56 protein-coding genes and 1 tRNA gene (2 of these 57 running past the window's edge) are annotated in these 55,690 nt (G+C 72.2%); 33 read left to right on the top strand and 24 right to left on the bottom strand.

The window, feature by feature from the left end; all coding sequences use genetic code 11:
• Window positions 1–75 carry the 3' portion of an NAD(P)(+) transhydrogenase (Re/Si-specific) subunit beta gene (locus ACERMF_RS09370; RefSeq protein WP_373668796.1) on the top strand. 1,335 nt of this gene lie to the left of the window's left edge, so 75 of the gene's 1,410 nt are visible here — the last part of the coding sequence; the start codon falls outside the window, past its left edge; the stop codon is at window positions 73–75.
• Between the two features lie 12 nt (window positions 76–87).
• On the opposite strand, the gene ACERMF_RS09365 is transcribed toward ACERMF_RS09370, so the two are convergent.
• Window positions 88–879 carry a thioesterase family protein gene (locus tag ACERMF_RS09365; protein ID WP_373668795.1) on the bottom strand — a complete coding sequence of 264 codons (792 nt, stop codon included), beginning with the start codon at window positions 877–879 and terminating at the stop codon, window positions 88–90.
• Between the two features lie 135 nt (window positions 880–1,014).
• On the opposite strand from ACERMF_RS09365, the gene ACERMF_RS09360 reads away from it, so the two are divergent.
• Window positions 1,015–1,088 (top strand) — tRNA-Val (locus tag ACERMF_RS09360).
• Between the two features lie 38 nt (window positions 1,089–1,126).
• On the opposite strand, the gene ACERMF_RS09355 is transcribed toward ACERMF_RS09360, so the two are convergent.
• From ACERMF_RS09355 to ACERMF_RS09305, 11 genes are all read right to left on the bottom strand, one after another.
• Complete coding sequence (locus ACERMF_RS09355; RefSeq protein ID WP_373668794.1) at window positions 1,127–1,825, bottom strand: ANTAR domain-containing protein; 699 nt, start codon at window positions 1,823–1,825, stop codon at window positions 1,127–1,129.
• A 144-nt stretch (window positions 1,826–1,969) separates the two neighbouring features.
• Window positions 1,970–2,146 (bottom strand): hypothetical protein, encoded by a 177-nt coding sequence (locus tag ACERMF_RS09350; RefSeq protein WP_373668793.1) that lies wholly within the window; start codon window positions 2,144–2,146, stop codon window positions 1,970–1,972.
• Between the two features lie 72 nt (window positions 2,147–2,218).
• Window positions 2,219–3,937: an alpha-glucosidase gene (locus tag ACERMF_RS09345; RefSeq protein ID WP_373668791.1), complete on the bottom strand. Its 1,719-nt coding sequence runs from the start codon at window positions 3,935–3,937 to the stop codon at window positions 2,219–2,221.
• Window positions 3,934–4,854 carry a pirin family protein gene (locus ACERMF_RS09340; RefSeq protein WP_373668790.1) on the bottom strand — a complete coding sequence of 307 codons (921 nt, stop codon included), beginning with the start codon at window positions 4,852–4,854 and terminating at the stop codon, window positions 3,934–3,936. Before ACERMF_RS09340 ends, ACERMF_RS09345 begins: the two co-directional genes overlap by 4 nt.
• Window positions 4,855–4,942: 88 nt before the next feature.
• Window positions 4,943–5,968 carry an NAD(P)/FAD-dependent oxidoreductase gene (locus tag ACERMF_RS09335; protein WP_373668789.1) on the bottom strand — a complete coding sequence of 342 codons (1,026 nt, stop codon included), beginning with the start codon at window positions 5,966–5,968 and terminating at the stop codon, window positions 4,943–4,945.
• A 12-nt stretch (window positions 5,969–5,980) separates the two neighbouring features.
• Window positions 5,981–6,967, bottom strand: a complete 987-nt coding sequence (locus tag ACERMF_RS09330) for an oxygenase MpaB family protein (protein ID WP_373668788.1) — start codon at window positions 6,965–6,967, stop codon at window positions 5,981–5,983.
• Window positions 6,968–7,055: 88 nt separating this feature from the next.
• Window positions 7,056–7,466: a hypothetical protein gene (locus ACERMF_RS09325; RefSeq protein ID WP_373668787.1), complete on the bottom strand. Its 411-nt coding sequence runs from the start codon at window positions 7,464–7,466 to the stop codon at window positions 7,056–7,058.
• A gap of 60 nt (window positions 7,467–7,526) precedes the next feature.
• Entirely contained in the window at window positions 7,527–7,928 is a 402-nt protein-coding gene (locus ACERMF_RS09320) for a hypothetical protein (RefSeq protein ID WP_373668786.1), read from the bottom strand.
• A 40-nt stretch (window positions 7,929–7,968) separates the two neighbouring features.
• Window positions 7,969–8,802 (bottom strand): MBL fold metallo-hydrolase, encoded by an 834-nt coding sequence (locus ACERMF_RS09315; protein WP_373668785.1) that lies wholly within the window; start codon window positions 8,800–8,802, stop codon window positions 7,969–7,971.
• A gap of 111 nt (window positions 8,803–8,913) precedes the next feature.
• Window positions 8,914–9,582 carry a response regulator gene (locus ACERMF_RS09310; RefSeq protein ID WP_373668784.1) on the bottom strand — a complete coding sequence of 223 codons (669 nt, stop codon included), beginning with the start codon at window positions 9,580–9,582 and terminating at the stop codon, window positions 8,914–8,916.
• Window positions 9,579–10,742, bottom strand: a complete 1,164-nt coding sequence (locus ACERMF_RS09305) for a sensor histidine kinase (protein WP_373668783.1) — start codon at window positions 10,740–10,742, stop codon at window positions 9,579–9,581. The genes ACERMF_RS09310 and ACERMF_RS09305 overlap by 4 nt, the downstream gene beginning before the upstream one ends.
• A gap of 150 nt (window positions 10,743–10,892) precedes the next feature.
• Here ACERMF_RS09305 and ACERMF_RS09300 point away from each other — a divergent pair, with 150 nt between their 5' ends.
• The 6 genes from ACERMF_RS09300 to ACERMF_RS09275 all read left to right on the top strand — a co-directional run bounded on the left by ACERMF_RS09300 (window position 10,893) and on the right by ACERMF_RS09275 (window position 16,752).
• Window positions 10,893–11,834: an ABC transporter ATP-binding protein gene (locus tag ACERMF_RS09300; RefSeq protein WP_373668782.1), complete on the top strand. Its 942-nt coding sequence runs from the start codon at window positions 10,893–10,895 to the stop codon at window positions 11,832–11,834.
• Complete coding sequence (locus ACERMF_RS09295; RefSeq protein ID WP_373668781.1) at window positions 11,831–12,667, top strand: ABC transporter permease; 837 nt, start codon at window positions 11,831–11,833, stop codon at window positions 12,665–12,667. The genes ACERMF_RS09300 and ACERMF_RS09295 overlap by 4 nt, the downstream gene beginning before the upstream one ends.
• Window positions 12,668–12,761: 94 nt before the next feature.
• On the top strand, window positions 12,762–13,898 hold the full coding sequence (locus ACERMF_RS09290) for an extracellular solute-binding protein (protein ID WP_373668780.1): 1,137 nt from the start codon (window positions 12,762–12,764) through the stop codon (window positions 13,896–13,898).
• A gap of 68 nt (window positions 13,899–13,966) precedes the next feature.
• On the top strand, window positions 13,967–15,634 hold the full coding sequence (locus ACERMF_RS09285; protein WP_373668779.1) for an ABC transporter permease: 1,668 nt from the start codon (window positions 13,967–13,969) through the stop codon (window positions 15,632–15,634).
• Complete coding sequence (locus tag ACERMF_RS09280; RefSeq protein ID WP_373668778.1) at window positions 15,635–16,021, top strand: hypothetical protein; 387 nt, start codon at window positions 15,635–15,637, stop codon at window positions 16,019–16,021. It begins immediately after the preceding gene.
• A gap of 98 nt (window positions 16,022–16,119) precedes the next feature.
• Window positions 16,120–16,752: a DUF1775 domain-containing protein gene (locus tag ACERMF_RS09275; protein ID WP_373668777.1), complete on the top strand. Its 633-nt coding sequence runs from the start codon at window positions 16,120–16,122 to the stop codon at window positions 16,750–16,752.
• Window positions 16,753–16,762: 10 nt separating this feature from the next.
• Here ACERMF_RS09275 and ACERMF_RS09270 read toward each other — a convergent pair whose 3' ends face one another.
• Window positions 16,763–17,860 (bottom strand): ABC transporter ATP-binding protein, encoded by a 1,098-nt coding sequence (locus ACERMF_RS09270; RefSeq protein ID WP_373668776.1) that lies wholly within the window; start codon window positions 17,858–17,860, stop codon window positions 16,763–16,765.
• 149 nt (window positions 17,861–18,009) lie between these two features.
• Here ACERMF_RS09270 and ACERMF_RS09265 point away from each other — a divergent pair, with 149 nt between their 5' ends.
• The 4 genes from ACERMF_RS09265 to ACERMF_RS09250 all read left to right on the top strand — a co-directional run bounded on the left by ACERMF_RS09265 (window position 18,010) and on the right by ACERMF_RS09250 (window position 20,942).
• Complete coding sequence (locus ACERMF_RS09265; RefSeq protein ID WP_373668775.1) at window positions 18,010–18,348, top strand: co-chaperone GroES; 339 nt, start codon at window positions 18,010–18,012, stop codon at window positions 18,346–18,348.
• A gap of 52 nt (window positions 18,349–18,400) precedes the next feature.
• Window positions 18,401–19,519, top strand: coding sequence for a histidinol-phosphate transaminase (locus ACERMF_RS09260; RefSeq protein ID WP_373668774.1), 1,119 nt, complete (start codon window positions 18,401–18,403; stop codon window positions 19,517–19,519).
• A 2-nt stretch (window positions 19,520–19,521) separates the two neighbouring features.
• Window positions 19,522–20,121, top strand: coding sequence for a TlpA family protein disulfide reductase (locus tag ACERMF_RS09255; protein ID WP_373668773.1), 600 nt, complete (start codon window positions 19,522–19,524; stop codon window positions 20,119–20,121).
• Between the two features lie 65 nt (window positions 20,122–20,186).
• On the top strand, window positions 20,187–20,942 hold the full coding sequence (locus ACERMF_RS09250) for an alpha/beta fold hydrolase (protein ID WP_373668772.1): 756 nt from the start codon (window positions 20,187–20,189) through the stop codon (window positions 20,940–20,942).
• 1 nt (window position 20,943) lies between these two features.
• On the opposite strand, the gene ACERMF_RS09245 is transcribed toward ACERMF_RS09250, so the two are convergent.
• Together ACERMF_RS09245 and ACERMF_RS09240 are read right to left on the bottom strand one after the other, a co-directional pair.
• Entirely contained in the window at window positions 20,944–21,846 is a 903-nt protein-coding gene (locus tag ACERMF_RS09245) for a hydroxymethylglutaryl-CoA lyase (RefSeq protein WP_373668826.1), read from the bottom strand.
• A 27-nt stretch (window positions 21,847–21,873) separates the two neighbouring features.
• Entirely contained in the window at window positions 21,874–23,856 is a 1,983-nt protein-coding gene (locus ACERMF_RS09240; RefSeq protein ID WP_373668771.1) for a biotin carboxylase N-terminal domain-containing protein, read from the bottom strand.
• Window positions 23,857–24,054: 198 nt separating this feature from the next.
• Here ACERMF_RS09240 and ACERMF_RS09235 point away from each other — a divergent pair, with 198 nt between their 5' ends.
• Window positions 24,055–24,696, top strand: coding sequence for a Gmad2 immunoglobulin-like domain-containing protein (locus ACERMF_RS09235; protein ID WP_373668770.1), 642 nt, complete (start codon window positions 24,055–24,057; stop codon window positions 24,694–24,696).
• A gap of 208 nt (window positions 24,697–24,904) precedes the next feature.
• Here ACERMF_RS09235 and ACERMF_RS09230 read toward each other — a convergent pair whose 3' ends face one another.
• From ACERMF_RS09230 to ACERMF_RS09210, 5 genes are all read right to left on the bottom strand, one after another.
• Entirely contained in the window at window positions 24,905–25,693 is a 789-nt protein-coding gene (locus ACERMF_RS09230) for an enoyl-CoA hydratase-related protein (RefSeq protein WP_373668769.1), read from the bottom strand.
• Between the two features lie 109 nt (window positions 25,694–25,802).
• Window positions 25,803–27,410, bottom strand: a complete 1,608-nt coding sequence (locus ACERMF_RS09225) for a carboxyl transferase domain-containing protein (RefSeq protein ID WP_373668768.1) — start codon at window positions 27,408–27,410, stop codon at window positions 25,803–25,805.
• Window positions 27,410–27,865 carry a GatB/YqeY domain-containing protein gene (locus tag ACERMF_RS09220; protein ID WP_373668767.1) on the bottom strand — a complete coding sequence of 152 codons (456 nt, stop codon included), beginning with the start codon at window positions 27,863–27,865 and terminating at the stop codon, window positions 27,410–27,412. Before ACERMF_RS09220 ends, ACERMF_RS09225 begins: the two co-directional genes overlap by 1 nt.
• A 199-nt stretch (window positions 27,866–28,064) precedes the next feature.
• Window positions 28,065–28,634 (bottom strand): hypothetical protein, encoded by a 570-nt coding sequence (locus ACERMF_RS09215; RefSeq protein ID WP_373668766.1) that lies wholly within the window; start codon window positions 28,632–28,634, stop codon window positions 28,065–28,067.
• A gap of 217 nt (window positions 28,635–28,851) precedes the next feature.
• The gene (locus ACERMF_RS09210) at window positions 28,852–29,187 is read right to left on the bottom strand and encodes a hypothetical protein (RefSeq protein ID WP_373668765.1); all 336 of its coding nucleotides are present in this window, start codon (window positions 29,185–29,187) and stop codon (window positions 28,852–28,854) included.
• A 229-nt stretch (window positions 29,188–29,416) separates the two neighbouring features.
• On the opposite strand from ACERMF_RS09210, the gene ACERMF_RS09205 reads away from it, so the two are divergent.
• Window positions 29,417–30,451: a hypothetical protein gene (locus ACERMF_RS09205; RefSeq protein ID WP_373668764.1), complete on the top strand. Its 1,035-nt coding sequence runs from the start codon at window positions 29,417–29,419 to the stop codon at window positions 30,449–30,451.
• Window positions 30,441–32,597 (top strand): AAA family ATPase, encoded by a 2,157-nt coding sequence (locus ACERMF_RS09200; protein ID WP_373668763.1) that lies wholly within the window; start codon window positions 30,441–30,443, stop codon window positions 32,595–32,597. The genes ACERMF_RS09205 and ACERMF_RS09200 overlap by 11 nt, the downstream gene beginning before the upstream one ends.
• A gap of 9 nt (window positions 32,598–32,606) precedes the next feature.
• Here the strand turns inward: ACERMF_RS09200 and ACERMF_RS09195 are convergent, their stop codons facing one another.
• Window positions 32,607–32,828, bottom strand: coding sequence for a hypothetical protein (locus ACERMF_RS09195; protein WP_373668762.1), 222 nt, complete (start codon window positions 32,826–32,828; stop codon window positions 32,607–32,609).
• 213 nt (window positions 32,829–33,041) lie between these two features.
• Here ACERMF_RS09195 and ACERMF_RS09190 point away from each other — a divergent pair, with 213 nt between their 5' ends.
• Complete coding sequence (locus ACERMF_RS09190) at window positions 33,042–33,278, top strand: hypothetical protein (protein WP_373668761.1); 237 nt, start codon at window positions 33,042–33,044, stop codon at window positions 33,276–33,278.
• Window positions 33,279–33,294: 16 nt separating this feature from the next.
• On the opposite strand, the gene ACERMF_RS09185 is transcribed toward ACERMF_RS09190, so the two are convergent.
• Window positions 33,295–33,738, bottom strand: coding sequence for a hypothetical protein (locus tag ACERMF_RS09185; protein ID WP_373668760.1), 444 nt, complete (start codon window positions 33,736–33,738; stop codon window positions 33,295–33,297).
• A 228-nt stretch (window positions 33,739–33,966) separates the two neighbouring features.
• Here ACERMF_RS09185 and ACERMF_RS09180 point away from each other — a divergent pair, with 228 nt between their 5' ends.
• The 14 genes from ACERMF_RS09180 (at window position 33,967) to ACERMF_RS09115 (ending at window position 49,566) form a co-directional block, all read left to right on the top strand.
• Window positions 33,967–35,448 (top strand): circularly permuted type 2 ATP-grasp protein, encoded by a 1,482-nt coding sequence (locus tag ACERMF_RS09180; protein ID WP_373668759.1) that lies wholly within the window; start codon window positions 33,967–33,969, stop codon window positions 35,446–35,448.
• Window positions 35,448–36,452: an alpha-E domain-containing protein gene (locus ACERMF_RS09175; protein WP_373668758.1), complete on the top strand. Its 1,005-nt coding sequence runs from the start codon at window positions 35,448–35,450 to the stop codon at window positions 36,450–36,452. The genes ACERMF_RS09180 and ACERMF_RS09175 overlap by 1 nt, the downstream gene beginning before the upstream one ends.
• A gap of 39 nt (window positions 36,453–36,491) precedes the next feature.
• Window positions 36,492–37,490, top strand: a complete 999-nt coding sequence (locus tag ACERMF_RS09170; RefSeq protein WP_373668757.1) for a transglutaminase N-terminal domain-containing protein — start codon at window positions 36,492–36,494, stop codon at window positions 37,488–37,490.
• 128 nt (window positions 37,491–37,618) lie between these two features.
• A complete protein-coding gene (locus ACERMF_RS09165; protein ID WP_373668756.1) occupies window positions 37,619–38,284 on the top strand; it encodes a PilZ domain-containing protein in 666 nt (221 codons plus the stop codon).
• A 669-nt stretch (window positions 38,285–38,953) separates the two neighbouring features.
• The gene (locus ACERMF_RS09160; RefSeq protein ID WP_373668755.1) at window positions 38,954–39,730 is read left to right on the top strand and encodes a helix-turn-helix transcriptional regulator; all 777 of its coding nucleotides are present in this window, start codon (window positions 38,954–38,956) and stop codon (window positions 39,728–39,730) included.
• Between the two features lie 65 nt (window positions 39,731–39,795).
• Window positions 39,796–41,178 carry a Fe-S cluster assembly protein SufB gene (gene sufB / locus ACERMF_RS09155; protein WP_373668825.1) on the top strand — a complete coding sequence of 461 codons (1,383 nt, stop codon included), beginning with the start codon at window positions 39,796–39,798 and terminating at the stop codon, window positions 41,176–41,178.
• Window positions 41,175–42,572 (top strand): Fe-S cluster assembly protein SufD, encoded by a 1,398-nt coding sequence (gene sufD, locus ACERMF_RS09150; protein WP_373668754.1) that lies wholly within the window; start codon window positions 41,175–41,177, stop codon window positions 42,570–42,572. Before sufB ends, sufD begins: the two co-directional genes overlap by 4 nt.
• A gap of 2 nt (window positions 42,573–42,574) precedes the next feature.
• Window positions 42,575–42,919, top strand: coding sequence for a Rieske (2Fe-2S) protein (locus ACERMF_RS09145; protein ID WP_373668753.1), 345 nt, complete (start codon window positions 42,575–42,577; stop codon window positions 42,917–42,919).
• Window positions 42,920–42,937: 18 nt separating this feature from the next.
• The gene (gene sufC / locus ACERMF_RS09140; protein WP_373668752.1) at window positions 42,938–43,678 is read left to right on the top strand and encodes a Fe-S cluster assembly ATPase SufC; all 741 of its coding nucleotides are present in this window, start codon (window positions 42,938–42,940) and stop codon (window positions 43,676–43,678) included.
• Between the two features lie 97 nt (window positions 43,679–43,775).
• Window positions 43,776–45,014, top strand: a complete 1,239-nt coding sequence (locus ACERMF_RS09135) for an aminotransferase class V-fold PLP-dependent enzyme (RefSeq protein WP_373668751.1) — start codon at window positions 43,776–43,778, stop codon at window positions 45,012–45,014.
• Window positions 45,015–45,029: 15 nt separating this feature from the next.
• On the top strand, window positions 45,030–45,488 hold the full coding sequence (gene sufU / locus ACERMF_RS09130; RefSeq protein WP_373668824.1) for a Fe-S cluster assembly sulfur transfer protein SufU: 459 nt from the start codon (window positions 45,030–45,032) through the stop codon (window positions 45,486–45,488).
• Between the two features lie 11 nt (window positions 45,489–45,499).
• Window positions 45,500–45,970, top strand: a complete 471-nt coding sequence (locus ACERMF_RS09125) for a metal-sulfur cluster assembly factor (RefSeq protein ID WP_373668750.1) — start codon at window positions 45,500–45,502, stop codon at window positions 45,968–45,970.
• 228 nt (window positions 45,971–46,198) lie between these two features.
• Complete coding sequence (locus ACERMF_RS09120) at window positions 46,199–47,875, top strand: ABC transporter ATP-binding protein (protein WP_373668749.1); 1,677 nt, start codon at window positions 46,199–46,201, stop codon at window positions 47,873–47,875.
• Entirely contained in the window at window positions 47,872–49,566 is a 1,695-nt protein-coding gene (locus ACERMF_RS09115; protein ID WP_373668748.1) for an ATP-binding cassette domain-containing protein, read from the top strand. Before ACERMF_RS09120 ends, ACERMF_RS09115 begins: the two co-directional genes overlap by 4 nt.
• Here the strand turns inward: ACERMF_RS09115 and ACERMF_RS09110 are convergent, their stop codons facing one another.
• Window positions 49,567–50,337: a MerR family transcriptional regulator gene (locus ACERMF_RS09110; protein ID WP_373668747.1), complete on the bottom strand. Its 771-nt coding sequence runs from the start codon at window positions 50,335–50,337 to the stop codon at window positions 49,567–49,569.
• 260 nt (window positions 50,338–50,597) lie between these two features.
• On the opposite strand from ACERMF_RS09110, the gene moeB reads away from it, so the two are divergent.
• The 3 genes from moeB to ACERMF_RS09095 all read left to right on the top strand — a co-directional run bounded on the left by moeB (window position 50,598) and on the right by ACERMF_RS09095 (window position 55,051).
• Window positions 50,598–51,770 (top strand): molybdopterin-synthase adenylyltransferase MoeB, encoded by a 1,173-nt coding sequence (moeB, locus tag ACERMF_RS09105; RefSeq protein ID WP_373668746.1) that lies wholly within the window; start codon window positions 50,598–50,600, stop codon window positions 51,768–51,770.
• A 123-nt stretch (window positions 51,771–51,893) separates the two neighbouring features.
• Window positions 51,894–53,915, top strand: coding sequence for a right-handed parallel beta-helix repeat-containing protein (locus ACERMF_RS09100; RefSeq protein ID WP_373668745.1), 2,022 nt, complete (start codon window positions 51,894–51,896; stop codon window positions 53,913–53,915).
• Between the two features lie 2 nt (window positions 53,916–53,917).
• Window positions 53,918–55,051, top strand: a complete 1,134-nt coding sequence (locus tag ACERMF_RS09095; protein ID WP_373668823.1) for a multicopper oxidase domain-containing protein — start codon at window positions 53,918–53,920, stop codon at window positions 55,049–55,051.
• 28 nt (window positions 55,052–55,079) lie between these two features.
• On the opposite strand, the gene ACERMF_RS09090 is transcribed toward ACERMF_RS09095, so the two are convergent.
• On the bottom strand, window positions 55,080–55,690 hold the 3' portion of the coding sequence (locus tag ACERMF_RS09090) for an alpha/beta fold hydrolase (protein ID WP_373668743.1). 211 nt of this gene lie beyond the right edge of the window; the window shows 611 of its 822 coding nt (coding positions 212–822); its start codon lies beyond the right edge, outside the window; it ends in the stop codon at window positions 55,080–55,082.

Genomic DNA, 55,690 nt, shown 5'->3' with positions numbered 1-55,690 from the left:
AACTGCGTGATGCTCTACGGCGACGCGAAGGACGTGCTCGAGCAGCTCACGAGCGAACTGTCCGCCAACGCCTGACCCCGGCGGCGCTCAGCGGCTGCCCTCGACGTACAGACTCTGGGCCGCAAGCCCGATCCGGCCACCGCGGTCGTACAGCGTCGAGGTGGTCAGCCCGTTGCCGGTGGCCTGCGCGACCGAGTGCGACGCCATGGCCAGCCACTCGCCTTCCGGCAGGCGGTCGAGGTGCACGCTCAGGTCCGGGTTGACGAACAGATGGGTGGCCATCGGCAACGGCGACCCGATCCCGTTGCCGAAGTCCGCAGTCGCCGCGACACGCGCCAGCGGCGTGAGCGCGAGGCCGTCCGCGAGCGGGGCGACGACCCGGAACCACGCGGTTCCCGGCCCCGCCTCGCCCAGCATCCCCGACACCATGCGCACGTCGACCGCGCGCCAGAAGCCGTCGGCCTCCCAGCCCTGCAGGTCGGCGAGCCGCTCGAGTTCGTCCGGTCCGGTGGTGGGCGGGGCGTCGTCGACGACGGCTCCACCGGGCAGGTCGACCTCGCCGATCCGCAGGCGGAGGGCGCGACACCGCATCAGCTCGGTGGCGTGGTCGGTGGTCAGCCACGTCTCCACGACCTGGACCCGCTTGCCCTCGCGCACGATCCGGGTGTGCACCTGGAGTGGTGACAGCGGAACCGGTCGCAACAGGTCGTAGGTGAGCCGGACGCCCTGCATGGGGACCAGCGAGGGCACGGCATCGACGGTGGCCGCGAGCAGCGCCGCGGGTGCGCCCCCATGGCAGTGCCCGGGATCCCACGGGCCGCGGGCAAGGGCCGTCGGTACCACGCGCTCGCCGTCGCGCTCGAAGATCGGCCGGCTCATGTGGTCCTCGGGGTTCGGGTGAGACGCAGCCTAGGGACGTGCGGTGCGACATCCGGCGCCCATGGGGTTTGCCACCCGGTGAGGCCATGGGTACCGTTCGCCCCCGCTGAGCGGCGACGCCCGCTCGCGACGCGCGGGGCGTTAGCTCAGTTGGTTAGAGCGCTTGCTCGACACGCAAGAGGTCAGAGGTTCGAATCCTCTACGCCCCACCCTTGGAACCGGCCGGAGACGGCCGGTTCCCTGCGTTTCACGCCCGGGCGTTCTCCGCTTCGATGACCTTGGCGGCGACCTCACGCAGCTTCATGTTGCCTCGCTGGGACGTCGACCGCAGCATGTCGAACGCCTCGTCGGCGTCGACACGGTGCCGGGCCATGAGCAGGCCCTTGGCCTGGCCGATGATGTCGCGGCTGGTCAGCGCGGTCTGGAGTTGGTCGGCGAGCTCGTGCTGCGCCCGCATCTGGTTGGCGTGCAGGATGTAGCCGGCGCCCATCGCCGTCATGATCTCGGCGGCATCCCGGTCGGTGTCGCTCCACGGACCGGGAGCGCGGCGGTAGATGTCGAGCACGCCGATGGTCTGCCCCCAGGCCCGCATCGGGATGCCGAGGACGGCTCGGAACCCCGACTCCAGGGCCCGCTGTCGGTACTCGGGCCACCGATCCTCAGCCTCGAGATCACCGATCGCCATGGTCTGGTCGCGCTCGTACGCCGCGTGGCAGGGACCGTCGTCGATACGGTCCTGGGTCACCTCGACGTCGACCACGCCGTCGTCGGAGGCCGCCGCGAACCCCAGGCCATCGTTTCCGGCCAGCATGATGCCGCAACCCTGCGCACCCGTGACCATCGTTGCGTGGTCGGTGAGCCGGTGGAGGAGATCGGGGAGGTCGTAGGGGTTGAGGATCGTCGTCGTGAACTCGCGGACGGCAGCGAGCAGGTGTGAGGAGGTCACAGTCATCTCGTGGAGAACCCGTGACCGTCGCTGGGTCGTCAACGTGGCAGGCGGGAACCACGAGTGTGCCCGCTCGGTCGCGGTGCTGCTGCGGAGTCGGTGACGGAGGACGGCGGTCGCCGGGAACGGGCCGATCCAGCCGGATCAGTCACGTTCGCCGTCCGGGCCGGCGGGATGGTCCGGCGCCTCGTCGCCGAGCTCGTCGGGAGGCATCTGCTGGTCCTCGTGGACCTCGTGTGCCGGTGGTGACTCGTCACAACCGGACGACAGCAACCCTGCGGTGAGCGCCGCCGCCATCACCCATCGCCCTCGTGTACGCACCCGTCATGCACCTGTTCGCTCCGCCCGACCGTAACCGCCCCGATGCCGACTCGCCCCGGTCTACGCGGCCGATCAGCCCCGGTGATGGCGGCGCAGCACCCTGCCCTCCCAGGGGTCGAGTTCGAGCAGGTCGCCAGCGGCCGCGCCGACGAGCACCTCGGCACCCGCCCAGCCGTCGAGGTCGGGGCGGACCCGGGTGTCTCCGAAGTTGCCGAGGACGAGCAGTTCGACGTCGTCGAGGCGGCGCGTGAACGCATGCACCCGGGGATCGTCGGGCAGCAGCAGCGTGAAGTCGCCGTGCACCACGACCCGGTCGGTGTGCCGCAGCTCGATCAACCGCCGGTAGTGGTGGAAGACCGAGTCGGGGTCGGCGACGGCGGCGGCCGCGTTGATCGCGGCGTGGTTGGGGTTCACCTCGATCCACGGCGTTCCGGTCGTGAACCCGGCGTTGGTGGAGTCGTCCCACTGCATCGGCGTGCGGGCGTTGTCGCGGCTGCGCTCCTGCAGCAGGTCGAGTACGTGCGCCGGGTCGGTGCCACCGGCCACCGCCTCGGCGAAATGGTTCCGGGACTCGATGTCGCGAAAGGACTCGATGCGGTCGAACGCGGCGTTGGTCATGCCGAGTTCTTCGCCCTGGTAGACGAAGGGCGTGCCGCGGTGCAGGTGCAGCACCGTGGCCAGCATCTTGGCGGCGGCGACCCGGTGCGTACCGTCGTTCCCGAACCGCGACACCGCCCGCGGCTGGTCGTGGTTGTTGAGATACAGGCTGTTCCAGCCCCGCTCGGCCAGCCCGACCTGCCAGCGGGCGAGGGACGCCTTCAGCGCGCGCAGGTCGAGCGGCTGCGGGTCCCACTTCGAGGTGCCCTGGTCGAGCTGGACGTGTTCGAACTGGAACACCATGTCGACCTCGCCACGGGCGGGGTCGGTGAAGGCACGCGCCTCCTCGAGGGTCACGCCGGGCATCTCGCCGACGAGCAGGGTCGGTCGCCGGTGGGGCGCGATGACCTCACGATGCATCTCCTGCAGGAACTCGTGGATGCGTGGGCCCGACATGAAGTACGGCGACCCGTCGCCGAACCGGCTGCCGGGGCCGACGTGTCCGTCGGGCAGCCGGACGTCCTTGGAGATGAAGTTGATGACGTCCAGCCGGAAGCCGTCGACGCCGCGATCGAGCCAGAACCGCATCACGTCGTACAGGGCGTGGCGGACCGCGGGATTCTCCCAGTTCAGGTCCGGTTGCTTGCGCGAGAACAGGTGCAGGTAGTACTCGCCCGTCGCCTCGTCGAACTCCCACGCAGGACCGGAGAAGATGCTGCCCCAGTTGTTCGGTTCGGCGCCCGGCGTGCCCGGCGCCATTCCAGGCCGGGCCGGCCGCCACCAGTACCAGTCGCGCTTGGGGTCGTCGTGACCCGACCGTGAGGCCTGGAACCAGGGGTGCTCGTCCGAGCTGTGGTTGAACACCAGGTCCATGACCAGCTTCATGCCGCGCCGGTGCAGGCCATCGGCGAGTTCGTCGAGGTCGGCCAGCGTGCCGAAGGTCGGATCGATGTCGGTGTAGTCGCTGACGTCGTAGCCGTTGTCGTCCTGTGGCGAGGGATAGACCGGCGACAACCACACCACGTCGACACCCAGTCGGTGCAGGTGGTCCAGTCGACCGGTGATCCCCGGAAGGTCACCGACGCCGTCGCCGTCGCTGTCGGCGAAGCTGCGCGGATAGACCTGGTACACGACCGCCGATTTCCACCACCGCTCACCGCCCTCGTCGGCGTCGACGTGGGTGAGGTGGGTCATCGCGTCATCCAGGGCGGCCGTGGCGCGTCGACACGCGGCAACGTCGAGGGCACCGGTGCGAAGCGGTCGGTGTCGTGCGCCTGCCAGTCGCGCCAGGCCCGGGTGATCTCGTCGCGGTCGCGAGCCACGAAGTTCCAGAACATCTCGAGCCGGACGCCCAGCGGTTCACCGCCCAGCAGCAGGAAGCGCGTGGCGTCGGTCTCGGCCTCGACGACGAGCTCGTCCGGCCCGGCCGGCAGCAGGGCGAGCCAGCCGGGCTCGACCACCTCGCCGCCGACCGACACCCGCCCGTCCAACGGCACGACCGTGTGCTCGAACCCTGACTCGAGCGGCAGCGGCGTCCGGCCGCGCCCGATCGTCACGTCGGCACCGACGAGCGGCGAGTCGGTCCGCGCGGGGGAGTGGGCATCGGCGAGTCGGCCGGCGAACACCAACGCCTCGCCCCGCTCCACCTCCAGTCGTGGCAGCTCGGCGTGGTGCTCGAACGACGACGCCCCGTGCCGGGTCGTCTCGGGCTGTGCCAGCCACATCTGGACACCCCGGAAGGGCGGCTTCGCCGCCAGTTCGGCGTGGGCGATGCCGTGGCCGGCGTACATCAGGTTGAGCTGTCCCGGCCGGATCAGTTGCTCGGTACCGAGCGAGTCGGTGTGCAGCGCCTCGCCCTCGAGCAGCCAGGTGACCGTCGCCAACCCGATGTGGGGGTGCGGGCCGACCTCCATGGGGTCTGGCTGCTCCGCGTCTGCGGGGCCGGCGAGGTCGACGAAGCACCACGGGCCGACGTCACGTCGCCCCTTGGTCGGCAGCACCCGCGTCACGGGCAACCCACCGACCGCGGTGTGGCGCCCTTCACGGAGCTCCAGACCGGGCAGGAGCTCGTCCTCGCACTCCCGGTCGCGGTCCTGGACCGGCCCACTCATCGCGGTTCCTCCGCTCGGCTTCCCGGAGGCGAGTATCCCACGGGCAGGGCGGCGAGGTCGTGCCGAGGCCTGCGATCCGGACCGCGGTTCACGACGCCCGCTCCTGCGCTTCGGGCGGCTCGAGCGGCGCGGTGTCCGGGGCAGCTGTGGGGGACTCCGGCGAGGTCTCACGTCCGTGCAGCGACTTGGCGCAGGCCACCCCGGCGACCGTCCCCTTGCCGATGGCGACCGCGACCAGCTGCATGCCCGGGGTGATGTCGCCGGCCGCAAAGACGCCAGGAACCGACGTCTGCGCCTCGTCGTCGACGAGCAGCACCCCGTCCGCGTCGGCGGCGCAGCCCAGCGCTTCCGCGAGCGACAGATCGGCATCGTGCGCGATCGAGAAGAAGGCCATGCCGGCCGGCAGGACGCGCCCGCTCGCCAGTCGGACGCCTTGCATGTCTCCACGCGTGCCGACGAACTCCTCCGCGGGGTCGTCGGTCACGAACGCCATCCCGAGGCGCGTGCAGGCGTCGAGCTGCTCGTCGGACACCTGCGGCGTGGGTCCGTCCGTGACGATGGTCACCGAGCTGGCCCAGTCCAGCAGCTCCGAGGCGAACGCCGGTACGTGGGGGCCCCAACCCAGGACGACGACGTGCTTGTCGCGCGCATCGAAGCCCTCGCAGCTCGGGCAGTGGAAGACGTCCGCGCCGTAGTGCTCCTCGAAACGGCGCAGGTCGGGAAAGGCGTCGCGGACGCCGGTCGCCAGCACCACGCGGCGTGTGGCGACCCGGCGGCCGCCGTCCAGGGTCGCCACGAAGCGGCAGTCGCCCACCGATTCCGCCGTCAGCTCCGTGACCCGTGCCTCGACCCGGGTGACGTGCGGGTACCGGGCCAGGCCGCGACGGAGCTGCTCCTGGAGCTGTTCGGGCGGCACCGGATCCAGGCCGGGCAGCCCGTTCACCTGCTCGACCCACCGATTGCGGGGTTCGCCGGCGTCCACCAGCAGCGTGCGCCGGCGGTAGCGGCCGAGCCAGGTCGCCGCTGCACTTCCGGCGGGCCCGCCACCGACGACCAGCGCGTCGACCTCGTCGGGCAACGGCAACGCGCTGGCGGTGTCGTGGGCGTCGGGCATGGAAGCTCCAGTTCAGGGGGTCGAGGCAGTGGCTCGCCGGCGGGCGGCGCCCACGTTGGGGGAGACGCCCGTCGCGGCACGCATGGCCGCGAGCATGGCGCGGGTCTGTACCACGGCGGCCGTGGCCGCGGGGGTCGGCAGGGCGAACTCCAACGCCCGACGCTCACGAGGCGCCAGGGATCCGATGGCGCCGGCATACAGGACCAGGTAGGCGCCCCGGACGGCGACGGGCAAGGGCGGCCATCGCAGGAACCGCAGGGCGGCGCGCCCCTGGTCGTTGACGCCGAGCTCGGGAGCGAAGTCGTCGAGCGTCGCCTGCAGCTCGACCTCGTTCGACGGCAGGATTCCGGTGTCCAGCATCGGCAGCGGGACCTGCCCCGCGCGAAGCGCCGCCAGTGCCGCCGGGTCGGCCAGCATGCCGTCGACGTCGACGGCCGGATCGAGGAGTGCGGCGATCGCGGACTGCTCGCGCACGAACGCATCGCGCCCGGCGGCGTCGAGCGGCTGGGGCGACCACAGCCGGTCGGCGGCCAGGAACGACGACGTCAGCGCGACCCCCACCCAGGTCAGCAGGCGTGGGTCGTCGGCGCGGTAGCTGCGCCCGTCCGGGGCGGTGCCACGGACGTGCGGGTGGACCCGGCGGACCTGCCGCGCGACCCGCAGCGCCTCGGTGGTCGATCCGAACGTCGAAGCGGTCACGTAGGCCGAGGTGCGGTGCAACCGTCCCAACGGATCGGTGCGGAAGGCGGAGTGGTCGGCGACCCCCGCCATGGCCAGGGGATGGGCGACCTGCAACAGCAGCGCCCGCAGTCCGCCGGCGATCGCCGCCGGTTCACCGATCACGTGCCACGAGGCCGATCCCGGACCACACAGGCCGGGATCGCCCGCATCGGTGGCGGGATCGAACGAGGGCGGACCGAAGAGACGCCCGAGTTGGCGCCGAACCAGGGCGCGCGCACCGGGAAGCCCGTCCGAGCGGCGCGGCAGAGGTGGTCGCATGCCGCCAGGGTGCCACGCGGCGTCGAGTCCGCGAGCGGGCCACTCGGCCCATCCAGCCTGTCCGCGGGCGTCGAAGGGCGGACCGGGGTCAGCCGTCCCCGTAGCCGCGCAACACCTCGCCCAGTTCGAGCTGCAGCGGCTCGGCGGGAGGCTCGACCCCGCCCGCGGCGACATCGGGTTCCTCGCCGGTGAGCGCCGACCACCACCAACGCAGCCCGCGGGGTGGGTTGCGCAGGCCGAGATCCTCGAAGCGGGCATCGGTGCGACCGAGAAACGCGTACTCGGCGACGACGGCGTGGACCACCTCACGGACCTGTGGGTCACGGGCGTAGTCGGCCCGCAGCATCGGGACCACGTCGGTGCGGGTCTCGACGGCCGCGTACCGGCGCGCTGCGGCGGTGTCGGCGGCCTCGGCCAGGCGGCTGCGAGCCTCGCGCCACAGCAGCCGCTGGCGTGTGAACCAGTCCCATGCGTACGCCGGGGGGCCCGTCCGCGCCACCTGCGACTCCTCTGCCGCCTCGCCGACAGCGTAGACCCGGCAGGTGGGCGGCAGCGGTGCTCAGCCGGCCCCGCGCACGCCGGCGCTCACCGCCGCGATGGCCCCGGCGATCAGCATGAGCGCCAGGAGCAGACCGATCGATGCGGTCCGCCGGGCCGCGAGCACGGCGTCGGCTCGCCGCGCCCGGGCGATCATGACGTGGGTGACGACGAGGGCGCTGATGGCCAGCAGGGGATGCAGGATCCGGACGAGCCACGACGGATGGTCCCAGTAGCCGCCGATCGTGTAGATGGCCAGGCCGCCCAGCACCTGCACGTCGATCGCGATGGCGGGGATCACGAACATGCGCGCCTCGTACGCGGTCGCCCGCCGTTCGGCGAATCCGACCACGGCGAAGGCGAGCACCACCAGCGCGACGAGGTAGCCGAGCAGCTGATGGGCCGTCGTGAACACTTCGAACATCGAACGCTCTCCTCGGTGGACGGTCGTCTCGTCGGGCTGATCAGGTCAGCGGGAACCGGTGGGTGTGGCCGCGGGCGAGCCAGACCACCTCGGCGTCGAGCTCTGCCTGCGCCACCGCGTCGCGGAAGTCCGACAGCGGCGAGCGGAACACGGTGTAGTCGTCGTAGTGGATCGGGATGGCCGTGCGGGGCCGCACGAGTCGCAGCATGGCGACGCCCTGCGCGGCGTCCATGGTCAGCAGGATCCCGGCGATCCTGGTGCCGCCGAGGTGCAGCAGCGACAGATCGAGGTCGGGATAGCGCTGCGGGATCTCCTCGAGGCGGTCGTGCATCAGTGTGTCGCCGGTGATGTGGATCCGGAACGGCTGGGGCGCACCAGCCGGTGTGATCTCGAGCACGCTGCCCATGACCGGCGGCAACACCCGCGCAAGGGGGTCGGGCGCATGCTTGCCGGGAAGGGAGGTGATCGACAGCGTCGCGTCGTCGTTCGCCACGTCGTGGGTTTCCCAGGTCCGCAGTGCCACCGGGCGCTGGAAGCCCTGACGCCGCAACTTGCGGGCCGCGTGCGGCGTGGTGACGATCGGCACGCGCTTGTCCAGCCGTGCGATCGCGACCTCGTCGAAGTGGTCGCCGTGGTGGTGCGACAGCACGACCAGGTCCAGTGGCGGCAGGTCCCCGATCTCCATGGCCGGGTTCGTCAGGCGCTTCGACCGCAGGCCGCCGCCGAGCTTGGCGTGCTGGCCCTGGTGCAGGAAGTTGGGGTCGGTCAGGATCGTGAAGCCCGCGACCCGGAGCAGGACGGTGGCGGTGCCGATGAAGGTCAGCTCACCGACCTCGACCGGTGACCCGCCCGACGACGCGTCGGTGGTGGGCATGGTCGGCTCCTGGCGGCACGAGACGGCACGGTGGGTCGCCGAGGGTGCGCGACCTGCGCCGGAAGATCCGGCCGCTGGCGCTCGGTCGGCCGTGATCCGGGGCCAGCTGGCCTAGTCGAGCTCGCGCTCGGCGGTGAGCAGCCCGAGGTCGAGTGCGCGCAACACGGCCCGCGTCCGGTCGCGGACGCCGAGCTTGAGCAACACACTCGACACATGGTTCTTCACCGTGCCGGGCGCGAGGTGGAGGGCGTCGGCGATCTCACGGTTGGCGTAGCCACCGGCCAGCAGGCGGAGGATCTCGAGCTCGCGGCCGGTCAGCGGCTCGTGGCGGGGAAGGCCGCCAGCGGCGCCGTCCCGGGTCGAGCGACCGAGGGCCCGCACGAGTCGCTCGGTGATCGCCGGCTGGACCAGGTTGCCGCCCGTCGCGAGCGTGCGGACCGCGCCGACGAGTTGCTCGAGGGTCACGTCCTTGAGCAGATAGCCGCGCGCGCCGGTCTTCAGCGCCCGCAGGACCAGCTCGTCGTCGTCGAACGTGGTCAGGACCAGCACCGGTGGCGGCGCGGCGTGACCGGCGAGCGCCTCCAACGTCGCGATGCCGTCGCGTTTGGGCATCTGCAGGTCGAGCAGCACCACGTCGGGGGCGTGTTCGGCGATCACGTCGAGCGCGGCGTCGCCGTCACCCGCCTCGGCGACCACCTCGATGTCGTCGGCGAGTTCGAGCAGTTGCCGCAGCCCTTGGCGCACGAGCGTCTGGTCGTCGACCACGCACACTCGGATCATGGCGCGGGGGCGGCGGCCGGAACCCGGGCGCGCAACCGGAAGCCTTCGGCGGGGGCGGCCGAGTACGTCAGCTCCCCACCGAGCTTCGCGAGCCGCTCCGCCATCCCGGTGAGGCCGTTGCCGGCCCGCACCTGCTCGGCTCCGCGACCGTCGTCACGGGCCCGGACCTCGAGCCCGCCACCGGCATCACGGCAGACCGACACCCACAGGTTGTCGGCATCGCTGTGTCGAACCGCGTTGGTGACGACCTCCTGGACGCAGCGCACGATCGCTGCCGCCTGGGCCGCCTCGAGGGGCAGGTCGTCGTCGACGTCGAGGTGGACGCGTGGTCGCGGCACCCGCACGGCGACGGACTCGAGTGCGGCACGCAGACTCGGGACCGGATGACGGAGGTCGCCGACGGCGTCGCGCACGTCCCCGAGCAGGTCCTTGGCCATAGCGCGTGCCCGAGCCACGGACCGCTGCTGTTCCTCGCCGTGTTGGTGGGAGGCGGCCTCGAGGTTCAGGGCGAGGGCGGTCAGCTGGTGGCCGACGAGGTCGTGCAGTTCCCGGGCGATGCGGAGGCGCTCGTCGTTGCGGCTGTTCGCTGCGAGCAGCGCCGTGGCGGCCTGCAGCTCGGCGTTGACCTCGGCGAGCTCCTCCCGTGCGGCGGTCTCGCGGCGCTGCCCGATGACGACCAGGGTCGCGAACCCCTGGAAGCTGGCGTACACCAGCGAGATGAGCACGACCTCGAGTGGGGGAACCGCCGCCAGGCCGTGCCAGGACCCCGTGGCCAACCACACCGCCGTCGCGACGCTCTGGAACACGACGACCCCTCCGGCGCCGAGGGGCGAGAGCACGTACGCCGCGCTGGCGGCCGAGATGACCAGGAGCACCGACGTGAACCCCAGCGTCGGTGCGAGCGCGACCGCCGCCAGGCCCGCCGCGATCTGCACCGCCAGCAACCAGCGCCCGTCGAGCCACGGCAGCCGGGCGACCGCCAGGTCGTAGCCGAGGAAGACCCCGAGGTGGACGAGGTAGGCGCTCCACCACCACGCGCGGTACGGGCCGATCAGGTCGCCCGAGCCGAGCAACTGCTCGAGCAGGACGGGCACGCCGACGGAGGCGCTTGCGACCACACCGGCCGCGAGCGACACCCGGGTGAGTTGCTGATCGGTCATCGCCGCAGCCTACGCCCGCCGTCCCGTGGGGCGGGAGTGCCAGAAGTCATGCGCGACCTGATGACCTGTGGCACGGGTGGCCGGCGGGCGTTCGGCGTAGCGTCGTGGTGAAACGGCCTGGCACGGGCCGTTGCGTGCAGGAGCGCGACCATGGCACCCGTCATCGAATTCCACGGCGTCCGGAAACGTTACGGTGAGCTCGAGGCGTTGGCAGGCGTCGACCTCGTGGTGGAGCCCGGCGAGCTCGTCGCCGTGCTCGGGCCGAACGGCGCAGGCAAGACGACCGCCTTCGAGCTCGTGCTCGGCCTCGTGCGTCCGACCGCCGGCAGCGTGCGCGTGCTCGGTGCGCAGCCCGGCTCGCGCGAGAACCGGCTGCGGACCGGAGCGATGCTGCAGGGGGCGGGGCTGCCGGAGCAGGTGACGGTCCGTGAACTGGTCTCGCTGATCGGTGCGGCGTATCCCGATCCGTCCCCTGTGGACGAGGTGCTCGAACGCACCGCACTCGCGTCCCGTTCCGGGCGAACCGTCACCGCGCTGTCCGGCGGTGAGCGACAGCGGCTGCTCCTCGCGATGGCCATCGTCGGCCGTCCCGGGCTGCTGGTGCTCGACGAGCCGACCGCCGCGATGGACGTCGCTTCCAAGCGGGCGTTCTGGGAGCAGGCCGACGTCGCCGTAGCCAGTGGCACCACCGTCGTCTTCGCCACCCACGACCTCGTCGAGGCGGACGAGGTCGCGGAACGGGTGGTCGTGCTGGGCGAGGGCCGCGTGCTCGCCGACGCGACGCCTCGCGAACTGAAGTCGCTCGTGGCCGGCAAGGTCATGACGTTCGTCACCGATGCCGCCGCTACGACGGTGACCTCGATGTCCGGGGTCGCCCACGTCACCGAGTCGCCGGCCGCGGCCGACGGGTTGCGGCGGTTGGTGGTTCGTGGCGACCGGCCCCAGCTGGTGGTGCACGCACTGCTGGACGGCGGCTGGCGGGTCGAGGACCTGACGGTGGCCGATGCCGAGCTCGAGCAGGCGTTCCTGAAGGTGACCGGCGACGCGACGGCGTCCGCCCCATCGGACGAATTCGAGGAGGTGGCACGATGACCCCCGCGGTCGAGGTTCCGTCGCACGCCCCGTCCCGGGCGCGGTTGCTCGCGCGGACGCTGCGGTGGCAGATCAGGACCGAGCTCGCCTCCACGTTGCGGGCCGCCGAGTTCGTCGGCGGCGCGCTCGCCATCCCGGTGATCCTCTACGCCATGTTCGGTCTGCCCGTGTCGCGGAGCCTGCTGCCCGGGGGTACGCCGGTCGGTGCCATGATGGCGGTCTCGTTCAGCGCCTACGGCATCGTGTCGCTGGCGATCTTCACCTTCGGTGACGAGTTGGCGAAGGAACGAGGGCGCGGTTGGACCCGGACCCTTCGGGCCACCCCGTTGCCCGAGGGGGTGCACCTGGCCGGCAAGGCCACCATGGCCGTGGCGCACAGCCTGCTGATCGTGCTCGCGATCGGCCTGGTCGCGACCGTGGCCGGGGGAGTCCGGCTTCCCCCGACCACCTGGCTGCGTCTCGCGGCGGTGCTGGCCGGTGGCGTCCTGGCATTCAGCACGATCGGTTTCGCCCTGGCCTACCTCGTCCGCCCACGGGCCGCCTCGATGATCGCCAACCTGGTGTTCCTGCCGTTGTCGTTCTGTTCCGGCTTCTTCTTCCCACTGCAGAACCTGCCCCGGCTCCTGCAGGAGGTGGCGCCATGGCTGCCGACCTACCACTACGGTCAGCTCGCCTGGCGACAGGTGGCACCCGAGGGTGACGTGGCCGCCTTCGTCGGCCTCACACCCCGTCCGGCGGCCGTGCACCTGGCGTGGGTCGTCGGCAGCTTCGTGGTCTTCGGATTGGTCGCGTTGACCGCGGCACGTCGCGAAGCGGTGGCCCGCCGCGCCTGACCTCGATTTGACGCCCGTTCGGTTGGTTAGGTTAACCTCACCGTTCTGTGGCCGATTGGCCGCGTCCCGAACCGACCGACCTGGGGAAACACCCGTGCGAACGACCCGAGCCACCGCAGCCGTGTTCGCTGCACTCGCCCTGCTGGCTGCCGCCTGCGGCGGCGAGACCACCGCCACCGGCGAAGCCGACGAGCCAACGGCAGCCGCCACCGAGGAGCCGGCGGACGAGCCTGCCGGCGACGATGGCGCGACCGACGACGACGCGAGCAGCGCAGACGACGACGCCGCAACCGACGACGCCGAGGGCCCTCTGACGGTCTACTCCGGACGCAGCGAGGAACTGGTCGGGGAGATCCTCGACGGGTTCACCGACGCAACCGGCATCGAGCTCGAGGTGCGGTACGGCGACACCGCCGAGCTGGCCGCAACGATCATCAACGAGGGCGAGGCATCGCCCGCCGACGTGTACTTCGGCCAGGACGCCGGTGCCCTCGGTGCTCTCGCGGCCGAGGACCGCTTCGCGGCGCTGCCCGACGAGCTGGTCTCGAAGGTCGAGCCGGCCTTCGCCTCGACCACGGGCGAATGGGTCGGTGTCACGGGCCGCGTCCGCGTGCTGGCGTACAACACCGACACCATGACCGAGGACGACGTCCCGGACTCGGTGTTCGACCTCACCGACCCCGAGTGGTCCGGCCGGGTGAGCTGGGCGCCGACCAACGGCTCGTTCCAGGCATTCGTCACCGCGATGCGCGTCACCGAGGGCGAGGACGTCACCCGCCAGTGGCTCGAGGAAATGATCGCCAACGACGTGCAGGTGTTCGAGAACAACGCCTCGCAGGTCGAGGCCGTCGCGCGCGGCGAGGTCGACGTGGCGCTGGTCAACCACTACTACCTGCTGCGCTTCCTCGCGGAAGACCCCGACTTCCCGGTCGCCAACAAGTTCCTGCCCGGCGACATCGGTGGCCTCGTGAACGTCGCCGGTGTCGGCGTCGTCGCCTCCACCGACCAGCCCGATGCGGCCGAACAGTTCGTCGCGTACCTGCTGAGCGACGAGGTGCAGAACTACTTCGGTACGGAGACCAACGAGCGCGAGTTCCCGGCGGTCGAGGGCATCGAGGCCACCGACCTGCCCACGACCGAGGAACTCGACCCGCCGTCGGTCGACCTCTCCGACCTCGAGGACCTGCAGGGAACCCTGGCACTGCTCCAGGAGACCGGTGCCCTGCAGTAGGACGACGAACACGACGCGCCCCGTCCGCGGCCATGGGCCGCGGACGGGGCGCGCTACCGTCGCCGACGATGAACCGCGACCTCACCGGCGTACGTCCCGACCCCGTCGGTGACCACCGCCCCCCGCCCACCCCGACCGCTCCCACGCGGCACGGGCGTGGGAAGCGTCCCGCCTCACCGACGCATCCGGCGATCTGGATCCCGGCGCTGGTCGTCGCCGCGGCCATGCTCGTCCCCGCCGTCTTCCTGGTGGTACAGGCGTCGGAGTTGCCGGCGGCGCGTCTCCTCGCCCTGGTGACCTCAGCCGAGACGGTCCGGCTGACCGGCCGCACGCTGCTGTTGGCGGGCAGCGTCACGTCGGCCAGCCTGTTGCTGGGGGTCCCGCTGGCATGGCTGACGGTGCGCTCCGATCTGCCGGCCCGGCGCTTCTTCGCCGTCGCCACGGCGCTGCCCCTGGTCATCCCGACCTACGTCGGCGGCTACGCACTGGTCGCGGCCCTCGCACCGGGCGGTCTGCTCCAGAACTGGTTCAGGGTCCGACCACCTTCGCCCTACGGTTTCTGGGGTGCCTTCACCGCGCTGACGCTGTTCACGTTTCCCTACGTGCTGCTGACCGTCCAGGCCTCACTGCGGGGCCTCGATCCGGCGCTGGAGGAGGCCAGCAGGTCGCTCGGCCGTGGGCCGCTGCAGACCTTCTTCCGGGTGACGCTGCCGCAGTTGCGCCCCTCCGCCGCCGCGGGCGGACTGCTCGTGACGCTGTACGTCCTCAGCGACTTCGGCGCCGTGTCCATGCTGCGCTACTCGACCTTCACCCGGGCGGTCTACCTGCAGTACCGGGCCGCCTTCGACCGCGCGCCCGCCGCGATGCTGGGGCTGCTCCTCGTCGCCATGACGGTCGTGTTCCTGGTGCTGGAAGCGCGCGTCGCCCGCGACCGGGGCGGTCAGTTCGGGGTGCGGGGGAGTGGGCGGGCACCGTCGCGGGTCCGACTCGGGCGCTGGCGCTGGCCCGCAGCCGCGCTCTGCGGCGCGGTGGTCATCGCGGGGCTCGTGCTGCCCGTGTCGGTGATCCTGTACTGGTTGGCCCGCGGTCTGCGGGCCGGTGAGCCGCTCGCCGCCGTGGTCGGCCCCGCGGGACGCAGCCTGCTGGCTGCGGCACTGGGTGCCTCCGCAGCGGTCGTGTGCGCGGTCCCGGTGGCCGTGTGGTCCACCCGCAGCCGTTCGCGCCTCGCCCGCCTCGTCGAGCGGGCGGCCTTCACCGGTTACGCGCTCCCCGGCATCGTGGTCGCGCTCGCACTGGTCTACGTCGGCATCCGCACCGTTCCGGGGCTCTACCAGACCCTGGCCATGCTTGGTTTCGCCTACGTCGTGCTGTTCCTGCCGCAGGCGGTCGGCGCGATCCGCGCATCGCTGCTCCAGGTCAACGCCAACGTCGAGGACGCGGCCCGCACGCTCGGTTCGTCCCGGCTCGCGGCGCTGCGTCGGGTCACCCTGCCCCTGGCCCGGCGGGGGGCGCTGGCCGGCGGCGCCCTGGTGTTCCTGACCGCGCTGAAGGAGCTTCCCGCCACCCTGCTGTTGGCGCCGACGGGCTACGACACGCTGGCGACACGGGTGTGGTCGGCGACGACCGAGGCGTTCTTCGCGCGGGCGTCGCTTCCCGCGCTGGTGCTCGTCCTGCTGGGCTCGGTGCCGCTGGCCGTCCTGATGATTCGCGAACGGCGGGAGCGCGACCAGGCTTGAATGGGTCCTTGGAGCGGCTCCGCTGCTCGAGGAGGGTCCGACATCGACTGGCCATCACTGCTGCTGTTGACCCTCGCCGGAACCGCCGTCGTCGCGCCGCTGCTCGCGTTCGCTTCGGCCGTGCGGCCGACGCGGGCGACGCGGTGGGCAACGCGCCTGTGCGCCGCCATGATGGTGGCGGCCGTGGTGCTGGTCGTCCTGCTCGTCTGGGACGCGGGCAACGTCGAACGCAACGAGTACGGCGAGGGCGGTGACGACTCGGGGGTGCGGCTGTTCATGGGGGCCGGCGTGGTCACGGTCGGTCTCTGGAACTTCGTCGGCTGGTCCGTGGCCAGCGCGCGTGCACGACGAGGAAGCCGTGGCCCGGCCGGGAGCACGTCGCGGTAGGGCTTTCGGCCCGCCGGATCAGGGTCGCGGGACTCGTTGCAGCGGCCCGGCGAGTCGTCACGATCCTCGCACCGATGTTCCGACCAAGGTGCTTCCCCGTGCGCAGGCTCACCCTCACCACCTCGACGACCTTCGCCCTGCTCATGCTGTGGGCGGGGCCGGCCGCTGCGCACGCCGGGCTGATGCCCGGCGACCTCGTGCCGGGCACCGCCAGCGACAGCGAGGTCGTCATCGTGCACGGGTGCGGACCGGGGGGCACGATCCCGGCCAACGACGACGAGACCTATCCGACGACCTCGGTGACCCTGTCACCTCCCGACGGACTCACGGTCGTGCCACGCGAGGTCGAGGGCTGGACGCTGACCACCGAGACCGACAGCGCCGGCGAGGTCCAGCACGCGCGCTGGCAGTTCGACGACCCGGCCGGGACGCTCGAGGCCATCTTCCTCGGCGTCGAGGTGACCCCGGACGCCGACCTCGATGGTGCCACCCTCTGGGTCCCGGTCACGCAGGAGTGCACCGACGGCGAGCGGCTGGACTGGATCGCCGAGACCGCGCACGAGTCCCACGGGCAGTTGCCGGCGATGCTGGTGAACGTGAGCTCGGCGGTCCTCGCTGCCAGCGAGGTACCGAGCACCGGGCTCTCGACCGGCGTCATCATCACCCTGGCGCTGGCGCTCGGCATCGTCGCCGGGGGTGGCGTGGCGATCGTCTCGGCCCGCCGGGGATGACCCCTGCGCGTCAGGCCGGGGCGAGCACGTCGGACGATGCCGTCGTCGTGTCGTCGAACACCACGACCGGACCATCGACGTGCACCTGGACACGGTCGCCGCGTCGGAGGTCGAGCGCCGGGCCGCGCCGTGCCCGGAGCACCAGGCCGTCGGCGAGCTGGACCTGCACCAGTTGGTCGTGCCCGAAGTAGGAGATGGCGGTGACCACCGCCCGGCCCTGCGCGTCGTGCACCAGGCGGAGCGACTCGGGTCGCACGACGACCGAACACTGGTGTCCCTCGACCGGCGAGGAGGTCGCCAGACGGCCGAGCGAGGTGTCGACGACGAAGCGGTCGACCCGCCGGCCGGTCAGGATGTCGGCCTCGCCGACGAACTCGGCGACGAAGCGTGTTGCCGGCTGCGTGTACAGCGTCTGCGGATCGGCCACCTGGTGCACGCGCCCCTGGTCCATCACCACGACGCGGTCGGCCAGCGACAGGGCCTCCTCCTGGTCATGGGTGACGAACAGGGCCGTCGCACCTGCCGCCTGCAGGATCGTCCGCACGTCCTCGCGCACCACGGTGCGCAACGCCGCGTCGAGGTTGGAGAACGGCTCGTCGAGCAGGATCAGTTCCGGCTCGGGCGCCAGGGCGCGGGCGAGGGCGACGCGCTGCTGCTGGCCGCCGGAGAGGGCGACCGGCAGGCGGCTGCCGAAGGCGCCGAGCCCCACGAGGTCGAGCACCTCGGCGACGCGCCGGCGACGTTGTGCGCGCGCCACACCCGTCAGCCCGTAGGCGACGTTCTTCGCCACGCTCAGGTGGGGGAACAGCGCGTAGTCCTGGAACACCATGCCGATGCGGCGCTGTTCGGGCGGGACGTGCACGCCCGGGCCCGACACGATCCGGCCGTCGATCGAGATCGTGCCGCGGTCGGGACTGAGCAGGCCCGCGACGGACCGCAGGGCGGTCGTCTTGCCGCAGCCGGAGGGACCGAGCAGGGCGGTCAGACTGCCCTGTGGGACCACCAGGTCCATGTGCTCGACGGCCACCGTGCCCCCGAAGCGCTTGTGCAGGCCGGCGACGACCAACGCCGATGCGGCGTCGGCCGTCGGCGGGCGGTTCGACTCCACGGGACCTCGCGCTGCTCGGGCAGGAGGTGAGGCTACCCTTCGAAAGCTTCCACCGTCGAGCCGGGACGCCAGCCGGACCGGGATGCCGGCGGCTGCGGTTCGAGCCCGGGTGATCGTGGGCGCGTCGGGGCCGGCGGTAGGCTCGTCGCATGAGCGCATCCGAACCCGTCACCGAACTCCGCCGCAGCGTCGCCGTGCTCGGCGACCGCGTCCTCGTGTCGCCGCCCGACGATCGCGAGCGCCGCACCAAGGCGGGCATCCTCATCCCCGCGACCGCCAAGTCGGTCGACCGCAAGGGCATCTGGGGCGAGGCGATCGGTGTCGGCCCGCACGTGCGCTCGGTGTCCACCGGCGACGAGGTGCTCTACCTGCCCGAGGACGCCATCGAGGTCGACGTGCAGGGCGACGCGTACCTGATCGTGCGCGAGCGTGACATCCACGCCGTCGGCTCGACGCGACGCGACGGCGCCACCGGGCTGTACCTGTAGCCGCCTCGACTACCCTCGTGCACCGGTTGCCCGACGGGCTTCGGGAGGGTGTATGAGCACGGAATCCGGCGGGGTGGCATCGGCGGCGGCCGTCGGTCCACCGCCTGGCATGAAGGTCCGGCTGTCGTCGAACGAGTCGCCGTTCGGTCCGTCCCCGGCTGCCGTGGCGGCGGCCAACGCGGCCATCGCCGAGGCGCATCTGTATCCCGACGATCAGGCATCCGCGTTGCGCGCCGCGATCGCCCAGCACGACGGCCTGCCGGTCGAGCAGGTCGCGGTGGGGACCGGCTCCGCCGCCCTGCTGATGGATGCGATCCAGCACGAGTGCGCCGCTGCCCGCGAAGCCCGAGGCGACCCCGGTGAGGTCGTCAGCTTCGCCCGCGGATTCGTGGTCTACCGCCTGGGCGCCCGCAACGCCGGAGCCCGCTACGTCGAGGTCGAGACCGACGGGCCGGCCACCCACGAACGCAACGGCTACGGGCGCGACGTCGAGCGGCTCCTGGCCGCCGTCACCGGGGACACCCGTGTCGTCGCCGTCGACAATCCCGGCAACCCCACCGGCGCGCACCTCACCGGCGACGAACTGCGGGCACTGGTCGAGGGCGTGCCCGAGCACGTCACGATCCTGCTCGACGAGGCCTATCACCACTTCGCCCGGGGCGAGCAGGACTACGCGACCGCTGCCGAACTCGGACTCGACCATCCCCGGCTGCTGGTGTTGCGCACCTTCTCCAAGGCGCACGCCCTGGCCGGCCTGCGCATCGGGCAGCTGACCGGTCCCGGCGCACTCGTCGCCTCGATCGACGCGTGGCGCTCGCGCTTCAACGTCGCGGCGGCCGCCCAGGCGGCCGCGATCGCGAGCCTCGACGACCTCGACCACCTGCGTCGCACCGTCGACGGAACGCGCGAGGGTCGCACCCGGATGGCGGCCGAGCTGCGCGAACTCGGCATCCCCTTCACCGACGGTCTCGGCAACTTCCTGACCATCGAACTCGGGACGGCCGCCGACCCGGTCGTGGCCGCCTATGCCGACCGGGGCGTCGGGGTGCGTCCGCTGGCGCCCTACGGCATGGCCGAGCAGATCCGGGTCAGCGTCGGCACCCCCGACGAGATCGACTTGTTCCTCGCGGCATCCCGGGAGGTCCTCGCCGACGTCCCCGCCCGCGCCTGAGCATGCGGACCCGCGTCGTCGTGCCGATCGCCGCCGTCCTGGTGATGGTCGGCGTCGCGGTCTACGCGATCACCACCTTCGACGGCGGTGACGAGGTGGTCGACTTCGGCGTGCCGCCGCCACAGGCCGGCGCCGCGCTGCCGGGGGACGCGGGCCTCGACATCGACGACGTCGATGTCGCCGAGGAACTTCCTCCACGCGACGTCGTCTTCGAGGAGGCCGACTGGCAACAGGTCGCCGGCTGGATCGCCCGGGAGAACGCCGACGGGCGTGCGGTCGTCGTCAACCTGTGGGCGAGCTGGTGTGGCCCCTGCGAACGCGAGATCCCGTTGTTGAACCAGGCGGCCGCGGACCACCCCGACGTGGCCTTCCTCGGCGTCGCCAGTCACGATGCCTACGAGGACGCGCGGGAGGGCCATGCCCAGTTCGGGATCGAGTTCCCCGCCGTCCGTGACGCCGACTGGGACCAGATCGCGTTCCAGCTCGGTGCACGCGGCCTGCCGACCACCGTCACGTTCGACACCGACGGACGCATGGTCGGCCGCGTGCTCTCCGAACTCACACCGACCAATCTCGCGGAACTGCTCGGCACCGTGCAGTGACCAGTGCCGCCGATCCGCGCCCGTCCGTGCGGCCGCGGGATCTCGCGGCCCCTGACGGCACGAGGTTGGCCCTGTTCGAACTCGGCCCGTCGGCTGCATCCCCGGTCGTCGTCGCCCACGGGGCCGGCTCGTCTGCGCGTTTCGTCATCGCCGCGTTCGCCGGCCCGGTGCTCGCACGAGGGCGTCGCCTGGTCACCTTCGACCAGCGTGGGCACGGCGCGTCCGGCCCGGTCCGCGCTCCGGCGGGTCACGCACTGGAGCGGTACGCGGCCGACCTCGAGGCCGTCGTTGCGGAGGTCGGCGGCGACGCATGGGTCGTCGGGGTCTCGCTGGGTGGACATGCGGCCGTGCGTGCTGCCGCGTCCGAGCGGCTCGAGGCGACCGCCGTCGTGGCGTGTCTGCCGGCGTGGACCGGCGCCGCCGTGCCGGGGGAGGGACCGCACGCGGCGATCGCGGCCGAAGTGCGTGCCCTCGGTCTGCCGGACCTGCTCACCCGGTTGACGGCGGACACCGCCATGCCAGGATGGCTGCGCGATACCCTGCTCACCGACTACCGCCGACACGATCCGGACAGCCTGATTGCCGCCCTGCTCGCCCTGGACGGCGGCGAGGCGCCCACCCTCGACGAACTGGCGCGCCTCCCGGTGCCGTTCGCCGCCGTCGGCTGGCCCGACGACCCCGGCCACCCGCTGTCCGTGGCGCGTGCCTGGGCCGACGCGGCCGACGGGCCGCTGCGCATGCTGCACCTGCACGACCTCGACGCCGGCCTCGAGCGGCTCGGCGAGGCGGCGCTGGCGGCGGCCGCGCAGGCAACCGAGTGAGTCAGCGGCGCCGCTTCGCGAGCATCGCCTCGGCGACCCGCGAGACCGGGGCGCGGCCCAACTGCTCGGCCATCCACGCGGTCGTGTCGACCAGTGCCTCGAGGTCGACACCGGTGTCGACCCCCGAGCCGTGCAGCGCATAGACCAGGTCCTCGGTGGCGAGGTTTCCCTTCGCGCCCGGGGCATAGGGGCAGCCGCCCAGCCCGCCGGCCGAGCTGTCCGCGATCGTGACCCCGGCCTCGAAGGCGGCCAACGTATTGGCCAGCCCCTGCCCGTAGGTGTCGTGCATGTGGACGGCCAGGCGCTCGACGGGTGCCTCCGCCGTGACCGCCGCGAGCAGGTCCTGGACGTAGCCCGGCGTACCAACGCCGATGGTGTCGCCGAGCGAGATCTCGTCACAGCCGAGCTCGAGCATGGCGACGGTCATGCGCACCACGTCCCGCACCGGTACGTCGCCCTGGTAGGGACAGCCGCACACCGTCGAGACGTAGCCCCGCACGCGCAGACCGGCCTGTCGCGCCTGTGCGACGACGGGGCGGAACATCGCCAGCGACTCGTCGATCGTGCGATTGAGGTTCTTCGCGCTGAACGCCTCCGAGGCGGCACCGAAGACGGCGACCTCGGCGACACCCGACGCCAGCGCGCGCTCGAGCCCGCGCTCGTTGGGGACCAAGACCGGGTAGCGAACGCCGTCGACCGGGTCGATCCCGGCGAGCACCTCCGCCGCGTCGGCCAGCTGCGGCACCCACGTCGGGTGCACGAACGAGGTGGCTTCGACCACCGGCAGGCCGGTGCGGGCCAGCCGGTCGATGAACGCGACCTTCACCTCGGTCGGAACGGTGCCGGGCTCGTTCTGCAGTCCGTCACGCGGGCCGACTTCGACGATCGTGACCTGTTGGGGCAGTTGCACGGACCGCTCCTTCAGACGGGGTCAGGCCGGTTCGAACGCCAGCAGCGGCGCGCCGGCCTCGACGGACTGTCCCACCTTCACGTGCAGTGTCGTGACGGTGCCGTCCGCCGGAGCGACGACAGGGTGCTCCATCTTCATGGCCTCGACCACGACCAGTGTGGCGCCGGCCGTCACGGTCTGCCCCGCTTCGACCGGCACGGCGATCACCGACCCCGGCATGGGCGAGGCGAACGCGGCCCCGCCGGCGAGCTCGGCCGGATCGGCGTGGCGCGTCGCCGGCGTCACCGTCAGCCGCCTGGTCGTGCCGGCCACGCTGACCCAGACGTCCGTGCGTGCGTCGGTCTCGTGCACGGTCACGACCGGGTCGTCGTCACGGTCGTCGTCACGGTCGTCGTGAGCGGCGAGGTCGCGGCCGTCCGCGTCGGTGACCCGGATGCCGTCGGCGCCCTCGGTCATCCGCACCACGGTGGCCATGTCGGTGCGGTCGTCGACGAGCGTCACGGGCCAGCCGCCGGCGCCGCCGAGCCGGACGGGGCCGAGCGTGTCCCACGGCCGGTGCGGGTCGCCCGCGGGTGCGGGGCGCCGCCTGGCAGCCAGCGCTCGCGCGGCCGCGGTCAGCGCGGCCGGCGGGGTCGGCGCGGGCGCCCAGTCGCCGAGGTGCTCGTCGAGGAACGCCGTGGTCAGGTCGCCGGCGAAGAACGCGTCGTGTCGTGCGATGGCCGCGAGGAGTTCGAGGTTGGTGGTGACGCCGTGGACGACCGTGTCCTCGAGGAGCGCGACGAGCCGTCGGCAGGCCGTGGCACGGTCGGGACCGTGCACGACGAGCTTGCCGAGCATCGGGTCGTACCAGGGGCCGACCACGCTGCCCTCGGCCACCCCGAGGTCGGCACGGACACCGTCGCCGTCGGGAACCCGCAGCCGCAGCACCGGTCCGGTCTGGGGCAGCTGTCGGACCGGATCCTCGGCGTAGAGACGCACCTCGATGGCGTGTCCGTCGGGGCGCACGGCGTCCTGCTCGATCTCCAGGCGCTCGCCGGCGGCCACCCGCAGCTGCAGTTCGACGAGGTCGAGCCCGGTGACGAGTTCGGTGACCGGGTGCTCGACCTGCAGACGGGTGTTCATCTCGAGGAAGAAGAATTCCGGCTCGTCCTGGTCGAGCGTGTCACCGGCGACCAGGAACTCCACCGTGCCGGCGCCTTCGTAGGCCACCGACCGGGCGGCCGCGACGGCCGCCGAACCCATGCGTTCGCGCAGTTCGTCGTCGAGTGCGGGGGAGGGGGCCTCTTCGACCACCTTCTGGTGCCGACGCTGGATCGAGCACTCGCGTTCGAGCAGGTGGACCACGTGCCCGTGCGCGTCACCGAAGACCTGGATCTCGACGTGCCGCGGGCGGGCGACGAGCCGTTCGAGGATCACCCGGTCGTCGCCGAACGCCGCCTTCGCCTCGCGCCGGGCGGCTGCCAGCGCGTCCGGGAGTTCTGCGGGCTCGTACACCGCCCGCATGCCCTTGCCGCCGCCCCCCGCGACTGCCTTCACGAGCAACGGGAAGCCGACCTGTCCGCTCGCGGCGACCAGGGCGTCGTCATCGAGCGAGGCGTCGTGGATGCCCGGCACGACCGGGACACCAGCCGCCTCGAGGTGCTGCTTGGCCGCGGCCTTGTCACCCATCAGGCGCAGCACCTGCGGTGAAGGACCGACGAACACCAGTCCCGCGGCGACGACCTCCTCGGCGAAGGCGGCGTTCTCCGACAGGAAGCCGTAGCCGGGGTGCACCGCGTCGGCCCCGGAGTTGCGCGCCGCCGCCACCACGGCCTCGATGTCGAGGTAGGACGTCGCCGCCGGGGGGGGTCCGATCGTCACCGCCCGGTCGGCCTCGCGCACGTGGGGCTCGTCGGCGTCGGCATCGCTGTGGACGGCGACCGTCTCGATGCCCATGGCGCGGCAGGTGCGGATCACCCGGCGGGCGATCTCGCCGCGGTTGGCCACCAGGACCCGGCGCAGCATCGTGTTCTCCCGTGTCGTGGGACCGCCTGTGTGGGCGCGGACGGTAGCAGCGGCCGACCGGGTGCCCGGTTGCGGCGGGGTTCCCGGCCGCCCGTGATGCCGTGCTGTCCGCGCACGGCGTTCCCGTCGGTACATCGCCGTGCTGGGTTCTGGTTCCATGCGGTCGACGAGAGCTCCGCCGCCTCCGAGGAGATTCGTGTGCGTCGTCCTGTCCTGCGCTCTGCCCTGTTCGCACTGGCCCTCACCCTCGCTGCCTGTGGCGACGCCGGCTCCGAACCCAGCCTGACGGACCCGACCGAGCCTGCCGACGAGCAGACCGAGGAGCCCGAACCCGAGCCCACCGAGGACGCGACCGAGGACCCCGAGCCCGAGCCGACCGAGGACGACGTCGTCACCGACGAGGGCGACGACGACCAGGCGGCCGAAGACCCCGACGACGGCGACGACCCGCAGACCGGCGCCGACGAGCCGACCGCGGACGAGGCGGCCATCGCCGACCCGTGCGCCGACCACCAAGGGCGCGAGGGCGAGGCCTTCCTCGAGGTGGTCGCGCCGGTGGACGAGCAGCGGATCGACGACCTCGACGCGGTCGAGCTGGTCGGCTGCTCCAACGTCTACGAGGCCACCGTGCAGTGGGAGCTCTACGACGGGGATGGCCGCCTGCTCGACGAGGGCTTCCTCACCGCCGAGTGCGGCAGCGGGTGTGTCGGCGAGTTCCGCGAGGACCTCGACCTGAGCGCCGCCGGCGGCGAGCCGTTTGCCGAATTGCACGTGTTCTCGGAGAACGCCGGCGACGGTTCGCAGGACTACCTCACCGCCATCCCCCTCGTCCCCTCCTAGCCCGCCGCTCACACCGAAACGAACGCCGGCCACCGCCCACGTTCGTGTCGGGAGCCGATTGTGGGGGCGCGGCCGGGTTGCCCGGCGCCGGTCGCCGCCCGCTTTCGTGTCGGGAGCCGATTGTGGGGGCGCGGCCGGGTTGCCCGGCGCCGGTCGCCGCCCGCTTTCGTGTCGGGAGCCGAACGTGGGGGAGTGGGCGAGGCGGTGGTCAGGTGGTGGGGATCCAGGCGGCGGGGCGCTTGTCGAAGAAGGCGCCCATGCCTTCCTGGCCCTCCGCCGAGACGCGCAGCCGGGCGATGAGCTCGAGGCGCAGCTCGCGCGACTCGTCGCGGCCGAGCCGGTCGATCTGCCGGATCAGCTGCTTGGTCTCGCGCTGGGCGCCGGGTCCGGCCGCCAGCAACTCGGACACGATCCGCCCGCAGGTCGTGTCGAGGTCGTCCGCCTCGCACACCTCGCTGACCAGGCCGAGGGTGAGGGCCCGGTCGGCGTCGAAGCGTTCACCGGTGAGGAAGTAGCGCCGAGCCTGGCTGGTGCCGATCCGCGGCTGGACGTACGCCGAGATCATGGCGGGCGCGATGCCCAGCCGCACCTCGGTGAAGCCGAAGAGGCTGCCGCGGACGGCGACGGCGAGGTCGACACAGCCGAGGAGGCCGGCGGCACCGCCGAGCGCGTGGCCGTTGACGCGGGCGACGACCGGCGCCGGGAAGTCGTCGACGGCGCGCAGCATCGCCTCGAAACGTCGCGAGTCGGCCACGTTCTCCTCGAACGTGTAGTCACGCATCGACGCCATCCAGTTGAGGTCGGCCCCCGCGGAGAACACCGGGCCTGCCCCGGTGAGGACCAGCACGCGGACCTCCGGGTCGGCGGCCAGCTCGTCGACGCTTTCACCGATCGCCTGCATCAACGCGCCGTTGAAGGCATTTCGCACGTCGGGGCGGTTGAGCGTCAGCGTCACGACGCCGCGGTCGTCACGGTCGATCAGCAGGGCATCGGTCACGACGGCGGTCTCCGTAGAAGTTTCGGGGGTCGCCGACGCTAGCGCGGCCGCCTCCGCGCACCGCCACCGCCGCGGCGGACGCCTCCGACCACCGCCAGCGCCCGCGGGATCACATCCGGAACACGCCGTAGCTCGGGGGCTCGATCGGTGCGTTCAGGGCGGCGGACAGCCCCAGGCCGAGCACGTCACGCGTCTGGGCCGGGTCGATGATCCCGTCGTCCCACAGGCGCGCCGTCGCGTAGTAGGGGTGCCCCTGGGTCTCGTACTGGTCGCGGATCGGCGCCTTGAACGCTTCCTCGTCGTCCGCCGACCAGTCCTCGCCGCGTGCCTCGAGGCCGTCGCGGCGGACCGTGGCCAGGACGTTGGCGGCCTGCTCGCCGCCCATCACCGAGATGCGCGCGTTCGGCCACATCCACAGGAACCGCGGCGAGTAGGCCCGCCCGCACATGGCGTAGTTGCCGGCCCCGAACGAGCCGCCGATGACCACCGTCAGCTTCGGCACCGTCGAGCAGGCCACGGCGGTGACCATCTTGGCGCCGTCCTTGGCGATGCCGCCGGCCTCGTACTCGCGGCCGACCATGAAGCCGGTGATGTTCTGCAGGAACACCAGCGGGACGCCGCGCTGGTTGCAGAGCTCGATGAAGTGGGCGCCCTTGAGCGCTGACTCGCGGAACAGGATGCCGTTGTTGGCGACGATGCCGACCGGGTAGCCGTGCACGTGGGCGAAGCCGCACACCAGCGTGTCGCCGTACAGCGCCTTGAATTCGTGAAACCGTGAGCCGTCCACGATCCGGGCGATCACCTCGCGCACGTCGTACGGCTGTCGCGAGTCGGTGGGCACGAGCCCGTAGAGCTCGGCCGGGTCGTGGGCGGGCGGCTCGGGCGGCTGCACCGCCACCGGGACGTGCTTGACACGGTTGAGGTTGGCCACGGCGTCACGGGCCAGCTGCAGCGCGTGCCGGTCGTCCACGGCGAGGTGGTCCACGACACCGGACGTGCGCGCGTGCAGGTCACCTCCGCCGAGGTCTTCGGCGGTGACGACCTCGCCGGTCGCCGCCTTCACCAGCGGTGGGCCGCCGAGGAAGATGGTGCCCTGGTCCTTGACGATGATGGTCTCGTCGCTCATCGCCGGCACGTAGGCGCCACCGGCGGTGCACGAGCCCATGACGACCGCGATCTGCGGCAGGCCGGCTCCCGACAGCGTGGCCTGGTTGTAGAAGATGCGGCCGAAGTGGTCGCGGTCGGGGAAGACCTCGTCCTGGCGGGGCAGGAAGGCGCCTCCCGAGTCCACGAGGTAGATGCACGGAAGGTGGTTCTGCTGGGCCACCTCCTGTGCGCGCAGGTGCTTCTTGACCGTGATGGGGTAGTAGGTGCCACCCTTGACGGTGGCGTCGTTGGCCAAGATCACGCACTCGGTGCCGCCGACGATGCCGATGCCGGTGATGATCCCCGCGCCCGGGGCCTCGTCGTCGTACATACCGGTGGCCGCGAGCGGTGAGAGCTCGAGGAAGGGCGTGCCGGGGTCGAGCAGGGCTTCGACCCGGTCGCGGGGGAGGAGCTTGCCGCGGGCGACGTGCCGCTCGCGGGAACGTCGGTTGCCGCCCAACGCTGCCGTCGCGAGCCGCTGCCGCAGGTCCTCGACGAGCGCGACGTGGTGGAGGCGGTTGGTGGCGAACCGGTCCGAGTCCGGGTCAACGGTGCTGGGCAGCGGCGGCATCAGGCGAGTCGCTGCTTGACCATGGCGGACACCCGCGCGCCGTCGGCACGCCCCTGCACCTTGGGCATCACCGCCTTCATGACCTGCCCCATCTGCTGGGGGCCGTCGGCGCCGAGCTCGGCGATCGTCTCGTCCACGATGCCGGCGAGCTCGGCGTCGTCGAGCTGCTGCGGCAGGTAGGCCTCGTAGACCGCCGCCTCGGCCTCCTCCTTCTCGGCCGATTCCGTGCGTCCGGCGTCCCGGAAGGCCGTCGCGGCCTCGCGCCGCCGTTTCAGCTCCGCGGCGACCACCTGCTGGACGATCTCGTCGTCGAGGCGGCCCTGCGGGCTCATGCCGTCGGCGACCGCCCGGTTCTTGAGCGCCGCCACCACCATCCGCAGCGCCGAGGTCCGCGGCTTGTCGCGGGCCTTCATGGCGTCGCGCAGATCGGTCTCGATCGTGTCGTGCAGGCTCACACGGGCTCTTTCGTGTGGTGGGGTCAGGGGCCGATCAGGCTAGCGCCGAGCCCAACCGGTCCGGCCGGCAAGACGACGCCGGCCCTCCCCCCGGGGGTGGGGGAGGGCCGGCGGGTGCACGCTCCGCGACCGCTGGAGAGCGGGAGCGGCTGTCCGTCGGGACCGCGGAGCGTGACGTGGATGCCAGATGGGCGGGAGGTCAGTCCTGGAGGGTCTCGACGGCGGCGTCGGCCACGGTCGCGCCGGAGCGGCGCAGCGAGGTGACGGCGGCCTTGACCTGGCTGGTGGCGTTGCCGGCCTGCTTGCGTCCGGCGGTGCGGCCGGCGACGACGGAGACGTCAGCGGTCTTGCGTACCGAGGTGACGGCCGCCTTGACCTGCGAGCGGGTGTTGCCGGTCTGGTCGAGGATGCGCTTGACGCGGGCGTCGCTGCGGACGTCCGCGGCGACCTTGCGGCCCTCGGCGGCCTTCTTGTCGAGCAGGCTGGTCAGCTGCCCCAGCAGTCCCTCGACGTCCTTGGCGACGCGGTCACGCAGGTCCTCGGCGCGGACCGACTCCAGCCGGGTCGGCAGTGCCCGCGCGAGCTCGACCACGTCGTGCGCGAGGCCAGCGGCGGCGTAGCCGGCGTCCTCGAGCACGACCTTGGGCTCACGAGCGGTGAGCACGGTCTTCTTCGGCGCCGCCTTGGTGGCGGAGCGCTTCGCGGTGGTCGTGGTGGTCTTCTTGCGCGCGGTCTTCTTCGCCGTCTTCTTGGCGGTGGTGGTGGCCATGCCGGCCCCTTTCGTGCTCGCGGAAGTTGCTGTCTTGCTTGCAACTGTACGCGTTGCTGCTAGCAAGTGCAAGCACATGCGGAAGTGGAGCAGGCATGGCTCGGCGCTGCCCGTCCCGGGCACGGCCCGCCGATGATCGGCGCGCCGCGCGGTTCGGACGGCGCCGGTCCAGCCCGCGCGCGCGTCGGACCGCGCCGCGGATCGGGGCGCCGCCAGGTCAGACCGCGGCGCGGGCACGCAGGTGCAGGTCGATCTCGGCGGCCAGGACCCGCAACACCGGGCCCAGCCGCAGGTCGAAGATCCGTTCGGCACCCAGCGCCAGCTCCTGCCACCACTCCGGCTGCTCGAGCCGCAGCCCGGCCGGAACCATCACGTCGACGTTGCGGCCGACCGGGCGACGCTCCGTCGCGACACCGGCGATGCGGTAACCGCCGCGCACGAGGTCGTCGACGGCGACCGGCAGCAGCTCGGGATGCCCGACCGTCACGGTCAGCACCGTGCCCCCCGGCACGCGCGGCAGACGCCCCGGCCAACTGCGGTCCGGTGCGCTCACACGCACCAGCACCGACCCGTCGGTCGGAGGGGATACGGGGGTCGAAGGCAGCACCGTCGGCCTCGTCGCAGGTGGAAGCGCGGACAGGCATCCTCGCACCCGGGCGCGCGGGAGTCACGCATCCACGACATGCTCCGGTCGCGGTCCCCGCGGGTGGGCGCGTGGCCGTAGCCTCCGCGGCGTCGCCCGGCCGCGGAGCGGCGCCCCGGAGCGGGCAGGAGAGGTGCTGATGACCACGATCGCCGTGCTCGGCGCCGGCGGGCTGACCGGCCGCCTGCTGGTGGCTGCGCTCGGCGAGCGGGGGCACGACGTCGTCGTGACCCCGTCGGGCGCGCCGCAGCTCCCTGACGCCGAACTCGCACTCGTCGCCAGCCGCGACCCGGACGACCGTTTTCGGTGGCTGTCCGCGTGCGTGCGTGCCGGTGTCCACGCCATCGACGCAGGTACGGACGCCGGCGTGGCCGCCCGGGCCTACGACGAGCTCGACCTCGTCAGCCGCGACACCGGTGTCGTGATCGTGCCGGGCGCCGGGTCCGCGGTCGGTGACCTGGTGGGGGCCAGCGCCGCCGCGGCCGTCAGCGGGCCGGCCGAGGTGCACGTGTGCTGGGCGTTCCCGGATCGAGGGGGCTGGCGACGGGCGGTCGCGCCCGGCCTGCGGGCGACGGCCGCGGCACGCCTGGCCCAGCCGATGCCGGTCCTGTCGGAGGGACGACGCACGCAGGAGCGGGCCGGCGAGGCGCGCCGGCTGGCCTGGTTCCCGAAGCCCATCGGACCCGCGCACGCCGCGTCGGTGCCGGCCGCCGAGGCCGTCTCGGTTCCGCGCCACGTCCCCGGGGTCCGCACCGTACGGACCTACCTCGCGCTGTCGGCCTGGCGGGCGGAGGTCCTGCAGGCAACCGCCAACGCGGTCCGCTCGCCCCGGTGGCAGGCGGTCGTGGGGCGCCGGTGGGAGCAGGGGACCGAACCGGCGACCGGGGCGGACGCCCCCCGTTGGGCGTGCGTGGCCGAGAGCCGCGGCCGCGACGGCGTCGGCCGGTCCTGGGCCTACGGTCGTGATGTCGTCGGGGTGGCCGTCGAGGGGATGTTGGCCTGTACCGACGCCATCCTCGCGGGTCACTGCGACGCGGGCGCCGTGCCGCCCGCCCGCATCGAGGTGCCGGCGGCCATGCTCGATCGGCTCAGCGTCCGCACGCGGTTGCGATGGTCGGTGGCCCGTCCGTCGTCGGACGCCACGACCGTGTACGGGTCCTCCCATGGCGGCTGATCGGCTGCTCGCCGACGAGCGGGTCACCGGTGAGGTCCTCGGCGTCGTGTACGCCGACCGGGACTCGGGCTTCGGAGTGGTCGAGCTCGCGATGCAGGAGGAGGGTGGCGCCCGGTGCACCGGTCCGCTCTCCGACGTCGTCGAAGGCCAGACGCTCACGCTCGTCGGCCGTTGGCGCGACCACCCGAAGTACGGCCGCACCTTCGAGAGCGTCTACTACGAGCAAGTGGCGCCGACGACGGTCGCCGGGCTGCAGAGCTTCCTCGCCTCCGATCGGTTCGAGCACGTCCCCGAACGGGCCCGGATGCGCGCCCTGACCACGTTCGGCGCCGGCGCCGGAAGGGTCATCGAGTACGAGACCGCACGACTGGTCGACGAGGCGGGCCTGGATCCCGACGACGCCGCCTCGCTGCACGAGGCGTGGATGGCCGGCCAGGCCCTGGGTGAGTTCGTCCGCCTGGTCGAACCCGCCGGCTGGCCGATGGACGCGGTGCGCTCGGCCCACGCCCGCTTCGGGACCGACACGAGCCGGCTCGCCCGCGAGGACCCCTACCGCCTCCTCGATGCGGACCGGGTCCGCTTCGCCCACGCCGACGCACTGGCCCGCGCCATCGGGATCGCGGCGAGTGACCCCCGCCGGCTGGCGGCCGGCGCCCGCGCCGCGGTGGCCGCGGCGCGTCGCAGCGAGGGGCACCAGCACCTTCCCCGCGAGGAGTGCATCCGGGCGGCCATGCAACTCCTGCGTGTCGACGCGATGCTGGCGGCTTCGGGGATCGATGCCGCCGTCGCCGAGGGGTCGCTCGGGGTCGAGGAGGTGGCCGGCGCCGTGGTGGTGTCGACGCCGTCGGGGTTCGAGGCCGAACGCGACCTCGCCGACGGCATCGTGCGGTTGCTGACCACCAGCCGGTCACGTCTGCAGTCGCACCTCGACCGCGTGGACCCGTCCCCGGAGTTGACCGGGGGCCAGGCGCAGGCCGTCCGCGCCGCGTTCTCCTCGCCGGTCTCGGTGCTCACCGGCGGACCGGGCACCGGCAAGACGCGGACGGTGCAGGAGATCGTGCGTGCGGCGGAGGAGGCGGACCTCGAGGTCGCGCTGTGCGCGCCGACGGGTCGCGCCGCCAAGCGCCTCGAGGAACTCGTCGGGCGTTCGGCGACGACGGTCCATCGACTGCTCGAGGCCCGGCCGGTGAACGGCGGCGGTTTCGCGTTCCGCTACGGCGAGCACGAGCGGCTGCCCCAGGACCTGCTCGTGGTGGACGAGGTGTCGATGTGTGACACCTGGCTGGCGGGACGCCTGATCCGGGCCGTCGACGACGGTTCGCACCTGGTGCTGGTCGGCGATCCCGACCAGCTGCCGTCGGTCGGCCCCGGTGACGTGCTGCGCGACGTGTTGCGCAGCACCGTGGTGCCGTCGACCGTGCTCACCGAGATCCATCGTCAGGCCGCGGGCAGCCGCATCGTGGGGCTGGCGCGCGAGGTCCTCGCCGGCGAGGTCGGCGTGCTCCGCGGCGTGGACGGTGACGTGTTCCTGGCAGAGGAGGCGCGTCGACCGGCCATCGCGGCCCGCGTCGTGCAGGCCGTCGCCGACCGGGTGCCGGACTACTTCGGGGTCGAGGTGGACGACGTGCAGGTCCTCGCACCGATGTACAAGGGCCCGTCCGGGGTCGACGCGCTGAACGAGGCCCTGAAGGCGCGCCTCAACCCGGCCGAGGGGCGGCCCAGCGTGGCGGGGTTCCACGTGGGGGACCGGGTGATGCAGACCCGCAACGACCCGGAGTTGGACGTGGCCAACGGAGACGTCGGCCGCGTCGTCGACCTGTCCCGGCGCGGCAGGACGCTGCGGGTGGCCTTCCCCCGTGGGGAGGTGACCTACGACGCCGACCAGGCCCGCGACCTGGTCGCGGCGTGGGCGGTCACGGTGCACAAGTCGCAGGGCGGCGAGTGGCCGGTCGTGGTGCTCGTCTGCGACACCGCCCACCGGTCGATGCTGTGGCGCAACCTGGTCTACACCGCCATCACCCGGGCCCAACGCGCCCTGATCGTGGTCGGGCAGTCCGCCGCGTTACGGGCGGCTGCGCGGCACGACCGGCCGAGCGACCGGCGCACCGGGCTGGCGTGGCGGCTCGAGCAGGCCGTCGGTCGGTGACCGGGAGGGTCAGACCCGCAGCTCGTCGGTCAGCGACAGCGCGTCGCTGACGGGGGCGGCCGCTGCCACGCGCTCGATGAGGGGGCGCCAGTCGGGCAGCAGCAGGCGCAACAGGCGCACGGAGAGGCCGGCGCCGAGCAGGCGACGGACGACGCTCTCGCGGTGGGCGAGGACCTTGCGACGCGCGTCGAAGTCGTCTTCGGCGCTCCCTTCGGCCGGTGTCGCGTGCATCCGTGGCTCGTCCATCTCGCGTCCCCGCCTCGTGCGGCACCGCGGCCTCATCGGTGTCGTGGGCGGCGGTGTGGCCGTCCTATCGGCAGCCCCCGGCGGCCCCTTGACGCCCGTGCGGTCGGGGTGGGCGCGGACTGCTCGGCCTGTACGGGCGGCCGCGACCCGAGCCCCCTCCGCGTCGTTGGTCCCACCGACGTCGACGACGCGGGGGCCATGGTGAACGACCGTCGGACCACGGAACTGCTGGCACGCGCGGCAGCCCTGCTGCACCGGCACGAGCCGGCGCTCGCCGCCCGACTCCTGATCGCGGAGGCCGGCTGGGACGCGAGCTTCCAGGCCCTGGCGCTGCTGCGCGGCGAGGCCGCCGCCGCGGCGTTCGGCACCGCCTGGCAGGCCCTCTGCGAGACCGACCAGCGCGAATCCGGCACCGGTCCGCGTGAGCCGTACTAGGCCGAAGCAGCACCGCTCAGCACAGCGCGTGTGCCAGACGCAGGACCGCGCCGCAGCCGTCCTCGCCGGGGGCGGCCGAGAACCAGCACGTCCCGCTGGGATGGGCCTGCTGCCGGCAGGCGCGCACGGCGTCCATCGCGTCGGGGAGTGCGGCGCGGAACTGGGTCAGCGCGAGCTCGAGTACGGGGGAGGACGTGGCGGGCGTCGGCCGGTCACCGACGAGGCGGTGCGCGACATGACACAGCGCGGGTCCGTCGGTCACCTCGGCGAGCAGACACGCCGCCGCGGCACAGTCGCGCAGGTGCGGGTGGTGTCCGCTGGCGCCCAGCAGGGCGGCGGCGGCCCGCAACAGGCCGTCGAGGTGCTGCATCGCGACGAGGATCTCCCGCTCGTCGGAGCAGGCGAGATGACCGTCCGCGGTGAAGGCGTCGGCGCGCGATCGAAGCTGCGAACCACCCATCAGTTGTGCGTCCCTCGCCTCTCGCCGCCGTCCCTCGTAGCGGCCTCTCCAAGCGTCCGCGGCAACGGTACCGCCGTCCCGAGCCGGTGTGGCGCAAGGACGGCACCGGTTCGCACGGCGCCCACTGGTGCTCTCGCCGGACCCGTCGGCGTGGCGCGTGCGGGGGCGAGCCGTCTCCACCACCACGCGCGATGGGCGCTCGCCGCAGGGGCCGCTAGGGTCCCGCGGATGACCGATCTGTTCGGAAGCTACGAGACCGGCGGCGACCGCTTCTTCGACGAGGTGTTCGACCCCGAGGGACGGACCCGTCCGCACTACCGGGCCCTGGTCGCGCGGTTGCGGGAACTCAACCGCGACGACCTCGATCGGCGGGAGGGCATCCGCGATCGGATCTTCCGCTCCCAGGGCATCACGTTCACGGTATACGGCGACCGGTCCGACGAGGGTGTCGAGCGCACGTTCCCGATGGACCTGCTGCCGCGCATCATCCCCGCCGACGAGTGGGGACACATCGAGCGTGGCGTCGCCCAGCGCGTGACGGCCCTCAACCGGTTCCTCGAGGACCTGTACATGGGGGAGCAGGCCGCGGTCAACGACGGCGTCGTCCCGCGCTGGCTGGTCCACACCGCCGACGGCTTCCGGCGCGAGGCGTTCGGCATCCCCGTCCCGCACGGCGCCCGCTGCCTCGTCTCCGGTGTCGACCTCGTCCGGGACGTCCACGGTGTCTACCGGGCGCTCGAGGACAACCTGCGCAACCCGTCCGGCATCTCCTACGTGCTCGAGAACCGGGCGGCGATGACGCGGGTCCTGCCGGTCGTCTTCGGGCGACAGCGCGTGCGCCCGGTCGACCACTACGGACCCTCGCTGTTGCGGGCGCTGCGCGAGGTCGCCCCACCGGCGGCGGGCGAGCACCCCACCGCCGTGGTGCTGACGCCGGGGATGTACAACGCCGCCTACTTCGAGCACGCCTTCCTCGCGCGCCAGATGGGCATCGAGCTGGTCGAGGGCCGCGATCTGGTCGTCGACGAGCACGTGGTCTACATGCGCACCACGCGGGGTCTCGAACGCGTCGATGTCATCTACCGCCGCATCGACGACGACTTCCTCGACCCGGTGGTGTTCCGGCCGGACTCGGCACTGGGGGTCCCCGGCCTGCTCTCGGCCGCGCGCGCCGGCAACGTGACCATCGCCAACGCGGTCGGCAACGGCGTCGCGGACGACAAGGCCGTCTACGCGTTCGTGCCCGACCTGATCCGCTACTACCTCGGCGAGGACCCCATCCTGCCCAACGTCGAGACCTACCTGCTCTGGGAGGCGGAGCAGCGCGCGGAGGTGCTGTCGCGCCTCGACCAGCTCGTGGTCAAGCCCGTGGCGGCGTCGGGGGGCTACGGGATGCTGATCGGCCCGCACGCGGACGACGAGGAGATCGAGCGGTTCCGGACCCGTATCGAGGCCGACCCGCGGGGCTACATCGCCCAGGAGGTGGTGTCGCTGTCCCGGCATCCGACGCTGGTGGACCACGCCTTCGAGGGTCGACACGTCGACCTGCGTCCGTTCGCGATCGCCGGCGAGACCGTCGAGGTGATCCCGGGCGGCCTCACCCGCGTGGCCCTGCGGAAGGGGTCGCTGGTCGTGAACTCGTCCCAGGGCGGCGGATCCAAGGACACCTGGGTCCTGGACGAGTCTGCTCCGGAACCGGAGGACCGCTGATGCTGGCACGCCTCGCCGAGAACCTGTTCTGGGCCGGTCGCTACGTCGAGCGCGCCGAGGACGCCGCGCGCATGGTCGACGTGACCTACCACACGCTGCTCGAGTCCTCCTCCGCCGAGGTCACGGCGCCGTGGGGGCAGCTGCTGGACGTGCTGCACCTGCGCGCCGTCTACGGCGACCGTCCGGTCGAGCCGGCCGCGGTGATCCAGTTCCTGGTGCTCGACCGCGACAATCCGGGCTCCATCACGACGTCGATCCTGCGTGCGCGCGAGAACGCCCGCTCGGTCCGGGAGCTGATCTCCTCGGAGCTGTGGGAGGCGGTCAACAACCTCCACCTCAGCCTGGCCTCGCGCGACCTGCGCCGCGACCTCGCCGACCAGCCGTACGAGCTGTTCGGCATGATCCGGCGCGCCTGCATGGGCATCTACGGTGTCGCCAGCGAGACCATGCCCCGCGACGAGGGCTGGCGGTTCATGGCACTCGGACGCGTGCTCGAACGTGCCGAGATGACCTGCCGGCTCATCGACGTGCGCTACCAGCAGCTGGAGGAGCTGGCCGGCCCGTCGCGTCGGTTGACCGGTGGTGACGGGGCCAGACCGCGCGGCGCGGACCGTGCCGACTTCCACCACTGGATCGCGGTGCTCAAGTCCGCCTCCGCCTTCGAGGCCTACCGTCGGCGCTACCGCTCCTCGATGGATCCCGCGGACGTGGTCGAGTTCCTGCTGCTCGAACCGGATTTGCCCCGCAGCGTCGTGTTCTGTCTCTCGGGGGCGATGCACCAGCTGCAGGCGCTCAGCCAGGGCGGGCCCAGCCGTGCGGTCCGGGCGCTCGGCCGGGTGACCGCGTCGCTGCAGTACCGTGACGTCGCCGAGCTGTTCGAGCTCGGACTGCACCCCTTCCTCGACGAGGTGCAGGAGCGTGTGGCCGACGTCTCCGAGGCGGTCGCCGACGAGTTCTTCCGTCGTCACCCCAGTGGGCTCATGCACGCCATCGCCACGACCTGATCTCTCGGCATCCGTCGGGACCGATTCGATGAGGCGCCCGTGAGGCTCGACATCCGTTACGTGACCCGCTTCGACTACGAGGCGTCGGTGGTCGAGTCGCAGAACGAACTCCGCGCCTGCCCCGCGTCGGACGCACGCCAGCAGCTGGTGCACTACGACGTCACGACCACGCCCTCGTCCCGGGTGTCGTCGTACGTCGACTACTGGGGTACCCGCATCGACACCTTCGGGATCCGGGGTCCCCACCGCCTGCTCGAGGTCGTCGCCGAAGCCACCGTCGAGACGCTGGCCGTGGCACCGCCCGACGGCAGCCTGCCGCGCGCGGCCCTCGACGACGTCGGGTTCCGCGACCGTCACCAGGAGCTGCTGCAGCGCTCCCCCCACGTGTACTGGGGCGCCACGGTGACGGCGGCGGCGCAGCGTCATGCCGCGCAGGCGGGTGACGAGGTGCTCGACGTGGTCATGTCCGTCCACCAGGCGGCCGCCGACCTGTCGTACTCGCCGGGAGCGACCTACGTCGGCGTGCCGGTCGAAACCGTCCTGGCCACCGGAGGCGGGGTGTGCCAGGACTTCGCCCACCTCGCGATCGCGATGTACCGCAGCCTCGGCATCCCGGCGCGCTACGTGTCGGGGTACTTCTTCACCCGTGACGACGCGACCGGCGCCGACGTCGACGTCGACGAGGCCCCTCGCGGGGGGCACGAGGACGAGGCGGAGGCCGAGGTCGAGGTCGAGACGCACGCCTGGGTCGAGGTGGCCGTCCCCGTCGAGGTGGCCGGCGGCGTCGGTGAGGTGTGGCTGGCCCTGGACCCGACCAACCGGCAGCCGGTCGGGGAGCGCCACGTCACCATCGGGCGGGGCCGCGACTACGACGACGTGGCACCGTTCCGAGGCGTGTTCTCCGGTCCGCCGGCGCACGAGTTGAACGTGAGCGTCCGCATGCGTCGCCTCGCCCGCGAGCCGCTGGGCGACGTGCCGGGATCCGGCGACCGCTACGGCGTGTGGCAGCAACGACAGCAGCGGCAGCAGCAGCAGTAATCCGCGGCGACGTCGGCGGGCGCCACGACGCTTCAGAAGCTGGGTCGTGCGGCCGATGGTGACGGCACGGCCGTGTCCGGTGCTGCCACCGTGCAGCCGTCGGACGGCCGGCACCCAGGAGGACTGCCATGCGGTTGCGCCGCGCGAACAGGACGGCGGCGGCGCCTGCCGCCACGTTGCAGGTTCCCCGGCAGGGCACCGTCGTGGCGCTCGAACTGGTCGACGTCGACCGTGTCTGGCGCAGCCAGGTCGACGACCAGCAGGGCGCGACGCTCGTGGTGCTCGCACCGTCACGCCCGAAGGGTCCGCCGATCCTGCCCGACGTCGGTCGCGCCGTGACCGTCGGCTGGCCGACGCCGGTCGGCTACCTCGAGGCCGAGGCCGTCCTCACGGCGACCACGGACGGCAAGTTCGCGACCTGGACCCTGGAGGTGTCGCGCAGCGCACTCTCGCAGCGCCGCTCCGCCTACCGCCTCGACGCGCGCCTGCAGGTGACCCTGGCGACGGAGGCGTACGGCGCGCTGACCGCGGTCAGTCGCAACATCGCCGAGGGCGGGGTGGCCTGCGAACTCCCCGGTCGGCAGGACTTCGAGGTCGGCGAGCGCATGCACGTGTCGGTGCACCTGCCCGAGATCGAGGTGGCGTCGCGGGGCCGCGTGGTACGTTCGGCGGCCATGGTGCCCGACGGCTCCGAGGTGGTGCTGGCCTTCGAGGACCTGCCGGAGGAGAGCGCCGAACCCTTGCGCCAGTTCGTCTTCGAGCAGCAACTCGCCCGCCGAGCCATCGAACGCTGAGAGCGCCGGCGGTCGGAGACCCACGCGCACGAAGGCGAAGTCCCGCCGGGTGACCGTTCGAAACCGAAAGCGCCCGATCGACGCGCCGCGAGCGTCGAGGAACCCGGCGGAGAGAAAACAGAGGTGAGGGCCCCGAGCGACGCGTCGAGTCGTGGTCGTGGTGTCGGCCCGGGCCGCCCGGGCCGATCCTCGCGTCTTCTCGGGACCCTCGGCGGCCACCAGTCGGCTCGACGCCCTCCTGGGGGCGGAGCCGTTCGCGCTCACTACCGGTGACGGCCCGTGCCCGCCGTGTCGCCCGACGGGCGGCACGTGTGGGCAGCTGCTCCGCCCGGCCCATCCTCGCGGCCCATCGGCGCGTGGCGGGTGACGGATGCCTGCCCGTTGCGGGCACGTGGTCGACCCTAACGATCCGGGCGGACCGCGTCGATGGGCGGCGCGGGGGGCGACTGGTCGCGCACGCAGGGTGGACGCGCCGGATCGATCGTCCACCATCCCGGCCGACGCGCCGGTGGGGGCGCGAGGGGTGCCGGCTGCCTTGCACCATCGCGAGGGCCGCCCTACTATCGCAACACGAATGTTGCGTAATTGAGACGTCCCCCCGGCGGATCGCGACCGCCGGCCGACGGGGCGCGGCAACGTCACCCTCCACCCGATCCTCGAGTGCCTGCCTTGTCCACCGAGCCCGCCACCACGACCCCGCTCGCGGGGCGTTCGCTGGTGTCGCTGCTCGGCGAGCAGCGGGCGGCCATCGTCGAGCGGCTTCGGCGTGACCACGATGCCTCGGTGGCCGAACTCGCCCGCGAGCTCGACATCTCCGAGGTGGCCACCCGCCGGCACCTCGCCGTACTCGAGGAGGACGGCCTGGTCGCGGCGCAGACCGTCAACCAGGGCCGCGGGCGGCCCGCGGCGCGCTACTCGCTGACCGCGGACGCGCGCCGGCTGTTCCCGCAGGGGCACGACCAGCTCGCCGGCGAGTTGCTCGGTTTCCTCGCCGAGCACGCCGACGGCGACGGCCTGCGCGAGTTCCTGCGCTGGCGGTTGTCACGCCAGGTCGAGGGGCTGCGCGACGCGGTCACGGCCGAAGACCTCCACGAGCGCCTGCAACAGCTCGCCGGCCGGCTCTCGGAGGCGGGCTACGCCGCCACCGTCAGCCCCGACGGCGAGGGCTTCACCCTGCGGCAGCACCACTGCGCCATCCAGGACGCGGCCGAGCAGCACCCGGAGCTGTGCGCGTACGAGGCCGCCGGCTTTGCGAAGGTGCTGGGCACCGATGTCAGGATCTCCCGCCGCGAGACCCTCGCGGAGGGCGGCAGTGCCTGCGTCTGCTGCGTGCAGCCGCGCACGGCCACGACCGCGAACGAACCGACCATGAACGACCCGCGCCCGCGCTCCCGCGCCCGCGGAACCCAGCCGTCCGGGACGTCCGGACGAGGAGACCAGCTGTGAGCCAGACCGAGATCGAACTCCCGGTCAGCGAGGCCCGTGCAGAGCAGGCCCGCGTCGCGCAGGACCTGTCGGACTACAAGTTCGGCTGGTCCGACAGCGACGAGGGCTACGCCTTCACCTCGGGCACCGGCCTGACGCGCGAGACCGTCGCCGCCATCAGTGAGCGCAAGAACGAGCCCTCGTGGATGCGGGACCTGCGCCTGCGCGCCTTCGACGCCTACGAGCGCCGGCCGATGCCCAACTGGGGCTCGGACCTGTCCGAGATCCGCTTCGACGACATCTTCTACTACGTCGAGGCCAGCGAGGGCCAGGCCAACTCCTGGGAGGACCTGCCCCCCGAGATCCTCGAGACCTACGAGAAGCTCGGCATCCCGCAGGCCGAGCGCGAGCGCCTCATCGCCGGGGTCGCCGCCCAGTACGAGTCGACCGTGCTCTACCACAAGGTCCGCGAGGACCTCGAGGAGCAGGGCGTGGTGTTCCTCGACACCGACACGGCCCTGCACGAGCACGAGGACGTCTTCCGCGACCACTTCGCGACCGTGATCCCCGCCAACGACAACAAGTTCGCGGCGCTCAACACCGCGGTCTGGTCGGGCGGGTCCTTCATCTGGATCCCCGAGGGCGTCAAGGTCGACATCCCGCTGCAGGCCTACTTCCGCATCAACAAGCAGAACATGGGTCAGTTCGAGCGCACCCTGATCATCGCCGAGCCCGGCAGCTACGTGCACTACGTCGAGGGCTGCACCGCGCCGATCTACAGCTCCGACTCGCTGCACTCGGCCGTGGTCGAGATCATCGTCAAGGAGGGCGCGCGCGTCCGCTACACGACGATCCAGAACTGGTCGAACAACGTCTACAACCTGGTGACCAAGCGCGCCATCGCGCAGAAGAACGCCACCATGGAGTGGATCGACGGCAACATCGGTTCCAAGGTCACCATGAAGTACCCCGCCGTCTGGCTGACCGGTGAGGGCGCCAAGGGCGAGGTGCTCTCGGTCGCCTACGCCAACGACGGCCAGCACCAGGACGCCGGCGCCAAGATGGTCCACACCGCGCCGTACACGACCTCCAACATCCTTTCGAAGTCGATCTCCAAGGGCACCGGCCGCACCTCCTACCGCGGCCTGGTCCGCATCGAGGAGGGCGCCCACCACGCCCGCTCCGCGGTCAAGTGCGACGCGCTCATGCTCGACGACACCTCGCGCACGGACACCTACCCCTACATGGAGATCGAGCAGGAGGACGCCACGATCGAGCACGAGGCCACGGTCTCGAAGCTGTCGGAGGACCAGCTGTTCTACATGCAGGCCCGCGGCATCGACGAGGACGAGGCGACCGCGATGATCGTGCGCGGCTTCATCGAGCCGATCGCCCGCGAGCTGCCGATGGAGTACTCGGTCGAGCTCAACCGCCTGATCGCGCTCGAGATGGAAGGCGCCATCGGATGACGAGCCCCTCCGTTGCCCCCGTCGACGGGGTCCAGGTCCCGCTCGACGCGCTCACCGAGGACGCCGTGCGCAGCGTGGCGGCCGGCGAGCCCGACTGGCTCGTCGACCGCCGGCTCGCCGCCACCAAGCGCTACCTCGACCAGTCCTGGCCCGACAGCCGCAGGGACGAGTTCTGGCGCTCGACGCCGTTCGCGAAGCGTTTCGACGTCAGCCAGCCGCTGGTCGCCGAGGCAGGAACCGACGGTGCCACCCCGGCATCGCTGGTCGCCTCGCTCGCGTTGACCACCGCGCAGGTACGCATCGTCGACGGCGAAGTCGTCGAGGCGACCGTCCCCGCCGAGCTCGCCGAGCGGGGGGTCGTGGTCACCGACCTGCGCAGCGCCGCCGAGGAGCACGCCGAGCTCGTGCGCGAGCACCTCGGCTCGCTGACCACCTCGGGCGAGGGGTCGGGCGCCGACGAGGACCGCACGGTCAGCGTCAACGACGCCGCCTGGACCGCGGGCGCGTTCATCCACGTGCCGGCCGAGGTCGAGCTCGACGCGCCGATCGGTGTCCACGTCCACGTCACGCGCGAGGGCGCCCACCTGCCCCGGGTGCTGGCCGTGGTCGGCCACCACGCGAAGGCCGTCATCTATCTCGAGCACACCTCCGACGAGGGCGTCACCGCCCTCGTCGACGAGGTCGTCGAGGTCGTGGCACGCGACGCCGCGAAGGTCGACGTCGTCAGCCTGCACGAATGGGGCATGGGCGTCAGCCACCTTGCTCTGCAGAAGATCGGTGCCCACCGTGACGCACAGGTGCGTCACGCCGCCATCGTCGCCGGCGGCGCGACCGTACGCCTGCGGCCCGAGTGCGACCTGCTCGGCCCCGGCGCGCAGGTCCGCCCGCTCGGGGTGTACTACGCCGACGAGGGCCAGTGGTTCGACCTGCAGCCCTACGTCCGTCACCTGGCGCCGCGCGCGGCCTCGGACGTGCTCTACAAGGGCGCGCTGCAGGGCAACAGTCGTACGGTCTTCCGCGGCAACATCTTCGTGCACAAGGACGCGGTCGGCACGGTCACCGACGAGAACAACCGCAGTCTGATCCTCACCGAGGGCGCCCGCGCCGACGCCACGCCCTTCCTCGAGATCGAGTGCGCCGACATCACGGCGGGGCACGGGTCGGCGACCGGACAGATCGACGCGCGCCACCTGTTCTACCTCGAGGCGCGTGGCATCCCGCGTGCCCAGGCGCTGCGGATGCTCGTCCACGGCTTCTTCCGCGAGGTCCTGACCGAGATCGACCTGCCCGGCATCGAGGAGCGTGCGCTCGCCCACATCGAGCGGGAGCTCGCCGCCACCGACCTCGACACCCTCGGCATCAACGACGCCGCCCTGCGCGACGAGTTGGTGTAGGCATGGCCACCACCAAGGTCGCCGTGCTGGCCGAACTCGACGAGGCCGTTCCCCACAAGGTCGTGGTGGACGGCGTACCCGTCTGCCTGGTGCGCTTCGGTGACACGGTCAAGGCCGTCCACGACACCTGCTCGCACCAGGAGTGGTCGCTCGCCGACGGCGGCACGGTCTACGACAACGCGGTCGAGTGCAGCCTCCACGGCTCGTCGTTCGACCTCGACGCGGGCCGACCCTCGTCGCTCCCGGCCACCCGCCCCATCCCGACCTTCGCGGTCGAACTCGACGGCGACGCCGTCCTGCTGGACGTCACCGCTCCCACCAACGACGCCCCGTTTCCCGATCATTGACCGAAAGCTTGCACACCCATGGCTGACCTCGAGATCCGCGACCTCACGGTCGAGGTGGACGGCTCCGACATCCTGCGCGGTGTCGACCTCGACCTCGACAAGGGCAAAACCATCGCCCTGATGGGCCCCAACGGCTCCGGCAAGTCCACGCTCGCCTACGCCATCGCCGGCCACCCCGCCTACGACATCACCGGCGGCACCATCCGGTGGCAGGGCACCGACCTCACCGAGCTCACGCCCGACGAACGCGCCCGGCTCGGGGTGTTCCTCGCGATGCAGTACCCCGTCGAGGTCCCCGGCGTGTCGCTGACCAACTTCCTGCGCACGGCGCTCAACGCCACCTCCGGTGAGGAGGTGCCGATCCGTGCCTTCATGACCCGCCTGCGCCAGGAGATGGCCGACCTCGACATCGACGAGTCGTTCCTGCAGCGCTCGGTCAACGAAGGCTTCTCGGGCGGCGAGAAGAAGCGCTTCGAGATCCTGCAGATGGCGCTGTTGCGCCCGCAGCTGGCCGTGCTCGACGAGACCGACTCCGGCCTCGACGTCGATGCGCTCAAGATCGTCTCGGAGGGGGTCAATCGCCTGACCGGCCCCGACCTCGGCACCCTGATCATCACCCACTACACCCGGATCCTGCGCTACATCCGGCCCGACGAGGTCCACGTGATGTTCGAGGGCCGGATCGTCGCCAGCGGTGGTCCCGAGCTCGCCGACGAGCTCGAGGAGCGCGGCTACGACCACCTCAAGAGCAACGCGTAGCGGCAACCGCGCCCGTGCCACGGTTGTCACCGTGTGGACGGGCGCGGACCCTCGACCTGCGGCACGCTGAACGTCCGCCGAAACGACGAGGACGACCATGACGCTCGACGTCCCGACCCTCCGCAAGGACTTCCCGGTCCTGTCCCGCGAGGTCCACGACGCACGGCGTCTGGTCTACCTCGACTCGGCCGCGTCCTCGCAGACGCCGACGCCCGTGCTCGAGGCGATGGACCACTACTACCGCTGGTCGCGCTCGAACGTGCACCGCGGCGTCTACCGCCTGGCCGAGGAGGCGACCGACCTCTACGAGGGCGGCCGCACCAAGCTGGCCACCTTCGTCGACGCCGACCCCCGCGGGGTGGTGTTCACCAAGAACGCCACCGAGGCCATGAACCTGGTCGCCTACTCGTGGGTCCGTCGCCACCTCGGCCCCGGGGACGCGGTGTTGACGACGATGATGGAGCACCACGCCAACCACGTGCCGTTGCTGTACGCCGCACGCGACGTCGGTTTCGAGGTGCGCCACGTGCCGCTGACCGACGACGGGCGGCTCGACCTCGAAGCGGCACGGTCCCTGGTCGCGGACGGCCGGGTGAAGTTCCTCGCCATGGTGCACGTCTCCAACGTGCTCGGCACCCGCAACGACGTCGCCGCGATGACCGCGCTGGTCCGCGACGCCAACGAGCAGGCGGTGGTGCTGGTCGACGGCACCCAGGCCGTGCCCCAGATGCCGGTCAGCTTCCGCGAGCTCGACGTGGACTTCTACGCCCTCACCGGCCACAAGATGTGTGGGCCGACGGGCATCGGGGCGCTGGTCGCCAGGCCGGAACGGCTCGAGGCCATGGACCCGTTCCTCACGGGCGGCGAGATGATCCGCGACGTCACCATCGAGTCGGTGACCTGGAACGACGTTCCGGCCAAGTTCGAGGCCGGGACGCCGATGATCGCCGAGGCCGCCGGGCTCGGGGCGGCGGTCGACTACCTGACCGGCGTCGGGATGGAGCGCATCCGGGCCCACGAGACCGAGCTCGCACAGGTCTTCATCGACCGGCTCGGCGAACTCGACGGTGTCACCGTCCACGGACCGAAGGACGCCACCCAACGTGGCGGTGCGATCTCCTTCGCCATCGACGGGGTGCATCCCCACGACGTCGGCGCGATGCTCGACTCCAAGGGCGTGTGCGTCCGGGTCGGGCACCACTGCGCCAAGCCGTTGATGAAGGAACTCGGGGTCGTGGCAACGGCCCGCGCGAGCCTGTACCTCTACAACGACGTCGACGACCTCGAACCCCTCGTCGAGGGCATCGAGGCCGCCCGCTCGTTCTTCCGCCGCTAGGAGCGTGTCGTGAGCATGGACGACCTGTACCAGGAGATCATCCTGGACCACTACCGCAAGCCGAAGAACCGGGCGCCGGCGCTCGAGAACGAGGACGTGCACGTCCACCACTCCAACCCGCTGTGCGGTGACGAGATGGACCTGCGCCTGCGGGTCAGTGGCGACACGGTCGACGGGCTGGTGTTCGACGGCGAGGGCTGCTCGATCAGTCAGGCCTCGGCCTCGGCCATGACCCAGGCCGTGCTCGGGCGCGAGCTCAAGGACGCACTCGACCTCGCCGAGGACTTCCGGCGCATGATGCACGGCGACGAGCCGGTCCGTGCCGACGACCTGCTCGACGGGGTCGCCTTCCAGGGCGTGGCGAAGTTCCCGGTCCGGGTCAAGTGCGCGTTGCTCGGCTGGATGGCGGTCCGTGACGCCATCGAGACCTACCAGAGCGGTGCCAACGCCCACACCGTCACCCACGAGGAATGAGCGGGGACACCATGAGCCAGCACGACAGCAACACCGCCGTCGACCACGACCTCGACGACGACGTGATCCCCGAGGCCGACACGCCCAGCGGTCGCGTCGAGGAAGCCGCCGACGAGGCGCCCCGGACCCGTCACCCGTTCGAGGACCTGCCGCTCGAGGAGGACGGGATGCCGTCCGCGCAGGACCTCATGAACGGTCTGCGCGCCGTCGTCGACCCCGAGATCGGCTACAACATCGTCGACCTCGGCCTGGTCTACGAGGTCACCAAGCCCGAGCGCGGCTACGCCCACGTGCTGATGACGCTGACCAGCATGGGCTGCCCGCTCACCGAGGTGATCCACCAGCAGTGCTCGATCATCCTCGGGGCCATGCCCGGCGTCGACCGCGTCGAGGTCGAGTTCACGTTCACGCCACCGTGGGGTCCCGAGGCGATGGCCGACTACGTGCGCGAGGAACTGCGCGCGATGGGCATGAACGTCTGACGGCGACCGGCCGCGCGCGCCGTGCCGGCGGCCGGCCTCGGACGAGTTGCTTGACGCACCGGGCGCGGGCCGGCTTTCATGGCCGGCTCGCTCCGTACGTCACGGCGGGCGTCTCTCGGAGCCCGCATGTCCACCGCACCGCCTTCCGCCGCGCCCGTGTCCGGGTCGTCCGGTGATGCCGCCCACTGGCGCCTCATCGGATCGTTCCTGGCTCCGCACCGACGTGCGATGGCGGGGTTCAGCCTGATCGTGCTCGTCGCGGGGACGCTGCCGCTGGCGGGACCGGTCCTGCTGGGGGCGATTGCCGACGGGGTGGCATCGGGCATCGCGGTGGGGGACCTGATCTGGCTCGCCGCCGCCGTCGGGCTGGTCGGACTGTTCGCCAACGGTGCCGACCTGCTCGTGACCTGGCTCGGCGCCCGGTTGGCGTGGCGGGCCGCCAACGAACTGCGCGTCCGCGTGGCGGCCCACGCACTGTCGCTGGGCAGCGCCTGGCACGGGCGCACCACGCCGGGGGAGGTCGTCGACCGGGTCGACGGCGACGCCACCCGGGTCGGAGAACTGCTCGCACGCGTGGTGGTGCGCCTGGCTGCGGCGATGGTCACGCTGGCCGGCGTGGTCGTCCTCCTCGCGGTACAGGACTGGCGTCTGGGTGCCGCCCTCGCGGTGGTCCTGGCGGCCGGCGCCTGGGTCCTGGTACGCCTGCGCGACCTCGCCGTGCCGTCCGGGGTGATCGCGCGCCAACGCTCCGGCGAGGTCTTCGGCGCCGCCGAGGAACGCTTGCGCGGTGCGGAGGAACTGCGTGCACTCGGAGGCGGCCGCTACGCCGTCGACGACCTCAAGCGTCGCTCCACGCTGACGCTGGCGCCCTGGCGCCGCCAGGAGGTCTACGCGACCGTGATCTGGTCCGCGTCGATGCTGGTGGTCGTCGGCGGTGGGGCGATCGCGCTGCTCGGCGGCATCCTGCTGCAGCGCACCGGCGCGATGACGATCGGGCAGGTCCTGGCGGCGTTCACGGCGACGCAGCTGACCCGGCGACCGCTCGAGCAGCTGGCCGAGAACATCCAGCAGATCCAGCAGGCCGGGGCCGGGGCGTCACGACTGGCCGCCCTGCTCGCCGAGGTCCCGCTGGTGCGGTTCACCGGGGCGCGTGCGCTGCCGGCCGGTCCGCTCGAGGTCGCGCTCGACGACGTCCGCGCCGGCTACCCCGGGACCGCGGAGGACGCGCTCAGCGACGTCGACCTGCGGCTGGAGCCGGGTGAGCACCTCGGTGTCGTCGGCGCGAGCGGGGGCGGCAAGACCACGCTGACCCGCCTGCTGCATCGCGCCCTCGACCCCCGCGACGGGACCGTGCGCGTCGGCGGGCTCGACCTGCGGGAGGTGTCCGAGGCGTCCCTGCGTCGCCGCGTCGCGGTCGTGACGCAGGAGGTCCAGCTGCTGTCGGCGTCGATCCGCGACAACCTGACCCTGCTCGGCAGTGTCGAGGCGGACGACGCGGACCTCGTCGCCGCACTGGAGGCGGTCGGTCTCGGTGCCTGGTTCGCCCGGCTCGAGCAGGGCCTCGACGCCGAGCTCGGAGACGACGCGGGGACCTCGGCCGGGGAAGCACAGCTCCTGGCCCTCGCCCGCGTCCTGCTGCGCGACCCGGGCCTGGTGATCCTCGACGAGCCGACCGCCCGCCTCGACACCGCCAGCGCCATGGCCGTCACCCGGGCACTGGACGCGTTGCTCGACGGACGGACGGCGATCGTCGTCGCCCACCGGCTCGCCACCCTGGAACGGGTCGACCGGATCGCGGTGGTGCGTGCGGGACGTATCGTCGAGCAGGGCCCCCGCGAGGCGCTGCTGCAGGCCGACTCGCGGTTCGCGCGGTTGGTGGAAGCCGAGCTGGGGGCCGCGACATGACCGCCCCGTCGGCGACGACGCGCGCCGCCGAGCGCCGCGCCACCTGGCGGGTCGTCCGCCACATGATGGGCGTTCGCAAGGGCGCCTACTGGGGCGGCGGCGCACTCTGGTGGCTGTTCATCCTCGCGCCGCTCGCCGTCGGTGTGGTGCTGGAACGCCTCTTCGACGCACTCGGCGACGGGGGACCGGCGCTGCTGCTGCTGGCCGCGGTCACCGGCATCGAGGTCACGCGTGCCCTCTCACTGCCCCTGGTCGGTTGGCTGTTCGAGCCCTTCTGGGGGCACACCGAGACCGTGCTGCGCACCAACGTCCTGCGTGCGCAGTTGCACCCCGACCCCGAACGGCGCGGCCCCGCGATCACCGACGCGGCGGCGGCGATGCCGCTGTTCCGCGACGACCCCGAGCACGTCGCGCGTGCCACCGACTACTGGCTGACCCTGGTGGCGACGGGCGGGATCGCGATGGTCGCCCTCGCCGTCATCGCCCGCATCGACGTGCTGGTGGCGGTCGCGGTCGCCGTGCCGTTGCTGCTCGCCTCCTGCGGCGGCTACCTGATCGCCCCGATGGTGCGACGCCGCCGGGCCGACGACCGTGCCGTGACGGGCGAGGTGACCGGCTTCATGGGGGAGGTGTTCGGTGCCGTGACCACGGTCACGACCTCCGGCGCCGCCCCCGCGTTGCTGCGCCACCTCGCCCGGTTGTGCGAGCGCCGTCGCGTCACCGCCGTCCGCGACCGCGTCGCGGGCCAGCTGCTGCCCGCCGTCGGGGAGGCGGCCGGTGACCTGGCGCTGGCCGCCGGCCTGCTTGCGGCGGCGCTCGTCGTCGGGGACGAGTTGACCGCCGGGCAGGTCGCGCTGCTGGCTGCCTATGCGCACCTGTTGGCGGGCGTGCCGCGCCACTGGGCCGGATGGCTCACGGTTCGTCGTCACGCCGACGTGTCGGTCGACCGGTTGCGTGGGGCCGTGGCGGACCGCGACGTCGAAGCCCTGATCGCGCCGATCGGACCGGTTCCCCTGGCGCCACCTCCGGTCGAACGTCACCCGCTGCCGCCGTCGCCGTCGGCGCCCCGACTGCAGCTGGTCGGGCTCGTGACCTGCGCCCCCGACGGCCAGGTCCTGGGTCCGTTCGACCTCGACGTGCCGGCGGGCGGCTTCGCGGTCGTCACGGGCCGTGTCGGAACCGGAAAGTCCACGCTGGTGCGGGCGGTGCTCGGACTGGCGCCGCAGCTCGCGGGGGAGATCCGCTGGGACGGTGTGCGTGTCGACGCCTCGCGGTGGATGACGCCGCCGCGGGCCGCCTACGTGGCGCAGGTGCCGACGTTGTTCAGCGAGACCCTCGACGACAACCTCCGCCTGGGGTGGGACCTCGGCGAGGACGACCTCCAGCGGGCGTTGGACGCCGCCGCCGCACGCGACCTCGTGGCCGAGCTCGAGCACGGGCTTCGGACCCGCCTGGGACCGCGCGGCATCCGGCTGTCCGGGGGACAGGCGCACCGGGTGGCGGCGGCCCGAGCGCTGGTCGCGGGCTCTGCCCTGGTCGTGGCCGACGACCTCTCCGCCGCGCTCGACGCCGAGACCGAGGCCGCGCTGCTGGACCGCATCCTGGGCGACCGGGCGCGCACCATGCTGGTGGTCTCGCACCGCCCGTCGGTCCTCGAGCGGGCCGACGTCGTCCTCGAGCTCGGGACCTGATCAGGGGCGGGCCGCGGTGCCATGACGGGCCGCGTTGGCGACGATGGCGTCCCGCAACCACTGCGCCAGGCCGTCACGTTGCCGGTCGTAGGTGGCCGTGAACCGGGGGTCGTCGACGTACATCTGCCCGAGCGCGACGTGCATCTCGTGCGGACAGTCGTAGAACCAGTCGTGAATCTGCAGCCGGGCGCGTTCGGCGAGGTCCATGGCGCGCGCGTCGTCGGGAGCGATCCCGGCGTCCATGGCCGCCACCATGTCTGCGCCGAGCTGCTCCTGCTCGGCCTTGAACCGCAGCCAGTCGGTCTTGCGGTAGCGCGCGACCCGCTGCTGCGACGCTCGCCACGCGTCGGTGTTCCCCCAGCGCTGCTCGGCTTCCTCGGCGTACTGCGCCGGGTCGTCGTCACCGAACACCTCGAACATCTCGTCCGGGTCGAGGTCGATTCCCATCTTCCGTGCCTCCATGGTGCGGTCCAGGACGGCGAGCAGTCGCTCGAGCCGATCGATGCGGTCGCGCAACGCGCCGCGTTGGCGTGCGAGGTGCGCGACGTGGTCGTCGGCACCGTCGAGCAGCGCGGCGATGTCGTCGAGCGGCAGGTCGAGCTCGCGGTAGAACAGGATGCGCTGCAACCGGTCGAGGTCGGCGGCGACGTAGGTGCGCCGCCCCGACGGTGCCCGCTCCTGTGGGGAGAGCAGGCCGATGGCGTCGTAGTGGTGCAGCGTGCGAACCGTCACCCCGGCGAACCGCGCGACCTCGCCGATCGAGTACCGCATGCGCTCGTCCTGGACATTGTCGGCAGCCGCCCGAGCGGACGACGGCGACGACGCTACGACCTGACGCAACGCCAGGTGCAAGACCCGCGCTGCGCCGCGCGCGAACCTCGCACGGTCACGCGACGCGCCGGCACCGCGACGGGGCGCGTCCGCCCGGCGCGCGGGGTTTCCACGGTTTACCCTCGGAGGGAAGGAGCGGCTCCGAACGCCGCGTTGACACTTCCAGTCACCTCTGCCTCCTGCTGAAAAGGCCCGTCGAAGTGGTCCGCCCGGTCGTCGATCGCCGCGAAAAGCTCACCAACGACGAGATCGCGCGCTACAGCCGTCACCTGATCATCCCCGACGTCGGGATCGAGGGTCAGGAACGGCTCAAGGCCGCCAAGGTGCTGTTGGTGGGCACCGGCGGGCTCGGTTCGCCGCTCGCGCTCTACCTCGCCGCCGCGGGGGTCGGCACGATCGGGATCGTGGACAACGACGTGGTCGACGCCTCGAACCTGCAGCGCCAGATCATCCACACGACGTCGATGATCGGGCGCCCCAAGGTGGAGTCGGCGAAGCACGCGATCCTCGAGATCAACCCCAACGTGAACGTCGAGGTGCACGAGACCTACCTCACCAGCGACAACGCCCTCGACATCGTCGCCCCCTACGACCTGGTGATCGACGGCACCGACAACTTCCCGACCCGCTACCTCGTCAACGACGCCTGTGTGCTGCTGGGCAAGCCGAACGTCTACGGCTCGATCTTCCGGTTCGAGGGGCAGCTGAGCGTGTTCTGGGCCGAGGAGGGCCCCTGCTACCGCTGCATGTTCCCCGAGCCACCGCCGCCGGGCATGGTCCCCAACTGCGCCGAAGGAGGCGTGCTCGGCGTGATCCCGGGGATCATCGGCTCGTCCCAGGCGATCGAGGGCATCAAGCTGCTGGCCGGCATCGGCGAGCCGATGATCGGACGGCTCGGCCTCTACGACGCGCTCGAGCAGAGCTGGATGTATGTCAAGGTCAACAAGGACCCGGACTGCCCCGTCTGCGGCACGAACCCGACGGTCACCGAACTGATCGACTACGAGGACTTCTGCGGCATGCCGGCCCACGACCGCGAGGAAGACCTCCTCGGGGCCGCCGACCTCGAGATCCTGCCGACCGAGTACGCCGAGATCGCCGAGAAACCCGACGTCGTCCTTCTCGACGTGCGCGACCCCCACGAGTACGAGATCAACCGCATCCCCGGCGCGGTCCTGATCCCCAAGGACTCCTTGCCGGCGCAGCTGCGTGAACTCGACGAGACCAAGGACTACGTCGTCCACTGCAAGTCGGGGGTGCGCTCCCTCGAGTCGACGCAGCTGCTGCGTGGCGCCGGCTTCCGGGCCCGTTCGATGCGTGGCGGCATCAACGCCTACGCCCGCCAGGTCGACCCGTCGATTCCGGTCTACTAGGCAGGACCGGCCGCCGCGCGCCCCGGGGGCGGCACGTGGCGGCAGCCCCGCATACCACTGCGTACGCTGCGCGTCGGGAGAGCCGGCGGGGACGGCACGCCGGCGTGGTGAGCAAGGGGACGCGTGGGGTGGCGACGTTGGCGTGGACGGCGGACGGCGCTGGGACTGGGGACCGCCCTGGTGCTGGCCGGGTGCTCGGGTGGCGGCGAGGCCGGTGGCGGCGGTGACCGGGTCGTCGTGGCGATGTACGACAACTTCTTCGAACCGGCCGAGGTGAGCGTCGCCGCCGGCACCACGGTGGTGTTCGAGAACCTCGGCCGGGTGCCGCACAACGCACTCGACGTGGACGGCACGTGGGGAACCGAACTCGTCGATCCCGACGAGCAGGCCACGGTGGTGCTCGAGGACGCCGGCACCTACACCATCTACTGCAGCCTGCACGCGCCCGCGGACGCCTCGGGTGGCATGGTCGCCACGCTCGCGGTCGGTGACGGTGCTTCGCCCGAGATGACCGCCGTGGACGCGGACACCACCGCCACCGATGCCCGCATCGCCGCCGTCGAGCCGGTCACGCCCACCGGTCGCACGCGCCTGGTGCCCGAGGAGTATCCGACGATCCAGACCGCCGTCGACGCAGCCGAGCCGGGTGACCTGGTGCTCGTCGAGCCAGGGGTCTACGCCGAGCAGGTCACGGTCACCACGCCCCAGATCGTCGTGCGCGGGACCGATCGCAACGCGGTGATCGTCGACGGCCAGTTCGAGCGTGAGATGGGCGTGATGGTGACGGCGGACGGCGTCGCGGTCGAGAACATGACGGTGCGCGACGTCACCAACAACGGCTTCTACTGGGACGGGGTGACGGGGTTCCGCGGAAGCCACCTCACCTCCATCAACGCCGGTACCTACGGCATCTACGCCTTCGACTCGGTCGACGGCGTCTTCGAGGACTCGTATGCCTCCGGTTCGGCCGACGGCGGCTACTACGTCGGCCAGTGCGAGGACTGTCGCACGATCCTCAACCGCGTCACCGCGGAGTGGAACGGGTTCGGTTTCTCCGGCACCAACGCCAGCAACTCGCTCTATCTCGTCAACTCGACGTGGCGGCTCAACGGCGCCGGCATCGTGCCCAACACGCTGGACTCGCAACGGTACGCACCATCGCGGGGCGCCACGATCGCCGGCAACTACGTGGCGGACAACGGCAACTTCGACGCACCGGTGGTGTCGGCGACCTGGCCCGCATTCGGACACGGGATCGTGCTCGCCGGCGGCGTCCACCACGAGGTCCGCGACAACGTCGTGCTGCACCATCCCGGGTACGGCATCGCCGCGACGCCGAACCTGCACCGCAACTTCTGGATGCCGGGAGGCAACGTCGTCACCGGCAACCTGGTGCACGGATCGGGACGAGCCGACCTCGCCACGGTGTCGCCGAGCCAGAACGGCGGCGACTGCTTCGCCGACAACGACGTGCGGCGGACCGCGCCCGCCCTGCTGGAGCGGACCCGTCCCTGCGACGGCCTCAGCCTGCCGAGCCTCGGCACCTTCCGTGACACGTTGCTGATGGTGGGACAGCTGGGGCACTTCCCGGGCGAGCGTCGCGCCCAGCACATGGACCTGGTTCCCGAGCCAGGCACCCTCGGGCAGTTGCCGGGGGGTGCCGATGCGCCGGTCGTGCCCGCCGTTGACGTGTTCGCACGCTACGACGGGGTCGACCTCGGCGACATCACGCGTCCACAACTCGACGGCGAGGTGCGCGAGTCCGCTGCCACGCGCGTGGCCGGGTTCACCGTGCGGGACCTGCGTGGTTGGCCGGCCTACTTCGCCGTCACCGGTTGGTTCCTGCCGATGCTCGCGATCGCGGCACTCGCACTCGCCGCCGTCGTCGCCGTTCTGCGCCGGCCGGGGCCGGCTCGCACCGCATGGCTGGTCGCGGTGGCCGTGCCGGCGCTGCTGACGCTCGCATTCGGGTGGCCGGCGGCAGCGGTGGTCAGCCTGGTCACGTCGTCGGTCGCGATCGTCCGCGCACGTGGGTGGGCGTCACGACGGCGGCGGTGGGGGATCGTCGTGGCTGGACTGGCGACCGTGCTCCTGCTCGCGCCCGCGCTGGTGGGCATCGGCGCCCTCCAAGCCGGTGTGCTGTGAGCATGCGGCCCCGGCACGACGACGCGGCGGGGGACGACGTCCCGGTGCCCGACGTCGACCGCGCCGGGGACGGGTCGCGTCGCCTCGGTCGCCGGCGACTGCTGCAGGGCGGCGGCCTCGGCGGCGCCCTCCTGCTCGGCGGCGCTGCCTTCGGACGCAGCGTCGCTGCCGGACAGCCGTCGGGTGGCCATGGGCACGCCGCCCCCGCGGACGACTACGCCCCGGGCGCGGGCCATGACCACGGCATCGACGCCCACGCGGATCTCGAGGCGCTCGGTCTCGTCCGTGGCGGGTACGGCCACGGGCCCCAACCGCCGCGCGACCTCGACGACGATCTGATCGCCGACCTGACGCATCCGCCGGCTGCGGACCCGGCAGCACCCGGCCGCCGGCGGGAGCTGGTCCTGCCGGTGACCGAGGGCCACTGGAGCGTTGCCGACGGGGCCACGATCGACGCCTGGATGTACGGCGGTCGTGTCCCCGGGCCGGTCCTGCGCGCGACGGTGGGGGACCGACTGCGCATCACCGTCGACAACCGGACCGGGCAAGGTCACAACCTGCACCTGCATGGGAGCCACGACCCGCAGATGGACGGCTGGGAGCCGATTCCGCCCGGCGGTTCCTTCGTCTACGACGTCGAGGCGGGCCCGGTCGGACTGCATCCGTACCACTGCCATCTGCCGCCCTACGCCGAGCACGTGCGCCGCGGTCTGCACGGCGTGCTCGTGGTCGACCCCGCGCGTGGTCGCGAACCCGCCGTCGAGGTGGTGCTGGTCCTCGACGGCTTCGACCTGACCGGCAACGGGCGCAACGACGTCTACGCCTACAACGGGGTGTGCGGGCTCTACGACCGCCACCCGGTCCGGGTGCCGGCCGGCGACCTGGTCCGGGTCTACCTGGTGAATTTCGTCGAGGGTGAGCCGCTCGCCAGCTTCCACCTGCACGCCCAGACGTTCGACGTGTACCTGTCGGGAACGGGGGAGGCGCCCGACGAGCACACCGACGTGGTCAGTCTCGGGCAGGGCGAGCGCGCGATGCTGGAGTTCCGGCTGCCGACACGGGGTCGCTACATGTTCCACCCGCATCAGCACCACATGGCCGAGCGCGGTGCGATGGGCTGGTTCACGGCGATCTGAGCCCGCCGGGGGTGTCCGGGTGACCCGATCAGGCGACGGCGGGCCGCCGCAGGGCGCCGGCGAGGAAGGCGGTGACCTCGGCGAGGCTGCGCTCGAGGTCGGCGCCGGCCAGCACCTGGTGTCGAGCCCCCGGCAGCAGGCGCGCCGTCAACGCACCGGCCCCGACGAGCTCGCCCATGGCGGCACCCGTCGGCTCGGGTGAGACGATGGTGTCGTGCTCACCGTGCAGCCACAGGACGGGCAGATGCAGGCGCGGGCCACGCGCGATGGTGCGCAGGCCACGGTGGAGTGCGGCCGCGGTGGTCCTGGGCAGCTGCCCGTGCCAGACCAGAGGATCGGCGGTGAACCGCCCGCCGACGGCGGGGTCCGTCGAGAGCTCGCGCGCGGGCACGGGCTCGATGCTCAGCCGCGGGTCGTCGTCGACGCCACCGGGGAGGACGCCGAGCAGCGGAGCGCTCAGGACCAGTGCGGCGAGTTGCTGCTGCAGGTGCTGTGCCAGGCGGACGGCGAGGGTGCCCCCGGTGCCGTGCCCGAGCACCACGACGGGGACGCCGGGATGACGGGCCTGGATCAGCTGCAGCAGCAGCCGCTGGTCGTCGATGGCGGCGTCGAGATCGGTGATCAGGCCGGGACTGCCCT

It is taken from the genome of Egicoccus sp. AB-alg6-2 (assembly GCF_041821025.1).
In the GTDB taxonomy this organism is placed as follows: Bacteria; Actinomycetota; Nitriliruptoria; order Nitriliruptorales; family Nitriliruptoraceae; genus Egicoccus.
The sequence above is the reverse complement of the archived record's forward strand: the minus strand, read 5'-3'. Positions and strand labels throughout refer to the sequence as shown.

What these genes read in the sequence shown, in the direction of transcription:
- ACERMF_RS09365 (WP_373668795.1), bottom strand. Translation starts at nt 879, where the DNA reads ATGAGCCGGCCGATCTTCGAGCGCGACGGCGAGCGCGTGGTACCGACG.
- ACERMF_RS09345 (WP_373668791.1), bottom strand. Translation starts at nt 3,937, where the DNA reads ATGACCCACCTCACCCACGTCGACGCCGACGAGGGCGGTGAGCGGTGG.
- ACERMF_RS09340 (WP_373668790.1), bottom strand. Translation starts at nt 4,854, where the DNA reads ATGAGTGGGCCGGTCCAGGACCGCGACCGGGAGTGCGAGGACGAGCTC.
- ACERMF_RS09335 (WP_373668789.1), bottom strand. Translation starts at nt 5,968, where the DNA reads ATGCCCGACGCCCACGACACCGCCAGCGCGTTGCCGTTGCCCGACGAG.
- ACERMF_RS09330 (WP_373668788.1), bottom strand. Translation starts at nt 6,967, where the DNA reads ATGCGACCACCTCTGCCGCGCCGCTCGGACGGGCTTCCCGGTGCGCGC.
- ACERMF_RS09320 (WP_373668786.1), bottom strand. Translation starts at nt 7,928, where the DNA reads ATGTTCGAAGTGTTCACGACGGCCCATCAGCTGCTCGGCTACCTCGTC.
- ACERMF_RS09315 (WP_373668785.1), bottom strand. Translation starts at nt 8,802, where the DNA reads ATGCCCACCACCGACGCGTCGTCGGGCGGGTCACCGGTCGAGGTCGGT.
- ACERMF_RS09310 (WP_373668784.1), bottom strand. Translation starts at nt 9,582, where the DNA reads ATGATCCGAGTGTGCGTGGTCGACGACCAGACGCTCGTGCGCCAAGGG.
- ACERMF_RS09305 (WP_373668783.1), bottom strand. Translation starts at nt 10,742, where the DNA reads ATGACCGATCAGCAACTCACCCGGGTGTCGCTCGCGGCCGGTGTGGTC.
- ACERMF_RS09300 (WP_373668782.1), top strand. Translation starts at nt 10,893, where the DNA reads ATGGCACCCGTCATCGAATTCCACGGCGTCCGGAAACGTTACGGTGAG.
- ACERMF_RS09295 (WP_373668781.1), top strand. Translation starts at nt 11,831, where the DNA reads ATGACCCCCGCGGTCGAGGTTCCGTCGCACGCCCCGTCCCGGGCGCGG.
- ACERMF_RS09285 (WP_373668779.1), top strand. Translation starts at nt 13,967, where the DNA reads ATGAACCGCGACCTCACCGGCGTACGTCCCGACCCCGTCGGTGACCAC.
- ACERMF_RS09280 (WP_373668778.1), top strand. Translation starts at nt 15,635, where the DNA reads ATGGGTCCTTGGAGCGGCTCCGCTGCTCGAGGAGGGTCCGACATCGAC.
- ACERMF_RS09265 (WP_373668775.1), top strand. Translation starts at nt 18,010, where the DNA reads ATGAGCGCATCCGAACCCGTCACCGAACTCCGCCGCAGCGTCGCCGTG.
- ACERMF_RS09260 (WP_373668774.1), top strand. Translation starts at nt 18,401, where the DNA reads ATGAGCACGGAATCCGGCGGGGTGGCATCGGCGGCGGCCGTCGGTCCA.
- ACERMF_RS09255 (WP_373668773.1), top strand. Translation starts at nt 19,522, where the DNA reads ATGCGGACCCGCGTCGTCGTGCCGATCGCCGCCGTCCTGGTGATGGTC.
- ACERMF_RS09240 (WP_373668771.1), bottom strand. Translation starts at nt 23,856, where the DNA reads ATGCTGCGCCGGGTCCTGGTGGCCAACCGCGGCGAGATCGCCCGCCGG.
- ACERMF_RS09225 (WP_373668768.1), bottom strand. Translation starts at nt 27,410, where the DNA reads ATGCCGCCGCTGCCCAGCACCGTTGACCCGGACTCGGACCGGTTCGCC.
- ACERMF_RS09215 (WP_373668766.1), bottom strand. Translation starts at nt 28,634, where the DNA reads ATGGCCACCACCACCGCCAAGAAGACGGCGAAGAAGACCGCGCGCAAG.
- ACERMF_RS09205 (WP_373668764.1), top strand. Translation starts at nt 29,417, where the DNA reads ATGACCACGATCGCCGTGCTCGGCGCCGGCGGGCTGACCGGCCGCCTG.
- ACERMF_RS09200 (WP_373668763.1), top strand. Translation starts at nt 30,441, where the DNA reads ATGGCGGCTGATCGGCTGCTCGCCGACGAGCGGGTCACCGGTGAGGTC.
- ACERMF_RS09195 (WP_373668762.1), bottom strand. Translation starts at nt 32,828, where the DNA reads ATGCACGCGACACCGGCCGAAGGGAGCGCCGAAGACGACTTCGACGCG.
- ACERMF_RS09190 (WP_373668761.1), top strand. Translation starts at nt 33,042, where the DNA reads ATGGTGAACGACCGTCGGACCACGGAACTGCTGGCACGCGCGGCAGCC.
- ACERMF_RS09185 (WP_373668760.1), bottom strand. Translation starts at nt 33,738, where the DNA reads ATGGGTGGTTCGCAGCTTCGATCGCGCGCCGACGCCTTCACCGCGGAC.
- ACERMF_RS09180 (WP_373668759.1), top strand. Translation starts at nt 33,967, where the DNA reads ATGACCGATCTGTTCGGAAGCTACGAGACCGGCGGCGACCGCTTCTTC.
- ACERMF_RS09175 (WP_373668758.1), top strand. Translation starts at nt 35,448, where the DNA reads ATGCTGGCACGCCTCGCCGAGAACCTGTTCTGGGCCGGTCGCTACGTC.
- ACERMF_RS09165 (WP_373668756.1), top strand. Translation starts at nt 37,619, where the DNA reads ATGCGGTTGCGCCGCGCGAACAGGACGGCGGCGGCGCCTGCCGCCACG.
- sufD (WP_373668754.1), top strand. Translation starts at nt 41,175, where the DNA reads ATGACGAGCCCCTCCGTTGCCCCCGTCGACGGGGTCCAGGTCCCGCTC.
- ACERMF_RS09145 (WP_373668753.1), top strand. Translation starts at nt 42,575, where the DNA reads ATGGCCACCACCAAGGTCGCCGTGCTGGCCGAACTCGACGAGGCCGTT.
- sufC (WP_373668752.1), top strand. Translation starts at nt 42,938, where the DNA reads ATGGCTGACCTCGAGATCCGCGACCTCACGGTCGAGGTGGACGGCTCC.
- ACERMF_RS09135 (WP_373668751.1), top strand. Translation starts at nt 43,776, where the DNA reads ATGACGCTCGACGTCCCGACCCTCCGCAAGGACTTCCCGGTCCTGTCC.
- sufU (WP_373668824.1), top strand. Translation starts at nt 45,030, where the DNA reads ATGGACGACCTGTACCAGGAGATCATCCTGGACCACTACCGCAAGCCG.
- ACERMF_RS09125 (WP_373668750.1), top strand. Translation starts at nt 45,500, where the DNA reads ATGAGCCAGCACGACAGCAACACCGCCGTCGACCACGACCTCGACGAC.
- ACERMF_RS09120 (WP_373668749.1), top strand. Translation starts at nt 46,199, where the DNA reads ATGGCGGGGTTCAGCCTGATCGTGCTCGTCGCGGGGACGCTGCCGCTG.
- ACERMF_RS09115 (WP_373668748.1), top strand. Translation starts at nt 47,872, where the DNA reads ATGACCGCCCCGTCGGCGACGACGCGCGCCGCCGAGCGCCGCGCCACC.
- ACERMF_RS09110 (WP_373668747.1), bottom strand. Translation starts at nt 50,337, where the DNA reads ATGCGGTACTCGATCGGCGAGGTCGCGCGGTTCGCCGGGGTGACGGTT.
- ACERMF_RS09095 (WP_373668823.1), top strand. Translation starts at nt 53,918, where the DNA reads ATGCGGCCCCGGCACGACGACGCGGCGGGGGACGACGTCCCGGTGCCC.